At 70.3% G+C, this 56,262-nt stretch carries 50 protein-coding genes and 4 pseudogenes (2 of these 54 cut by a window edge); 28 read left to right on the plus strand and 26 right to left on the minus strand.

Annotated elements, in window-relative coordinates:
• Both CV755_RS00345 and CV755_RS00350 read left to right on the plus strand, forming a co-directional pair.
• Window positions 1-2,047, plus strand: partial view of a hypothetical protein gene (locus CV755_RS00345; RefSeq protein ID WP_109278065.1) — the 3' portion only. It extends 44 nt beyond the left edge of the window; the window shows 2,047 of its 2,091 coding nt (coding positions 45-2,091); its start codon lies off the left edge, out of view; it ends in the stop codon at window positions 2,045-2,047.
• Window positions 2,044-3,828 (plus strand): DUF4012 domain-containing protein, encoded by a 1,785-nt coding sequence (locus tag CV755_RS00350; protein WP_109278066.1) that lies wholly within the window; start codon window positions 2,044-2,046, stop codon window positions 3,826-3,828. Before CV755_RS00345 ends, CV755_RS00350 begins: the two co-directional genes overlap by 4 nt.
• 364 nt (window positions 3,829-4,192) lie before the next feature.
• Here the strand turns inward: CV755_RS00350 and CV755_RS34445 are convergent, their stop codons facing one another.
• Window positions 4,193-4,393: a hypothetical protein gene (locus CV755_RS34445; protein ID WP_161968563.1), complete on the minus strand. Its 201-nt coding sequence runs from the start codon at window positions 4,391-4,393 to the stop codon at window positions 4,193-4,195.
• A gap of 64 nt (window positions 4,394-4,457) precedes the next feature.
• Here CV755_RS34445 and CV755_RS37030 point away from each other — a divergent pair, with 64 nt between their 5' ends.
• Both CV755_RS37030 and CV755_RS37035 read left to right on the plus strand, forming a co-directional pair.
• Window positions 4,458-5,150 carry a transposase gene (locus CV755_RS37030; protein ID WP_364854026.1) on the plus strand — a complete coding sequence of 231 codons (693 nt, stop codon included), beginning with the start codon at window positions 4,458-4,460 and terminating at the stop codon, window positions 5,148-5,150.
• A 4-nt stretch (window positions 5,151-5,154) separates the two neighbouring features.
• Window positions 5,155-5,574 (plus strand): annotated as a pseudogene (locus CV755_RS37035) (transposase family protein); the annotation flags it as partial.
• Here the strand turns inward: CV755_RS37035 and CV755_RS35465 are convergent.
• Together CV755_RS35465 and CV755_RS00365 are read right to left on the minus strand one after the other, a co-directional pair.
• Window positions 5,575-5,793, minus strand: a pseudogene (locus CV755_RS35465) (FAD-dependent monooxygenase); the annotation flags it as partial.
• A gap of 116 nt (window positions 5,794-5,909) precedes the next feature.
• Window positions 5,910-7,286, minus strand: coding sequence for a hypothetical protein (locus tag CV755_RS00365; protein WP_153068545.1), 1,377 nt, complete (start codon window positions 7,284-7,286; stop codon window positions 5,910-5,912).
• 516 nt (window positions 7,287-7,802) lie between these two features.
• Between CV755_RS00365 and CV755_RS00370 the strand changes: the two genes are divergently transcribed.
• The 6 genes from CV755_RS00370 (at window position 7,803) to CV755_RS00395 (ending at window position 11,806) form a co-directional block, all read left to right on the plus strand.
• Window positions 7,803-8,024: a site-specific integrase gene (locus CV755_RS00370; protein WP_109278070.1), complete on the plus strand. Its 222-nt coding sequence runs from the start codon at window positions 7,803-7,805 to the stop codon at window positions 8,022-8,024.
• A gap of 80 nt (window positions 8,025-8,104) precedes the next feature.
• Complete coding sequence (locus tag CV755_RS00375) at window positions 8,105-8,938, plus strand: HipA family kinase (RefSeq protein ID WP_109278071.1); 834 nt, start codon at window positions 8,105-8,107, stop codon at window positions 8,936-8,938.
• Window positions 8,935-9,342 carry a DUF3037 domain-containing protein gene (locus tag CV755_RS00380; protein ID WP_109278072.1) on the plus strand — a complete coding sequence of 136 codons (408 nt, stop codon included), beginning with the start codon at window positions 8,935-8,937 and terminating at the stop codon, window positions 9,340-9,342. The genes CV755_RS00375 and CV755_RS00380 overlap by 4 nt, the downstream gene beginning before the upstream one ends.
• A gap of 157 nt (window positions 9,343-9,499) precedes the next feature.
• Window positions 9,500-10,261, plus strand: a complete 762-nt coding sequence (gene fabG, locus CV755_RS00385) for a 3-oxoacyl-ACP reductase FabG (protein WP_109278073.1) — start codon at window positions 9,500-9,502, stop codon at window positions 10,259-10,261.
• 19 nt (window positions 10,262-10,280) lie between these two features.
• Window positions 10,281-11,042, plus strand: coding sequence for an SDR family oxidoreductase (locus CV755_RS00390; RefSeq protein WP_109278074.1), 762 nt, complete (start codon window positions 10,281-10,283; stop codon window positions 11,040-11,042).
• Window positions 11,043-11,119: 77 nt separating this feature from the next.
• Window positions 11,120-11,806 (plus strand): uracil-DNA glycosylase, encoded by a 687-nt coding sequence (locus tag CV755_RS00395; RefSeq protein ID WP_109278075.1) that lies wholly within the window; start codon window positions 11,120-11,122, stop codon window positions 11,804-11,806.
• A gap of 22 nt (window positions 11,807-11,828) precedes the next feature.
• Here the strand turns inward: CV755_RS00395 and CV755_RS00400 are convergent, their stop codons facing one another.
• Window positions 11,829-12,224: a DUF3224 domain-containing protein gene (locus tag CV755_RS00400; protein ID WP_109278076.1), complete on the minus strand. Its 396-nt coding sequence runs from the start codon at window positions 12,222-12,224 to the stop codon at window positions 11,829-11,831.
• Window positions 12,225-12,330: 106 nt separating this feature from the next.
• Here CV755_RS00400 and CV755_RS00405 point away from each other — a divergent pair, with 106 nt between their 5' ends.
• Entirely contained in the window at window positions 12,331-13,332 is a 1,002-nt protein-coding gene (locus tag CV755_RS00405) for a helix-turn-helix transcriptional regulator (protein WP_109278077.1), read from the plus strand.
• Window positions 13,333-14,138: 806 nt separating this feature from the next.
• Here CV755_RS00405 and lnt read toward each other — a convergent pair.
• Window positions 14,139-15,677: an apolipoprotein N-acyltransferase gene (gene lnt / locus CV755_RS00410; protein ID WP_109278078.1), complete on the minus strand. Its 1,539-nt coding sequence runs from the start codon at window positions 15,675-15,677 to the stop codon at window positions 14,139-14,141.
• A gap of 1,233 nt (window positions 15,678-16,910) precedes the next feature.
• Between lnt and CV755_RS00415 the strand changes: the two genes are divergently transcribed.
• The gene (locus CV755_RS00415) at window positions 16,911-18,215 is read left to right on the plus strand and encodes a hypothetical protein (RefSeq protein WP_153068546.1); all 1,305 of its coding nucleotides are present in this window, start codon (window positions 16,911-16,913) and stop codon (window positions 18,213-18,215) included.
• Window positions 18,216-18,256: 41 nt separating this feature from the next.
• Here the strand turns inward: CV755_RS00415 and CV755_RS00420 are convergent, their stop codons facing one another.
• Genes CV755_RS00420 through CV755_RS00440 form a run of 5 tightly spaced genes read right to left on the minus strand, consistent with a single transcriptional unit; the run spans window position 18,257 to window position 22,534 of the window.
• Window positions 18,257-19,687: a cytochrome P450 gene (locus tag CV755_RS00420; protein ID WP_109278080.1), complete on the minus strand. Its 1,431-nt coding sequence runs from the start codon at window positions 19,685-19,687 to the stop codon at window positions 18,257-18,259.
• Window positions 19,684-20,307 carry a GTP-binding protein gene (locus tag CV755_RS00425; protein WP_109278081.1) on the minus strand — a complete coding sequence of 208 codons (624 nt, stop codon included), beginning with the start codon at window positions 20,305-20,307 and terminating at the stop codon, window positions 19,684-19,686. Before CV755_RS00425 ends, CV755_RS00420 begins: the two co-directional genes overlap by 4 nt.
• The gene (locus CV755_RS00430; protein ID WP_109278082.1) at window positions 20,288-20,650 is read right to left on the minus strand and encodes a DUF742 domain-containing protein; all 363 of its coding nucleotides are present in this window, start codon (window positions 20,648-20,650) and stop codon (window positions 20,288-20,290) included. Before CV755_RS00430 ends, CV755_RS00425 begins: the two co-directional genes overlap by 20 nt.
• Window positions 20,647-21,054 carry a roadblock/LC7 domain-containing protein gene (locus CV755_RS00435; protein WP_109278083.1) on the minus strand — a complete coding sequence of 136 codons (408 nt, stop codon included), beginning with the start codon at window positions 21,052-21,054 and terminating at the stop codon, window positions 20,647-20,649. The genes CV755_RS00430 and CV755_RS00435 overlap by 4 nt, the downstream gene beginning before the upstream one ends.
• Window positions 21,055-21,058: 4 nt before the next feature.
• A complete protein-coding gene (locus CV755_RS00440) occupies window positions 21,059-22,534 on the minus strand; it encodes a sensor histidine kinase (RefSeq protein WP_109278084.1) in 1,476 nt (491 codons plus the stop codon).
• Window positions 22,535-22,931: 397 nt separating this feature from the next.
• On the opposite strand from CV755_RS00440, the pseudogene CV755_RS00445 reads away from it, so the two are divergent.
• From CV755_RS00445 to ligD, 3 genes and pseudogenes are all read left to right on the plus strand, one after another.
• Window positions 22,932-25,636, plus strand: a pseudogene (locus CV755_RS00445) (ATP-binding protein).
• Window positions 25,637-25,749: 113 nt separating this feature from the next.
• Window positions 25,750-26,793: a non-homologous end joining protein Ku gene (gene ku / locus CV755_RS00450; RefSeq protein ID WP_109278085.1), complete on the plus strand. Its 1,044-nt coding sequence runs from the start codon at window positions 25,750-25,752 to the stop codon at window positions 26,791-26,793.
• A gap of 20 nt (window positions 26,794-26,813) precedes the next feature.
• A complete protein-coding gene (ligD, locus tag CV755_RS00455) occupies window positions 26,814-27,716 on the plus strand; it encodes a non-homologous end-joining DNA ligase (protein WP_109278086.1) in 903 nt (300 codons plus the stop codon).
• A 41-nt stretch (window positions 27,717-27,757) separates the two neighbouring features.
• On the opposite strand, the gene CV755_RS00460 is transcribed toward ligD, so the two are convergent.
• The 4 genes from CV755_RS00460 to CV755_RS00470 form a co-directional block, all read right to left on the minus strand.
• Entirely contained in the window at window positions 27,758-28,603 is an 846-nt protein-coding gene (locus CV755_RS00460) for a hypothetical protein (RefSeq protein ID WP_109278087.1), read from the minus strand.
• Window positions 28,543-29,142, minus strand: coding sequence for a hypothetical protein (locus CV755_RS34450; RefSeq protein ID WP_161968564.1), 600 nt, complete (start codon window positions 29,140-29,142; stop codon window positions 28,543-28,545). The genes CV755_RS00460 and CV755_RS34450 overlap by 61 nt, the downstream gene beginning before the upstream one ends.
• A gap of 227 nt (window positions 29,143-29,369) precedes the next feature.
• Window positions 29,370-30,395, minus strand: coding sequence for a PHP domain-containing protein (locus CV755_RS00465; RefSeq protein ID WP_109278157.1), 1,026 nt, complete (start codon window positions 30,393-30,395; stop codon window positions 29,370-29,372).
• A 14-nt stretch (window positions 30,396-30,409) separates the two neighbouring features.
• Entirely contained in the window at window positions 30,410-31,837 is a 1,428-nt protein-coding gene (locus tag CV755_RS00470; RefSeq protein ID WP_109278088.1) for a lipase maturation factor family protein, read from the minus strand.
• 101 nt (window positions 31,838-31,938) lie between these two features.
• On the opposite strand from CV755_RS00470, the gene CV755_RS00475 reads away from it, so the two are divergent.
• The 4 genes from CV755_RS00475 to meaB all read left to right on the plus strand — a co-directional run bounded on the left by CV755_RS00475 (window position 31,939) and on the right by meaB (window position 39,205).
• A complete protein-coding gene (locus CV755_RS00475) occupies window positions 31,939-34,023 on the plus strand; it encodes a SpoIIE family protein phosphatase (RefSeq protein ID WP_109278089.1) in 2,085 nt (694 codons plus the stop codon).
• Between the two features lie 106 nt (window positions 34,024-34,129).
• Window positions 34,130-36,001 (plus strand): methylmalonyl-CoA mutase small subunit, encoded by a 1,872-nt coding sequence (gene mutA, locus CV755_RS00480; RefSeq protein WP_109278090.1) that lies wholly within the window; start codon window positions 34,130-34,132, stop codon window positions 35,999-36,001.
• Window positions 36,001-38,199 (plus strand): methylmalonyl-CoA mutase, encoded by a 2,199-nt coding sequence (gene scpA / locus CV755_RS00485; RefSeq protein ID WP_109278091.1) that lies wholly within the window; start codon window positions 36,001-36,003, stop codon window positions 38,197-38,199. The genes mutA and scpA overlap by 1 nt, the downstream gene beginning before the upstream one ends.
• Window position 38,200: 1 nt before the next feature.
• Entirely contained in the window at window positions 38,201-39,205 is a 1,005-nt protein-coding gene (gene meaB, locus CV755_RS00490) for a methylmalonyl Co-A mutase-associated GTPase MeaB (RefSeq protein WP_109278092.1), read from the plus strand.
• Between the two features lie 173 nt (window positions 39,206-39,378).
• Here the strand turns inward: meaB and CV755_RS00495 are convergent, their stop codons facing one another.
• From CV755_RS00495 to CV755_RS00525, 7 genes are all read right to left on the minus strand, one after another.
• On the minus strand, window positions 39,379-40,074 hold the full coding sequence (locus CV755_RS00495) for an HAD family hydrolase (protein ID WP_109278093.1): 696 nt from the start codon (window positions 40,072-40,074) through the stop codon (window positions 39,379-39,381).
• Window positions 40,075-40,086: 12 nt separating this feature from the next.
• The gene (locus CV755_RS00500; protein WP_193553319.1) at window positions 40,087-40,365 is read right to left on the minus strand and encodes an acylphosphatase; all 279 of its coding nucleotides are present in this window, start codon (window positions 40,363-40,365) and stop codon (window positions 40,087-40,089) included.
• Window positions 40,366-40,414: 49 nt separating this feature from the next.
• Window positions 40,415-41,380, minus strand: coding sequence for a pirin family protein (locus tag CV755_RS00505; RefSeq protein ID WP_109278094.1), 966 nt, complete (start codon window positions 41,378-41,380; stop codon window positions 40,415-40,417).
• On the minus strand, window positions 41,377-41,736 hold the full coding sequence (locus CV755_RS00510) for a MazG-like family protein (protein ID WP_109278095.1): 360 nt from the start codon (window positions 41,734-41,736) through the stop codon (window positions 41,377-41,379). The genes CV755_RS00505 and CV755_RS00510 overlap by 4 nt, the downstream gene beginning before the upstream one ends.
• A 240-nt stretch (window positions 41,737-41,976) precedes the next feature.
• A complete protein-coding gene (locus tag CV755_RS00515; protein WP_164503261.1) occupies window positions 41,977-42,819 on the minus strand; it encodes a GNAT family N-acetyltransferase in 843 nt (280 codons plus the stop codon).
• Between the two features lie 51 nt (window positions 42,820-42,870).
• Entirely contained in the window at window positions 42,871-44,322 is a 1,452-nt protein-coding gene (locus CV755_RS00520; RefSeq protein WP_109278159.1) for an amino acid permease, read from the minus strand.
• Window positions 44,323-44,450: 128 nt separating this feature from the next.
• Window positions 44,451-45,410 carry a hypothetical protein gene (locus tag CV755_RS00525; protein WP_109278097.1) on the minus strand — a complete coding sequence of 320 codons (960 nt, stop codon included), beginning with the start codon at window positions 45,408-45,410 and terminating at the stop codon, window positions 44,451-44,453.
• Between the two features lie 470 nt (window positions 45,411-45,880).
• On the opposite strand from CV755_RS00525, the gene CV755_RS00530 reads away from it, so the two are divergent.
• Window positions 45,881-46,399 (plus strand): RNA polymerase sigma factor, encoded by a 519-nt coding sequence (locus CV755_RS00530; protein WP_109278098.1) that lies wholly within the window; start codon window positions 45,881-45,883, stop codon window positions 46,397-46,399.
• A complete protein-coding gene (locus CV755_RS00535) occupies window positions 46,396-47,100 on the plus strand; it encodes a hypothetical protein (protein WP_109278099.1) in 705 nt (234 codons plus the stop codon). Before CV755_RS00530 ends, CV755_RS00535 begins: the two co-directional genes overlap by 4 nt.
• 201 nt (window positions 47,101-47,301) lie before the next feature.
• On the opposite strand, the gene CV755_RS00540 is transcribed toward CV755_RS00535, so the two are convergent.
• From CV755_RS00540 to CV755_RS00550, 3 genes are all read right to left on the minus strand, one after another.
• Window positions 47,302-48,243 carry a M56 family metallopeptidase gene (locus CV755_RS00540; RefSeq protein WP_109278100.1) on the minus strand — a complete coding sequence of 314 codons (942 nt, stop codon included), beginning with the start codon at window positions 48,241-48,243 and terminating at the stop codon, window positions 47,302-47,304.
• Window positions 48,244-48,366: 123 nt separating this feature from the next.
• Entirely contained in the window at window positions 48,367-48,933 is a 567-nt protein-coding gene (locus CV755_RS00545) for a DUF5134 domain-containing protein (protein ID WP_109278101.1), read from the minus strand.
• Window positions 48,934-49,168: 235 nt separating this feature from the next.
• Complete coding sequence (locus tag CV755_RS00550) at window positions 49,169-49,561, minus strand: VOC family protein (protein WP_109278102.1); 393 nt, start codon at window positions 49,559-49,561, stop codon at window positions 49,169-49,171.
• Between the two features lie 89 nt (window positions 49,562-49,650).
• Here CV755_RS00550 and CV755_RS00555 point away from each other — a divergent pair, with 89 nt between their 5' ends.
• A complete protein-coding gene (locus CV755_RS00555; protein ID WP_241560879.1) occupies window positions 49,651-50,211 on the plus strand; it encodes a GNAT family N-acetyltransferase in 561 nt (186 codons plus the stop codon).
• A gap of 81 nt (window positions 50,212-50,292) precedes the next feature.
• On the plus strand, window positions 50,293-50,670 hold the full coding sequence (locus tag CV755_RS35660) for a nuclear transport factor 2 family protein (protein ID WP_241560880.1): 378 nt from the start codon (window positions 50,293-50,295) through the stop codon (window positions 50,668-50,670).
• A 230-nt stretch (window positions 50,671-50,900) separates the two neighbouring features.
• Here the strand turns inward: CV755_RS35660 and CV755_RS37040 are convergent.
• Window positions 50,901-51,170 (minus strand): annotated as a pseudogene (locus CV755_RS37040) (helix-turn-helix domain-containing protein); the annotation flags it as partial.
• A 304-nt stretch (window positions 51,171-51,474) separates the two neighbouring features.
• On the opposite strand from CV755_RS37040, the gene CV755_RS00565 reads away from it, so the two are divergent.
• From CV755_RS00565 to CV755_RS00575, 3 genes are read left to right on the plus strand one after another with little or no spacing between them, the layout of a single operon-like run.
• Entirely contained in the window at window positions 51,475-52,872 is a 1,398-nt protein-coding gene (locus tag CV755_RS00565) for a DUF6421 family protein (protein ID WP_109278103.1), read from the plus strand.
• 26 nt (window positions 52,873-52,898) lie between these two features.
• Entirely contained in the window at window positions 52,899-53,660 is a 762-nt protein-coding gene (locus CV755_RS00570; RefSeq protein WP_109278104.1) for an SDR family NAD(P)-dependent oxidoreductase, read from the plus strand.
• The gene (locus CV755_RS00575) at window positions 53,642-54,724 is read left to right on the plus strand and encodes a threonine aldolase family protein (RefSeq protein ID WP_109278105.1); all 1,083 of its coding nucleotides are present in this window, start codon (window positions 53,642-53,644) and stop codon (window positions 54,722-54,724) included. The genes CV755_RS00570 and CV755_RS00575 overlap by 19 nt, the downstream gene beginning before the upstream one ends.
• A 21-nt stretch (window positions 54,725-54,745) precedes the next feature.
• Here CV755_RS00575 and CV755_RS00580 read toward each other — a convergent pair whose 3' ends face one another.
• Window positions 54,746-55,474 carry a lysophospholipid acyltransferase family protein gene (locus tag CV755_RS00580; RefSeq protein ID WP_109278106.1) on the minus strand — a complete coding sequence of 243 codons (729 nt, stop codon included), beginning with the start codon at window positions 55,472-55,474 and terminating at the stop codon, window positions 54,746-54,748.
• Between the two features lie 237 nt (window positions 55,475-55,711).
• Here CV755_RS00580 and CV755_RS00585 point away from each other — a divergent pair, with 237 nt between their 5' ends.
• Entirely contained in the window at window positions 55,712-56,068 is a 357-nt protein-coding gene (locus CV755_RS00585; RefSeq protein WP_109278107.1) for a thioredoxin family protein, read from the plus strand.
• A gap of 135 nt (window positions 56,069-56,203) precedes the next feature.
• Window positions 56,204-56,262: the 5' portion of a flavin reductase family protein gene (locus CV755_RS00590; RefSeq protein ID WP_109278108.1), read on the plus strand. It continues 439 nt past the right edge of the window; the window shows 59 of its 498 coding nt (coding positions 1-59); the start codon lies at window positions 56,204-56,206; the stop codon falls past the right edge of the window.

Consider the following 56,262-nt stretch of genomic DNA (forward strand, 5'->3'; position numbering starts at 1 on the left):
CAGGGCAGGGGTTCCCCTGCTGGCCCTGTGTTCCGGGATGGGCTGCGCGAGCATGGTGACCGCGATGGCCCCGTCCACCTACCAGGCCATGGCCTCGGTGCTGGTCACCGCCGACAGTCACGGTTCACGCGAGCACGATGAGAACCCCCAGCCGAACCTCGCACAGAGCCTGATCCCGACCGTGGTCCGGCTGGCCCAGTCCGACACCGTGGCCCGTGCCACCGCGGCCGAGGCCCACCTGCCCACCGGCCAGGTCACCGGCCACGTCAGCGCGGACGCCCAACCCAACGTCCAGATCATCACGTTGAAGGCCACCTCGCCAACCGCCGCCAGAGCTGCCGTCATTGCCAACGCCATGGCCCGAGTGCTCAGTGCGCAGCTGCGGCACCGGCCGCTGGGCGGTGACTCCTTCCTGCGCGCGCAGCAGTTGGACCAGGCGACTCCCGCAGTCCAGCCGGTGGAGCCAAAGCCACTTGTCAACCTTGCGCTTGGCGGGGTCATCGGCCTGTTCGCCGGGCTCGGCCTGGTCTCATTTCACCGCGCACGCGACGACCGGCTGTACTCGACGGCGGATGTGGAGTCCGAACTCGGCACCACCGCCCTGGCGGGCATCCCCGGCGTCTTTCCGTGGCTGTCGCGGCGCGGAGTCCGCGAGGTCTACGACCGCGCCGCGGTCGGCAATTCGGTGCGTTCCGCCGTGGCCATGCTCACCGCGGCCTCCCCGGACTCGTCCTGTCGGCGCCTGCTGGTGACCAGCGCGCGCAACGAGGACGGCAAAGCCATGCTCACCGCCCTGCTCGCGCTCGGTCTGACCGAACAGTATGAACACGTGGCCCTGGTGGAGGGGCAGTTGCACCAGCCCGACCTCACCACGCACTTCCCAGGGCCCCATCCACTCACCGTGCAGGAGTGGCTTGTCACGGGAACCCCGCCGGGCCCCACCGTTCCCCTCGGCGAGCCACGGCTCACGGTGATCCCAGGTGAACGGACCGATCCCCAGCACAGCGCGGCACTCTTCCGCGGCGATGCCTTCCCCCACGTCCTCGACCGGCTCGCCGAGCACAGCGATGTGATCCTGATGCACGCCCCGCCGGTACTCGGCAGCGCGGACTTCGCCGCCCTCGTCCGTCACGCCGATGTGGTCGTCCTGGTCGTCCAGGCGGGCGTGACCCGCGGCCGCGAGGCACAACGCGCGCTACGAGTACTCCAGTTGCTCGGAGCACGGGTCGCAGGGGTAGTGGTCACAGATGCCGCCGAAGGAGACCAGCGGGCCCGCAAACGCGCACTGCCCGAAGAGGGATCGCCCGGCCGGGACAAGGCGCAGCCGCAGCACGCTTTGCCGCGGCCGGCGGCCCCCCGTCCCGCCCCGCCCTCAACTCCTCCACCAGGGGCGATCGGCTCCGGCCCGCCCCCTCCCCCACAACGGACCAGCCCCCCTCCCGAAGAGTCCGAAAGGAATCCAGCCATGAGTAATCAGCAGTCCGTATCCACCGTCGTCAGGTGTCGCGGGGCGTCCCTGGCGGTCCTGGCCGGCGCCGTCCTGGGCATTGTGCTGGGCAGCCCCGCACTCGCCGACACCGCCCAGAACCCCGGGAGCCCGGCCGTGGCCGCCGCCTATCCGCCCCCTACCTGTTTCGCGCAGGTGAGCAGCACCACGGTTGTGGCGGGCGGCCAACTCACCGTGTCCGGCAACTGCTTCCGCCCGGGATCCGGGGTCGCCGTCAAACTGGACACCAGGCGCCTCGCCATTGTCTCCGCCGACGCCGGCGGAGTCGCCACCGCCACCGTGACCATCCCGGCCGACACCGGTGCCGGTTCGCACATCATCAGTTTGAGCGGGGTGCGATGCACGGGGGTCCCGCTGGTGGAGTCGGTCCGGATCCAGGTGGTGGCCCGGATGTCAGCCGCTCCGCGCCACACCGGTGACAACCACACCGCCACACCGCTTGAGGTGGGCGGAACGGCCGCGACCGCGGCGGTGGCCGGCGGCGCCGTACTGCTGCGGCGCCGCCGACGTGGCGGCCACCGCGACGGAGCTCGCGGATGACGGACACACCAGGCAGCCGGCCCGACCGCCGCAGGCGGCGCCGCCTGCTGGCCGGGCTGGCTGCCAACACCCTGATCACTCTGGCCGGCGCCATCTGGCTGGTGGTGACCGGCCACGCGGCCGAGGACGACCTCACCGCCGTACGCGCCGCGGCCGACCGGCTTCAGGCCGACCTCCTCGCCTGCGATGTACAGGGCGCGGTGCGGGAATCCGCGCTCATGCGGCGCTGGGCCGCCTCCGCCCGGCGCGCCACCTCCGGGTTCGTCTGGGACGGCATGGCGCGGCTGCCTGTGGTCGGCCGACCGGCGCGTACCGTGCAGGGGGTGGCCGTAGCCGTCGATGAACTCACCCGCACCGTCCTGCCGCCGCTCACCGATGCCGCCCGGGTTTTGGGGACGCGTATGGCACTCACCCCCGGCGGTGCGGTGGACCTCGCCGCCGTACGTGCGGTGGCCGGCCGGCTCACCGACGCCGCGTCCCATATCGCCGTCATCTCCCGGGAGTTGACCGACCTCCCGGACCATACCGGCATTGACCGCATCGACCGGGGCAGAGCCGAGCTGATGCGGCAGACCAGCCGGCTCGAACAGGTCACCAGCACCTCGGCCACCGCCGCCCGCCTGGTGCCCCCGATGGCGGGAGACGGCCGCCCACGCCGCTACTTCTTCGCTCTTCAGACCAATGCCGAGGCACGCGGCAGCGGCGGCCTCGTCGGGGCCTACTCCGTGCTCGCCGCCGACCAGGGGCGGCTTGGGTTCGAGCGGTTCAGTGCCGACGACGCCCTGCCGGCGGCGGCCGAGCCGGTCGTCCGCCTCGGAGCCGACTTCGACCGCCGCTACGGAGCGGCCCACAGTACCCAGCTGCTCTCCGAATCCAACCTTTCGCCCAACTTCCCGTATGCCGGGCAGATCTGGACGGGGCTGTGGCAGTCCCGGACCGGCGAGTCGCTCGACGGCGCCATCGCCAGCGACCCGGTGGGGCTCGCCGATCTGCTCGCCGTCACCGGACCCGTCCCCGCCCCCTCCGGCGGCCTGCTCAGCGCCGACAACGCCGTCGCCTACACGGAACGCGATATCTACGCCCGCTATCCCGACACCTCGGCACGCAAGCGAGCCCTCACCGAGATAGCGCAGTCCGTGGCCACCGCGCTCACCCGCCAGCGGCTGACGACCCCCGCGGTGTTCAAGGCTCTCGCCGCCATGGTTGACGACGGCCGCCTTCAGGTCTGGAGCAGCCATCCGGAAGAGGAGGCGCTGCTCTCCAGGACCGCGATCGGCGGGGTCCTGCCGGACACCTCCCGTCCGTTCGCCGAACTGGTCGTCAACAACGCGGCGGCCGGCAAGCTGGATTTCTATCTGGCCCGCCGGCTGGAGTACCGGCTGGGCGGCTGTGGGAACGGCGGCCGTCCCGCCACCGTCCGCATCCAGCTGACCAATTCCGCACCGCGGACCGGGCTGCCGGACTATGTGGTGAACCGTGGCGACGACCCGGGCCATCCCCATGCCCGCGGCTCCGACTTCTCCTGGGTCTCCTTCTACGCCACCCACGGGGCAGAACTGGTCGGCGCGGACCTGGACGGTCATCCGCAACTTCTCGCGGTGGACCAGGAAAGAGGTCATCCCGTCTTCTCCGCGGCGCTGGAAGTCCTTCCGGGTCAAACCAGGGTCCTCACCTTGCATCTTGATGAACCGGCCAAGGACGCCGCGCCGTTGACGCCCGTACAGCCCCTTGCACAGAGACAGACCACCGTCGTCATCGCGCCGCCCTGCACAGACCGCTGACCCGGGCTGTCGCGGTGAGCCGCCGATTCCGGGGTGCGGTCCTGATTCGCCGCCGTCACGGCATCGACTCGTGCAGGTGGACGCACTGGCCCGCGCGGCCACGCGCACACGCCGGAGAACTCGTATCCGGGTCCCCGAGGATTCCGCTCCTGTCCTGGTCCTGGGGCCCCCGCTGGGTACCACATGGCACAGGTCGCCGGAAGCGTCTTCTGGCGTCCACGTGGCCTAGGCCGGGGCTGTTTGCGCAGGGACTGGGTGGGCCGGCCTTACCAAACGGGATCCAGTAGAAGCGGCATTGCTGATTGCCGCCGGTGGCATCTCGGTACCACTTGACGATGAACTGCTGGCCCTTCCTGACCGCGGCTTACTTCACCGGACCGATCCGGAACACGGTCAGGGGGCCGAGCTCCAGGTCGGGAAGGTCGAGCCAGGAGAGGTCCGAGGGCGTGACCGGCGGCGGCCAGGGGATGCCCCAGCGCAGGGACGGGCGGTCCGGGAGCCCCCAGTGCACATCCAGCGACCAGCCTGGGCGGCCGAGACCGCCGCCGGAGAACTGCCAGTCCACCGTGGGCCACCAGCCGCGCAGGCCGCCGATCCACTGGTTGAGCCGGTCCAGTTGCGGCTCGCCAATGCCGGAGCCGAGCGGTCAGCGCGAACCCGTCGAGAGCGAAGCCGTCCCAGCTCTCCAACAGCTCCCCGATGAACGGCAGATCGCCCAGCCACGCCCTCAGTCCGTTGACGCCGGGCAGCGCGACCTTGCCCCACTCCGGCCCCAACGGCAGCCCGGCGAACACCAGCCACAGCCACTCCGAGGTGGCAACCAGCTCGAAATCCCCCACCGCCAGGTCCAACCGCAGCCGGGCAGGCCGGGGAAGGCGGGAGAGTCGATCGGCACGGTCGGCACCGTGAAGTCCAGACTCAAGCCACCCAACGAGAAAGACAACGACGGCAGTCGAGGTAGAGGCGGCAGTACCCCGGTGTCCGGCACCGGGATACGGAAGCCCGCATCGGGGAAGTCCGGCGACGGCCACCCCGGACAGCGGGAGAAGGCGAAGCGGACGTCCGGACCGGGCCCATCCACGCCGCCGGCCTGCGGCCGGCGCAGCCCGATCCCCGAGAGCGTAAACCGTCCGGGATCCAGTTGCGGGAACCCGGGCTGCCAGCCGGTCTCCGGCATAGGGGCGTTCGGACCGATCCCTGACCTGCGCAGCTACTTCAACGCGGCGATGTGGCGGTTCCGTACCGGCAGCCCCTGGCGGGATGTGCCGGAGAGCTACGGCCCCTGGTCGAGGATCTACGACCGGTTCCGGATGTGGGCGTGAGGAGGTCTTCCAGCCCCTCATGGACGCGATGATCGCCGAGGCGGCGGCCCGCGACGACGTCGATCTCAGCCTGGTCGGCGTGGACTCGACTGTTGCCCGCGCGCATCACCACGCGGCGGGCATGGTGGTCGAGCCCGAGCGGGAACAGCGCCGCGCCGTGCGCCGACGCCGTAGGGCCCGTCTGCGTGCCGCCGAACCGGGCCGATCCCGGGGCGGGCTGACCGGCAAGGTCCACCTCGCCGTCAAGGTGCGTGTCCCGGTCGGCCGGCTCAGGACCCGGCCGGACGCGGTCGCCGGCGACAAGACGTACTCCTCCCGTGCCAACCGCGCCGACCTGCGCAAACGCACCATCAGGGCGGTGATCCCGGAGAAGAAGGACCACGCCGCCAACCGCAGGAAGAAGGGACGCTCCGGCGGCCGCCCACCGGAGTTCGTCCACGTACACACCGGTGGCTCGTACCTCGTCGCCCACGCCCAGGGCGTCGAGCGCATGGAAGACGTTGGCCGCCGGCTGGATGCCCGCGCCGAGTTCGGTGAACTCGGCGCGGCGTTCCAGGACGTGGACCCGGTGGCCATGGCGGGCGATGGTGAGCGCGGTGGCCAGTCCGCCCCCGCCACCACCGGCGATCACAAAGTGCGACACCGGGGGAGGCTACCGCCCCGGCCGGAGCAGCGGCACCGTCAATCCCGCCACTGCCATCGGCTCTCCAGCCGGGTTCCGTGGTCGGCGAGTTACGGCGGCCGGCGGCCGCCCGCCCATCAGCACGGGGTGTTGCCGGTATTCGGGTCGATGGTGAACAGCCATCCGGCGTCGCCGAGTCCGAACAGGCAGGTGCCGTCGTAGTCATATCCGTAGTCGAGTGTCCGGCCGGCGTTGACGGTCGGGTGCGAGTCGGGATTGGGGAAGCCACCGCATGTGGTCTGGGTGTTCCAGTCGAAGCAGAGCGTCTGTCCGGCGTACCCGACGTCAAGAGTCCAGAACGGGAAGTACGAGCGCAGGTCGCCGCCGACCGTGACCGTCGTCGGGTTCATGGTGATGCCCGCGGCGTGTCCGGTCGGATAGATCGCACCAAGGGTTCCTGGTGGGCTGACCGGATTGCCGTTGAAGTCAAAGCAGTTGACGACGGCATTGGTGGAGGTGTCGGCGTTGCCCACGCTGGCGCAAGTGCCCACCGCTGTTCCGGTGTTGTCGTAGTCGGTGTAGACGGCGTCGGCGAGGGATGAGTGGGAATTGCCGATCGGCTTGGGGGTTGTCCACCCGGCGCAGGCGGTGTTGGTGGAGGGATCGAAGCAGTTCAGCACGAGGGGGTTGGTCGAGCTGACGTAGATCTTTCCATTGACCGCCGTCATCGTGCCCGAGTAGTCGTACGGTCCGGTACCGGCGGCGGCATTGTCGGCGGGGATGCCAGTGCTGTAGGGCTGGCCGGTACAGGGACCCAGCGTGGTGGTGTCCAGGCAGAGCACCTGTCCGGTGGTGGAGACCCCGTACAGCTTGGCGTTGTTCAGGACGAGTCCGGTCAGGCCATTGACGTTCGCCGTGCCGGGGATGTTGGTCAGACGTTGGAGGGGGAAGTAGGTGCAGTTGGCCTGGCGTGCCAGGTCGACACAGCCGACGCCCACCGACCCGTGGGGGAAGCCCGGGAGCGACGATGTCGTCAGCGCCGGGTAGAACAGCAGGCTGCCCAAGTGCACGAACAGCGGCTCCCGAGTGGTGGAGATGTTCCCGGTGGGGGGATCGCCCAGTGGCGACTCCCAGGTGTTCAACGGTTTGGGCCACGCGGTCGGGGTGCCGTCGGCAAGGGAGCAGGGCTGACCGGTGGCGAGGTCGGTGCAGTACACCTTGGGAGCGGTGGTCGGAACATAGCCGTGGTGGGCGATCTGCCATACCTGGGGCCGGGTGTGCCCTGGCGGGGTGTAGAGGATGGGTGTGAACCCGTCCAGGTTGGTGGCAATGGGTGACGGCAGATCCGCTGCCATTGCCGGAGCGGACGCGGTGAGGGGCAGGGCCGCGGCTGTGAGGATGAGCACGGCAGCCAGCCGTACGTGGGCACGTCGGCGGAGGGAACGGGAGCGGAGCTGCCCAGCGGTGGAGGGGAAGCAGGTTAAACCGGCGGCGATGATTCCCATCACCGCCATCACGCATAGGGTGAGCGACCCTAAAGCTCTAGCCATGATTACCGCCTTGGCTCGGGATACTTGGCGTCAAGCTAGCGAGGGCCCCAGAGCCGGGCGAGCACCCGATCGGGTGACGCGGCATCGCACCACCCCGTGCCGCTGAGCAACCGTTTGTGTTCGAGCAGACCTGAATGGACGGCACGGTCGAGAAGCTACGGCTGGCTTTGCGACGGCTCCTTGACGCTGTCGCCCCGCCACCGTGACCGCCCGGTCGGCTGCCTTCCGTGTGCCGGATGACCGGCGGCAGCCGACGCCGGAGCGGTGGCTGCTCCGATCTCCGTGCACCGGATCGATGCGCGCGGCGGGTGGCGCTTGATCGCCCGCCAAGTTACGACAGGGTCCTGGTTGCGTGTAAGGCCGCCCGTCGAGACGTACTGCATCTGGAAACCTGCGCCGGCTGCGGCCGGCATCATCCCGCCACGCCCAAGCGACGCGAAACCCTGGCAGGGGGAGGCAGCGCCGAAGGACGGATTCCATGTGCTGCGGCACACCTACGCCTCTCTCATGCTGGAGGCAGGGGAGTCCGTGGTGACCTTGGCACGCTGGCTCGGGCATTCGTCACCGGCCATCACGCTCGGTTACTATGCTCACTTCATGCCGGAGGCCGGAAGCAAGCGTCGCACCGCCATCGATGGGCTGCTGGGGAGACAGGGGGATCAGGATGTCAGCCGAAACTCCCCAGATTCTCCCCAGGGCTGATTGGCGCCCGACTTCTCCTCTCGCCTTGGTCGGCCTCCACCGTCAAACTTCAAGGCTGAGAAGCAGGATGGCCTGGGAAAATGCTGCCAGAAGTAACTGCGACCCGCTATGTCACGCCCCTGCGTGAGGGCGGCTCACTGCCCGGCATCGTCGAGGCCGACGATCTCGGTACCTATGTCATGAAGTTCACCGGCGCCGGCCAGGGCCGCAAGACCCTGGTCGCCGAGGTGATCTGCGGACAGCTGGCCCGTCGGCTGGGGCTGCGGGTGCCCGAGCTGGTGCGCATTCAGCTGGACCCGGTCATCGGACGCGGCGAGCCCGACCCCGAGGTTCAGGGACTGCTCAAGGCCAGCGGCGGGCTCAATCTGGGCATGGACTTTCTGCCCGGCGCCCTGGGCTTCGACCCGCTCGCCTTTGAGACCGACGCCGCCGAGGCCGGGCGGGTGGTGTGGTTCGACGCCCTGACCGGCAATGTGGACCGCTCCTGGCGCAACCCCAACCTGCTGGTCTGGCACGGCGAACTCTGGCTGATCGACCATGGCGCCACCATGATCTGGCACCACAACTGGCCCACCGCGGCGGCCGCCGCCGACAAGGGGTACGACGCCTCCGACCACGTCCTGGCCACCTTCGCCCCGGACCTCGCCGCCGCCGCGGCCGACCTCGCCCCGCGCATCACCGAGGAGCTGCTCACCGAGGTGGTGTCCGATGTGCCCGAGGAATGGCTGGCGGATGAACCGGGCTTCGACGGACCGGAGGCGGTACGCCGGGCGTACGTCACCACACTGCTGCGCCGGGCCGCCGTCATCGGCGACCGGATCACCCTCGGCGAGCGCAGCCAGGACAAGCCCTCACAGGCCCCCGAGTGGGTGCGGGTCAGGTTGAACAGGAACACCGGGAAGTCGGCACGATGAACGCGAACACCACCACACAGCACAACGGCCGCGAGGTCTTCGAGTACGCCCTGCTGCGCATCGTCCCCCGGGTGGAGCGCGGCGAACAGATCAACGCCGGTGTCGTCGTCTACTGCCAGGCCCAGTCCTTTGTGGCGGCCCGGGTTCACCTGGACGAGGCCCGGCTGCTGGCGCTCGACCCCACCGTGGACCTGGCCGGGGTACGGGCCGCGCTGCACGCCGTGGAAGGCGTCTGTGCCGGCGGCGAGCGGGCCGGGCAGGCGGCCTGTGACGATCCGGGCCGCCGGTTCCGCTGGCTGATCGCCCCGCGCAGCACCGTCGTCCAGCCCGGACCGGTGCACTCCGGCCTGTCCACCGATGTACGGGGCGAGCCGGAACGGCTGCTGGACCTGCTGGTCAGATGAACCGCGGTCGGTCCCGACAGCGCACCGCCGCCGGGGCGTTGACAGCCGGTGGCGGTGCTTCTAGCGTCTGATCGCCGACGCTACTGAGCAGTTGCTCACCTGCCGCCTTCCGCCGGTGGGCAACGGCCGAGCCGCCTTCGAGGTGAGGAGTACCCGCATGTCCACCACCGAGCAGCGCGTAGCCATTGTCACGGGCGCGGCCCGTGGCATCGGCGCCGCCACGGCCATGCGCCTGGCCGAGGAGGGCCGCGCGGTCGCCGTGCTCGACCTCGACGAGGCGGCCTGCGCGGACACCGTGGAGCGGATCCGGGCGGCGGGCGGCACCGCGCTCGCCGTCGGCTGCGATGTCTCCGACGCGGCCCGGGTGGACACCGCCGTGGCCCGCGTCGCCCAGGAGCTGGGCCCGCCGGTGATCCTGGTGAACAACGCCGGAGTGCTGCGCGACAACCTGCTGTTCAAGATGAGCGAGAGCGACTGGGACACGGTGCTGGGTGTCCATCTGCGCGGCGCCTTCCTGATGTCCCGCGCCTGCCAGAAGCACATGGTGGACGCCGGCTTCGGCCGGATCGTCAACCTCTCCAGCAGCTCCGCGCTGGGCAACCGCGGCCAGGCCAACTACTCGGCCGCCAAGGCCGGTATGCAGGGCTTCACCAAGACGCTCGCCATCGAACTGGGCAAGTTCGGCGTCACCGCCAACGCGGTCGCCCCGGGCTTTATCGCCACCGATATGACGGCCGCCACCGCCGCCCGGGTGGGCATGGACTTCGAGGAGTTCCAGGCGGCGGCCGCCAGCCAGATCCCGGTGCAGCGGGTCGGGCAGCCGGCGGATGTGGCCCATGCGGTGGCCTTCTTCACCGGCGAGCAGGCCGGTTTCATCTCCGGCCAGGTGCTGTACGTGGCCGGCGGCCCGCTCGGCTGACAAGGGAGAACGGACGCAGATGACAGCACCACAGCAGGCGGACAGCGGCCGGGTCGCCCTGGTCACCGGCGCCAGCCGGGGCATTGGCTACGGCATCGCCGAGGCACTCGTCGCCCGGGGGGACCGGGTGGTGATCACCGGCCGCAATGAGGAAGCCCTGGCAGAGGCGGTACGGCGGCTCGGCCCGGACCGGGCAATGGGCGTACCGGGCAAGGCACATGACGAGGCGCACCGGGAACAGGCGGTGCGCCGGGCCATGGAGAGCTACGGCCGGATCGACTACCTGGTCAACAACGCCGGTACCAACCCGGTGTTCGGCCCGATGGCCGAGGTCGATCTGGGCGTGGTCCGCAAGGTCTTCGAGACCAATGTGGTCTCCGCCCTGGGCTTCGCCCAGCACACCTGGCGGGCCTGGCAGAAGGACAACGGCGGGGCGGTCGTCAATATCGCCTCGGTGGCCGGCCTGGCCGCCTCGCCCTTTGTGGGCGCCTATGGGATGAGCAAGGCCGCGATGATCAACCTCACCCTGCAGCTGGCCCAGGAACTCGCGCCCGGCGTAAGGGTCAACGCCATCGCCCCGGCGGTGGTCAAGACCAAGTTCGCCGCCACCCTTTACGAGGGACGGGAGGCCGAGGTCGCCGCGTCCTACCCACTGGGACGCCTGGGAGTCCCCGGGGACATCGGGGGAGCGGCCGCCTTCCTGCTCTCCGAGGAGGCGGCCTGGGTCACCGGCCAGACCCTGGTGCTGGACGGCGGGCTCTTCCTCAACGCCGGATTCTGACCCCGCGGCCGGACCGTTGTCAGTGGCCGCCGGTAAGTTCTCTTCCGAGAACGGAACGAACCCCGGAGGTTGCTGACGTGACCGTCACTGACGTGCTGCCCGAGTCCTGGCTCGGTGTCCTCGGCGAAGAGCTCGAGAAGCCGTACTTCAAGGAGCTCACCGAATTCGTGGAGGAGGAGCGCACGAAGGCGCCGGTGTACCCGCCGCGCGGCGAGGTGTTCGCCGCCCTGGAGGCGACCCCCTATGACAAGGTCAAGGTCCTCATCCTGGGCCAGGACCCCTACCATGGCGCCGGCCAGGGCCACGGCCTGTGCTTCTCCGTCCGCCCCGGGGTCAAGACCCCGCCCTCACTGCGCAATATCTACAAGGAGATGCGCGAGGAACTGGGCTATGACGTGCCGGACAACGGCTATCTGCTGCCCTGGGCCCGGCAGGGTGTCCTGCTGCTCAACGCGGTGCTCACGGTACGCGGCGGAGAGCCCAACTCCCATAAGGGCAAGGGCTGGGAGAAGTTCACCGACGCGGTCATCCGCGCGGTGGTGGCCCGGCAGGACCCGGCGGTCTTTGTGCTGTGGGGCAACTACGCGCAGAAAAAGCTGCCGTTGATCGACACCGAGCGCCATGCGGTGGTCAAGGGCGCCCACCCCTCGCCGCTCTCCGCCAAGAGGTTCTTCGGCAGCCGCCCCTTCACCCAGATCAACGAGGCCATCGCCGCACAGGGTCATGAGCCCATCGACTGGCGGATCCCGGATCTGGAGGTCTGAGCGTCCCGCCGGGACCCGAACGTCAGCCCCACACCGGGGTGAAGTCATAGGAGACGGCCTGTGCACCGGGCTCGGCGGTATAACCGCCCTGCCCGGCAAGCCCGGTCAGCTCCCCGGTGCCCGAACCGGCCACCACCGCAAAGGAACTGCGCACCGCGCCCCGCACATCAAAGGTGCCTCGCTCGCTCACCACAAAGCTCCCGGAACGGCCTTCGACCGTACCTGTGAAGTGCTGATAGCCGGAGAACTCCCCCGACTTGTCGTCCCGGTACACCAGGGTGTATCCGCAGCTCCCGCTCGCGGTGATCACCCCGGTGAAGTCATTGCGCACCGAGGCCCGGGCGATGGGCAGTTCCTCGGTCGGCCGCTGCTCGTCCCAGTGGGAGCTGCGGAAGGTGCCGTGAGTCACAGTCGTCATGGCGGGGATTCCTCTCCTCGGGAACACCGGGCCGTCCGCCCGGTGTGATCCCCAGCCTCGCGCCCATACCTGACACCTTCTGTCAGGTACCGGAGACAATGGTGGGATGCGCGCCGACCGCTTGCTCTCCCTGCTTCTGCTGCTCCAGAACCGGGGCCGGCTGACCGCGCCGGAACTCGCCCGGGAGTTGGAGGTCTCGGTCCGCACCGTCTACCGGGACATCGAGGCACTGAGTGCCTCCGGTGTCCCGGTGCTCGCCGACCGGGGCCCGTCCGGCGGTTACCGGCTGCTGGACGGCTATCGCACCCGGCTGACCGGCCTCACCGGCGACGAGGCGGGCTCACTGCTGCTGGCCGCCCTGCCCCAGGCTGCCGCCGAACTCGGCCTGGGCGCCGAACTCGCCGCCGCCCAGCTGAAATTGCAGGCCGCCCTCCCCGACGGGCCGGGCGAGCACGCCCGCCGGGTCAGGGAGCGCTTCCATCTCGATGCCCCGGCCTGGTTCCGTGCCGGAGATCCGGTGCCGCACCTGGGCACCATCGCCGAGGCGGTCTGGCGGCAGCGGAGACTGTGGCTGCGCTATCGGTCCTGGTCCGGCGAAGCGCGGCGGACGGCGGACCCATTGGGCCTGGTCCTCAAGGGCGGCATCTGGTACCTGGTGGCGACCGGGGAGCGGGGCATCCGCACCTACCGGGTGGGACGGGTGCTGGCCTGCGAGACGGCGGAGGAGACCTTTGAGCGCCCGGCGGACTTCGATCTCGCCGCCGCCTGGCGGGAGTCGGCCCGGGCGATGGAGGCAGGACGGATCCGCGGCGAGGCCCGGCTGCGGCTTTCCCCGCGCGGCCTGCGGCTGCTGCCGGCCAAGTTCGGAGCGCTGGGGGAACGGGCGGTGGACGGGGCCGGACCGGCCGATGCCGAGGGCTGGGTCACCGTGACGCTGGCGGTGGAGAGCCTGGAGGTGGCCGTCCATGACCTGCTCGGTCTTGGGCTGGAGGCCGAGGTGCTGGGCCCCGACGATCTCCGCGCCGCCCTGGGCGAACTCATCCGGCGGCTTGCCGCCCGCTACCCGGACGGCGGCTCAACGCCCGTACACCTGACGGCAGATCCGTGACGCGTCCCCGCCCTGCTGCCAGTGCCCATAGCTCTCACCGAGGCCGCAGACTCCCGGACGGGCCCCCGGCGCGGGGGCCGGGGCGGGCGCCGGTGCCGGACGACGGGGCTCCGGAGCCGGGCGGGGCTCGCTCCGCGGCGGGGCCGGGGCGCGCACCGGCGGTGGCGCCGGATGGACGGGCAGCGGGGTGTCCGGGACCGGCACCCGGCGGCGCGGCTCCGGCGTACGCCCCGTGGGAAGGGAAGGGCGCGACGGCGCGCCCCAACTCCCCGGCGAACCGGGCAAGTCCGGTAACCGGTCGGCCGCTGCCGCGTCCCCCGGCGCCGGACCGGCATCGGACCCGGACCGCCCGGACGTGCCAGACGGCCCCGACGCCCCCGGCGGCCGGGGCAGCCAGGACGGCCAGGTGGGCGAGGCCGGCCCGGCCGTTCCCGGTGTACCCGCCATCCCCGCCGTCCCAGCCGCCCGGGACCCACCCGTGGCACCGGCAGTCCCCGGCTCCAGGGACCGCCCGTCACCGGTCTCGGCCAGCGATTCACGGTCCGGTTCCTGGCCGAGGCGCGGCTCGGTGACCCGGGAGACGCCACCGGGGCGGGCGGGCTGCGGGGACAGGGCGACACAGCCGGCGGCGGCCGTCATCGTCACCACCACCAGAGCCGCCACCACGGGCATACGAGGCACTCGCCAACCATGCGGCAGCGAGGGCCCATTGGGAATGCCGCCCAAGAGTGACACCGGATCGCGCCAACCGCCCAAGCGCCCCCCGAGGTCCTGTCGAGCCCCGAGTTCACCGCTCACCCCCCGGCTCACCTCCGCCGGGCCGTGAAGTTCTTTCGGCCGCGCAGGCCACGTACCGCCTCCAGCACGGCGTATCCGGCCAGCGCGGCCAGCGAGGCATGGACCACCCAGTCACCGAACCGCACATAGGGGCTGGTCCCTTGCGCCAGCGGCACCTGGTACACCACGGCGCTGCTGCGCTCGGTGCCCAGCCAACGCCCCACCGTGCGGCCGCGTGCGTCCGCCACCGCGCTCACCCCGGTCAGGGTGGCGTGCACCATGGGACGCCAGGTCTCGGCGGCCCGCAGGGCGGCCAGCGAGGCATGTTGCGCCGGGGCCCAGCTGTCCTGGAAGCTGGAGGTCGCCGACTGGGCCACCAGCAACTGGGCTCCCTGGTCCGCCAGATGGCGGCTCATATCCGGGAAGGCCGACTCGAAGCACACCAGCGGACCGATGCGCAGCCCGTCCGGCAGCCTCATCACCACCTGCGCCGTACCCCGCCTGCGGTCCTCCCGGGCCGCCTTGCCCACCGAGGTGGCCCAGCCGAGCACCGACCGTGCCGGTACATACTCACCGAAGGGCACCAGCCGCATCTTGTCGTAGCGGTCACCGGTGGGCCCGTTCGGTCCGATCAGCTCCGAACTCTTAAAGATTCCGGGCCGGTCCGAACGCCGGGCGTCCACATTGACCAGCACGTTGGCGCCGACCGTACGGGACAGGGCGGTCAGCCGGTCCCGCAGGTCCCGGCGGTCGCCCAGATCCGCCCCCACGCTGCTCTCCCCCCACACCACCAAGTCCACTTTCCGGCCCGTCAGTTGGCGGGTCAGCCGCTCCTCCAGGTCGAACCGCGGGCCGGGTCCTTCGACCACTCCCGGCTGCACCAGCGCCACCCGCACCATGCCGGCCGGCCGGGGCAGCGGCGCCCACCACCAGACCCCGGCACCCGCCAGGACGCAGCCGGACAGCCCGGCCAGCGCGGTGATCCGGGCCTGGGGCGCCGAAATCAGCGCCGTCAGTGCCGTGTTGACCGCCACCAGCAGAAAGCTGACCAGCCACACCCCGCCCACCGAGGCCAGCCGCAGCGCCGGCCCGACCTGCCACTGACTGGCGCCCAACAGCCCCCAGGGGCCGCCCAGATACTCCCAGGACCGCACCAGCTCGATGGCCAGCCAGAGCGCGGGCACCAGCACCAGGGCCGCCGCCACCCGGCCCGGCCCCGGCGAGCCGCCGAGCAGACGGCGTACCAGCAGCCCCCAGGGGGCCCACAACAGGCCCAGCAGCGCGGCCAGTACCAGGATGAAGACATGCAGGCTCGGCAGCAGCCAGTGGTGTACCACCAGCAGGAACCCGGCGCCACCCAGCCAACCCTCCAGCGCGGCCCGCCGGTTGGTGGGCGCCGAGCGGACCAGCAGCAGCCAGGGCACCAGCCCGATATATGCCAGCCACCACCAGGACGGCTCGGGGAAGGCGGGTGCGGGCAGCGCTCCCAGGACAGGCGCCAGCACGCTCCGCCGCCAGGGGGCGGCGAAGAACCGCCCCCCACGTGCAGATAGTTGCTCGTCCGCCATGGAGGGCCTCCCTAGTGCATGCCTGTGGTGCCACCGCTTCCGGCCAGGGACCAGTGTGCGCGAGGTACCGGATCAGGCACAGGGGTCACCAGTAGCGACACGCCGCATACCCTGGGTAACCGTAGGGCGCGGCGAAAGGGCGTGAAACCGGAAGTGGTAGCGCCCCCTTCGATCGCCTGCACACCACACGCCTGAGCGGGATCCGGCCAGATGCGGCGTGTCCGGATAGCGGTCTGCCGGGCGTCCAAAACCCCGATGGTGACGAGCAATCTTGGCCCTTTCGGTCGCTGGGCGGCGCAACAGCGACTCAATGTGATCCAAAGTGAGCCGGTGCGATCCTGGAGGTGCATGCCAGAACGGCGCACGGCGGTACGTCGCACGGGTTATGGCCGACGAGCCTTGGGCAGGTACCGGGCAAAACTGGACAGGAACGCAATCCAGTTGCCGGAAGAGGTCCGTATGAGGTCTGTCGAACTCGCCACCCCGTCCGTCTGTCCGCCGGCAGCCCATGTCTCGGAGGAGTCCCATGGACAACCTTCTTGCCTGGGTGACCGCTGCTACCGCACCAGATCACGCCGCCCCCAGCTGGGTACGGCTGCGCCGTCACCGCCATCACGGTCGTCGCGAAACGTGTGCCTGTGATAGCCGGTCCGGCCTGGCGGGCGGAGCTGAAGGCCTGGTCACCCCTGTCCTCGACGACATCCACGACCTGCACGAAGGACGCGGGCAACGAAACAACCGATCGTTTCCGAACATCATCATGAGCCGCGCTCTTGACTGGTTGTTTGTGCTTCGGTCCGGGGTCCCGAAGTTACGGCGAAGCGACCGAGGGGGGGCGTCGACTGGAGCTTGAGGTCCGGGGCTTCTTGTGACCACGACGTGCGGACCGAGAGGGGGCAACGGGTGTCGCATGCCTTTGCGGCCGGGGCTGGCGCGATAGTCCGGAAGGATCGATTCCGTTCGGGATATGTCGTATTCATATCCAAGAGCGCCGCCTTTTGCTTCGCCGGACAGTCGTACGCCCCTCGAACAGGGCTTGTTGTCCTGCGGGCGAGGGGGGTTGGGTAGTCGCAGCGCACCGCGAATCTCGTTGCTGCTCCACACGGACGCAATCTTTCAAACCCGCCACATGTTCGATGATGGATCGGGTTCCGCGCCGGCTGCATGCCTCCTCTCCTGGAGGTTGAACCGTTGGCGGCGGGGGTGCGGTGAGTCTTATGGAGGTGTATGGGCATGGCGACAACTTCCTTGGAAAGGCTGGCGTCGGCGGGCGTCGAGGTCTCCGCGGTGACCTCGGACATGCTCGCCTGGAAGGGATCCGCGCAGGAGGCCCTGGAGCAACTGTCTGTCGCACAGAGTGTCCAGGAACTGCTGCATCGTGCCCATGCTCTGTGGTGCGGGCACGACTGCGATCAAAGCCCGGCATGCACGTTCCTGTACTACCTGCGAACCCCACCCGCTGCCGCGCGCCCCTCGACCGTGAGGCCGCGCTACAACAAGCAGACTGCCCATCTGTATGCGGTCATGGGCGAAGGCGGATACGTGGGCAGGGTCCCGCAGACCCACCAAGTGAAGGTGTGGCCGCTGCTGGACGCGGTGGTGGAGCGGTGGGATGCGGCCGCCAGGCGACATGGCGGACTTCCGGAACACTACGCGGACTGGACCAAAAAACGTGATGCACATGCCGCCGACACGGTCTCTCGCGCCTGCCGCGACACCATCCAGTGGACAGCCTGTTGGTGCGGCGAGCGATACGGGGTGGATCCGCTGGGCCTTCGATACGTGGCATTCGCCACGATCCTCGATGACATCTGCATCCCTCCACTCGATCTGGTCGGCGGTCGCTTCCGTATGTACGGCTGGTCCGTGCGCGATCTGATGCGGGCGATGGATACAGCCGACTGGGGACGTGACGGGGTCCATGCGCTGCTGTCGCTGATTCGGCAGTCCATCCTCCAGTACGCGGAGAAAATGGACTTCCACCCCGGAGCCGAACACCTGGGCCTGCACACGGAACTCAACGGTTCGACGAACATGTGGGACGGCGTCATCTTCCGCGGCCACACCGGTAACGCCTACGGGACCGCAATCACGGTGGCCCGGAACAGCAGGGTCGGACCGCTGTCCTTCACCTGGCTCATGGACAGTGCCATCTGCGACTGCCTCTCCATGGATCTGTGCAAGTCGGCGATCGGAGTCTACTCGGCAGACAACCACCAGCCGACCTCGCACAAAGACCGGTCCGCGGACAAGAAGGCAAGCTACCGATCGATCTACCTCGACCTCATCGACGATCTGGTCTTCAGCGGTGCTCCCGAGCCGTTGGTTCAGTTCGGAAGCAGCGGATTCCTCTTCGTGCCGATTCAGGACCGGTACCAAGAGCGCCGACTGGGAAGGCGCTTCCCGATCTCTCCGCCGATGGCCCGCGAACTCAAGCGGCTCTTTGGCGAGACACCGACGGATGCATGGCTTGATGAGGTGTTCCACTGCGACAGGGACCACTTCCCAGCGATCCCGCCACCGGGTCACTGCCGGTAACGACCTCTGCCTGGTGGCGGGATCAGCTCGAATACTCCGGGTCAGCGCCGGAAGATCCGCCGCATCAGGGACCTCCACCAGGAGGTTCGGGGCTGGGGGGCTGGGGCGTCGGGTGCGGGGATCGGTGTGGAGGAGGAGGAGGGCTGAGTACCTGGCACATCCCCCTTTGGAAGCAGGGGTGGTGCGGGCGGCTGTGGGGCTTGTGGAGTGAACTCCGTTGGCAGCGCCACGAGATGGCGGGACACCAAACTGGCGACCCAGGTCAGCTCGGATTCGGCGACCGCCAACCGGATGTCGGGAAGCCGGCTCATCAGCGCGTCGATGCCGGTGTCCGCGATGGCCCGGCCGATGTCCTGGCCGGGGCACTCATGCGGGCCTCCGCTGAAGGCGAGGTGGGAGCGGTTGCCGTGGACAGGTGCTGTCGGATCGGGCCGGATCGCCGAGTCCACGTTGGCTGCGGCGAATGCGAGCACCAAGAGATCTCCCGCCTTGATGTGCTGGCCCGCGAGCTCAGTGTCCTGGGTCGCCCAGCGCCCGAGCATGGCGTTGAACGGTGGCTCGTCCCACAGGGTCTGCTCGACAGCGTCGGGGAGTGTCATATGGCCGCCGGCCAGGTTCGCGCGGCATCGGGGGTCGGTCAGCACCAATCGCAGGGTGTTTGCGATCAGGTTCGCAGTGGTCTCGAACGCAGCGATCAGCACCATGCGCAGATGCTGCTCCACCTCGTCGTCCGTCAGCTTGGCCGGGTGCTCCAGCAGCCAGCTGGTGAAGTCGGGCCCGGGGTCGGCATGTTTGCGGGCCACTGTCTTGCGCAGGGCCTCCATCACATACTCATTGCTGGCGACTGCGGTCTCCGTGGCCTTGAGCATGTCTCGGGCCGCCTGGACCAGGCGCGGCCCGTACTCTTCGGACATCCCCAGCAGCTGGGTCATGACCAGCATGGGGAGCGGCTCGGCGAAGTCGTGCACGAGGTCGGCCTTGCCGGAGGTGCAGAAGTCGTCGACCAGCTGATTGGTGAAGCGGGTGATGTGACGCCGGACGCCACGGCGGTCGAAGCGGGCCAGGGAGTCGTTGATGGCACCGCGCCACCTCTCATGCAGATCTCCTTCGACGAAGGCGCAGATGGGCTGCCAGGTGGAGAACGGAGTGAGCGGGTGGTCCGGAGTGATCTTGCCCTCGCGTGCGGCGCGCCAGAGCCGCGGGTCACGGGAGAAGCGTGAGGGGGTACGAGCGACATCGAGGACCTCTCGATAACCGAGGACCAGCCAGGCCGGCAGATCGCCGGGCAGCAGCACCGGCGCAACCGCGCCGTGCCGCTCGCGCAGCTGCTCGTACAGCCCCATGGGGTCGGTCTCCGCGGCGGTCCCGTACAACCGGGCCACACCCCCGGCACCGTACGCGTGCGCAGGGCACTGCGGCGGGGGAGCGGCCAGCGCGGAGTCGGCGCGGGAGTCTTCGGCGGGTGGGGTCACTGTGGCTCCGGGGTCTTGTGTGCTCGGTCGTACAGATAGCGCATGAGGGTCATCAGGGCGTCCCGGCAGGACGCCCGGTCGCGGGCGTCACAAGTGAAGATGGGGACGCAGTCGGGCAGGTCCATGGCGGCGCGCAGTTCGGAGACGGGGTGCACCGGCGCCCCCGGGAAGGCGTTGACGGCGACGACGAAGGGCACCCCGCGCTCCTCCAGGATGCCGACGACTTCGTAACTCACTTCCAGCCGACGGGTGTCGAGCAGAACAACCGCTCCCAGCGCGCCCTCGAAGAGGCCGTCCCACAGGAACCAGAAGCGCTCCTGGCCGGGTGTGCCGAACAGGTACAGCACCAGCTGCTCGTTGATGCTGATGCGCCCGAAGTCCATGGCGACGGTGGTTTCTATCTTCTGTTCCACCCCGGCGACGTCGTCCACGCCGACACCGGCCTGGGTCATTGTCTCCTCGGTGGTCAGTGGTCTGATCTCGCTCACCGTGCCGACCATGGTCGTCTTGCCCACGCCGAACCCGCCGACCACCACCACCTTGACGGCCGCCGCCGTCGTGGCCGGGAGGATGTCCTCCCTTCTGGGGCCAGCGTGTGGATCAGAGGTTTTGTAGTCCATGCATCACCGCCTCCAGAAGGCATACGTCGGGGAGCGCAGCAACTCGGGCCGGGGGCCTGGCTTCCACGAGTCCGCGGGTGAGCAGATCCGTGAGCAGGACGGTCACTGTGCTGACGGGCAGCGTGAGATACGCGGATATCTCGGCGACAGAGAGCGGGTAGTCACACATGCGGACGATGGTTCCGTGCTCGGGCTGCAAGCCGGGATCGGTCTCGGTACGGGCGACGATCAACGTCACCAGATCGAGTCTGACCATCGCCTTGTTCGAGTCCTCGCAGCCCTTGGTGACGATGTACAACCGGTCCGGATTGCCGGGGTCCCATGCCTTGTCGGCTTTGCTCATGCCACCGGCCCGCTGACACGCGGCGGACTGGTGAGGTGCTCGCCGATGCGGGCCACGAGATCGCGCATGCGCTGACCCATGAGGCCGGCATCCACGTCGTCGTCGGCCAACACCGCCAGGTAGGCTCCCGCCCCGGCCGCCATCAGATAGAAGAAGCCGCCGTCGACCTCGATGACGACCAGCCGCATCTGCCCGTCCCCGTGCGGGAATTCGGCGGCCACCGCCGTGGACAGACTCTGCAGTCCCGCACAGGCCGCGGCCAGGCGGTCCGCTGCATCTGTGTCCGTACCGTGCTGAGCCATGCGCAGGCCGTCCGAGGACAGCACGATCACGTGGCGGGTCTGAGGAACGCTGGATGCCAGATCCTTGAGCATCCAGTCCATGTTGAACCGCTGCTGCGTCACTTGGCTACTCTTTCTTGTCTGACGTGTCATCACTGACCTGCCCATGGCCGGGCTTTGGGTCGTCGCCCTTGAGGGCGCTGGTAAAGGCATCCAGCCACATGCCCGGCTGGGCGGGCTCGGAGGCCGGGCGCTGGCTGCGAGTGCTGTCCGCCGGGGCCACCACGGCGGCCCGTGCGGCCATGCCCAGCGAGCGCCTGCGGCGTTGCGGGAGCCCGCCCGCGGTGCGTGACTCCACCGCAGTGGCCTCGAGTGGTGGCGGCTCCGGCAGTGGCCTGCCGGGCTTCTTCCTGGCCTTGGGCGGCGGCAGCGTGGCGGCACGGGCGATCTCGCCGCCCGGCGTGGCGCTCGCCGTGATGAGGCGGCTTGGGATGATCAGGACAGCACGTACGCCGCCGTAGGCCGAGGGCCTCAGCGAGATACGGAACTGGTACGTCCTGGCGAGACGGCTGACCACGGCCAGGCCGAGGCGCGGGGTTTCCCCCAGGTCGTCGAGGTCGAAGCCGCGGCCGCCCATTTCCAGCACCGACTCGGCGCGGCGACGGGCCTCCTCGGTGAGGCCGACGCCGGCGTCCTCGATCTCGATGGCCACGCCCGACTGGATCTCCACCGCGGTCAGGTGCACCCGGGTCTCCGGGGGTGAGTACCGGGTCGCGTTGTCCAGCAGTTCGGCCGCGGCGTGGATCACCGGCTCCACACCGGGTCCGGTCACCGCGACGTCCACCACCGAGTGAAGGTCCACCCGGCGATAGTCCATGATCCGGGACATGGCGCCCCGCAGCACGTTGTACAGAGGTACCGGGTTCTTCCACTGGCGCCCGGGCCGGGATCCGCCGAGCACGGCGATGCTGTCCGCGAGACGGCCGATCAGGGCCGTTCCGTGGTCGAGGTGCAGCAAGTCACCGAAGAAGTCGGGGTTGTTGCCGTGCCTGCCCTCCATCTCCCGTAGGTCGGTGGCCTGTTGGTGCACAATCGCCTGAACGCGTCGGGCGATGTTGACGAACGCGCGGTGCGCGGAGTCGCGCAGGCCTTCCTCCGCCTGCACGGCCTCGACGACCGAGCGCAGGACCGATCGGTGTTCGGCGGCGAAGGCCGCGCCGGAGGCGGGTGGTGCGACCTCCCGCAGTACCTCCTCGGCCGAGGCCCCCTGCTCCAGCATCTTCACCGCGGTGGGCAGCAGGACACCGGCCAACCGCTCGGTCTCCTCCTGCTGTTGGGCCAGCAGCTCCCGGTACATGGCCTCCTGCTCGGCGCACCGCCGGCGCAGGCCGCTGATGACACGCCCACGCCGCACTGCCTCCGAGGAGGTGATGGCCACTGCAACGGTGGCCACCGTGCCGCACCAGACGGTCGGAATGCGCACCTGGGTCGGCACGAGGAGGGCTGCGGTCGCCGTGCAGACCGCCAGCACGACAGGAGGGACCAGCCATATGAGACTGGAGGCGGGCCGTCTGACTTGGGATGACGATCCAGTACCAACCATCGAGGTCCTCGGGGGCTCGGGAAACGTTCGGAGCGACGGGAACGGACACCGTCTGTGGGGAAGTTCTGCGGGGAAGCGCAGTGTGGAGTTCTCCGGTCGCGGCAGGCCGAGGCAGCCGCTGCCGGCGTCACGCCTCGCTGCGCGGAAGGAGCGTAGCCTGTCGGGCCGCTCTTTCAAGGTGATGTTGTCATATTCGCTGAAAGGCCTGACGAGCCAATACGAGGGGCGTCATAATGACCCCTGACTTTCGTTCTCGAAAATATTCTTGAGAGTTATGGATGGGTGTTCGGAGTGATCTACAGGGCATGCTCACGAGTGGTCTGTCCGCAGAACCTCATCCCGAGCAGTTGCGTACGGGGCTAGGCTCGCTCCACGACACACACCCGGGAGACACTCCATGACGGGGCACCAGCACGAACAGCGCCCGTACGCCGCACTGTTCGAGCGTGAGCAGGAAATCATCGCAGCAACCCAGGCCGTGGACGCCTTGTGCGGACGACAGGGCGACGCGGACGCCGCCTCGGGCGGGGGTTGCTGCTGTACAGCGGTGAAGCGGGCGTTGGGAAAACGGCGTTGCTCGGCGAGTTGCGGAGGATTGCCGCCGAGCGTGGCGGCTGTACGGTGCTCGCCGCACGCGGCAGCGAGCAAGCACAGGCTGTGCCGTTCCACATCGTCCGGCAGTTGCTGCAACCGGCCCTCGCGCCCCTGGAGGAGGCGCAGCACAAACAGATGCTCGGCGCGTGGTACGACATCGCAGGGCCCGCGCTGGGAATCGCGCCCCTCGTCGGCCAGGCCGACCCGCAGGGTGTGCGCGACGGAATCGACTGGCTGGTCACCCGGTTTGCCATGACGCGCGAGCCGCTGCTCCTGGTTGTCGACGACGCCCATTGGTCCGACGCGGCCTCTCTCACCTGGCTTTCGTCGTTCGCCCTTCGGCTGGCGGGCCTGCCGATCCTCCTCGCGATTGCCTACCGTCCGGAAGAACTCCCGGACCACTCACCGGCGTTCAAGGATCTCGTCGAGGGCCGGGGCAATCACCCGGTGAGGCTGCATCCTCTCACTCCGGGGGCCGTGGCCGAGCTGGTGCGTACGACTCTGGAGCCCGATGCGGACGATCCGTTCTGCCGCGAGGTCTGGGCTGTCACCGGCGGAAACCCTTACGAGACAGTCGAGTTGATCGCCAAGACGCGCGACCGTCAGCTCAAGCCGCTCGAGGAATCGGCCGCGTTGTTGCGTGAACTCGGTGCCGCCGCACGAGGCAGCGGACTGGTCGCTCGGCTGGAGCGGCTGGGCAATCCCGCGACCCGGTTCGCCTGGGGTGCCTCGGTGCTCGGCACGGAAATTTCTCCGAGGCTTGCCGCGAGGCTCGCGGGGATGACCCACGCGGAAGGCCTCGCGTGCGCGGACCAACTGCGCGAGGCCCGAATCCTCAAGGGCGCCACCGTGCTCGAGTTCGTCCACCCACTGATTGCCACTGCCGTCTACCAGGCCATTCCGGCGGCCACACGTACCGCTATGCACGGGCTGGCGGCCTGGGCGATCGCCACCGAGGGCCATGGGGCCGCCGCCGCGTCACGGCACCTGCTGGAGGTTCACCCCGAGGGCGACCCTGACCTCGTGCGGCAGATGCGGGCCGCAGCCCGGGAACACCTCGCCGTCGGCGCACCGGATGCCGCTCAGCGCTGTCTCGAGCGCGCCCTCGCGGAACCGCCGCCCGAGGACGAGCGGGCGGAAATCCTTTACGAGCTGGGCTGTTCGGCATTGCTCACCTCGCCGCCGACCACGATTAACCATCTGCGGGCGGCCTTGGACGACCCCGGGCTGCCCGCGAGCCTGCGTGTCGACGCGACGTACCGGCTCTCGCAAGCGTACTGCCATAACAGCCAGCTCGACGAAGCCGCCCGAGTAGTGGCCGAAGTCGCCGACCAAATGCCGGGCGGCCCGGGGAGGATGCGGCTCCAGGCGGCGCACTTCCTCTGGAAGGGGATCCAGTACGAGGAGGAGGGAGCCCACGAGAGGTCCCGGAAGATCGCCGAGCTCGCCGACCACCTGGAGGGCCGCGACAGTTCCGAGTGCGCCCTGCTGGCCCTGCGTGCCTTCGACGGCATGATCCGCGGCGAGAACGCACTGCACGTCGTCGAACTGGCCGACCGCATCCTCCAGGACGGCCGTCTCCCGGAAGGGCTGCGCTGGACGAACATCGAGTGGGGCTTCGAGCTCCCCAGCATGATCGGCGTCTCCTATGCCTATGCCGACCGGCTCGACTGCGCCGAGCAACTCTTCACCGAGGCTGTGCGCGAATTCGAGATCTCCGGCTGGCGCGGTGCCCATCTCGCCTTCGCCTATGAGTTCCTGGGCCTCGTCCACCGTCGGCGCGGAGACCTGGAGCTGGCCGAGCAGGCCCTGCGGGAAGGGCTTCGGCTGGCCGACCGGCTGGGTCCCGGAGTGCCCATCCAGTGGGACGGCACCTGCATGCTCGTCGATACCCTGCTGGCCCGGGGAAACCTGGAAGAGGCCCGGAACGTGGCCGAGAAGTACGCCTTCGGCCCGCCGTATCCATCGGTGATGGTCATGCCCGATGCCGCCTCCATCGTGGGGCGGCTGCTGCTCGCGCTCGGCCGCACGAAGGAGGCGGTGGCCGAACTTGAGGCGGCCGGCCACCGATTGGCCGAGCGGGGCCGTCACAACACTCTCTGGGGACCCTGGGCCCTGGACCTGGCCGTTGCACTTGCTCCCGATGAACCGGAGCGCGCCCGCTCCCTCGCCGACCAGGCCCTGCGGCACGCCATGCGATTCGGCACCGACACCGCCATCGGCGAGGCCCTGCGCCGCTCGGCGCAGCTGGTGGAGGGGCCGGAGGCGCTGGGGAAGCTGGAGCGGGCGGTGGCGCATCTGAGCAAGTCGCCGTGCCGCTATGAGTATGCGTTGGCCCTGGTGGACCATGGCATCGCGCTGCGCAAGGCGGGGCGGGCGGCCCAGGCCGCCGGGCGGCTGCGGGAGGGGCTGGAGATGGCGGAGGAGTGCGGGGCGGACGGGCTGGCGGAGCTGGCCCGGGCCGAGGCCGCCGTGGTGGGGTACGAGGAGGCCGGGCCCGGCGCCTGAGCGCCCTCGGTGAACCAGACGCTGAGCAGGGCGGCCGCGCGAATGTCCCGCGTCAGGATGCGATCACCGTCGCCCGGGGGTCCGATGGAGGAAACCCGGGAGGTGGTGGAGCCATGGCGCATGCGGTCTGGAGCGGGGCGTTGTCCTTTGGGCTGGTCGCCATCCCGGTGCAGCTGTTCTCCGCCACCGAGAGCCACACCATCCGCTTCAACCAGCTCCAGCGCGGCACCTCGGACCGGGTGCGCAACAAGCGGGTGAACGAGCGCACCGGCGAGGAGGTCCCGCTGGCGGAGATCGTCAAGGGCTATGACACCGGTGAGGACTATGTGGTGGTCGAGCCGGAGGAGCTGGAGGACATCGCGCCGGGGCGCTCCAAGGCGCTGGAGATCAGCGGGTTTGTGGATCTTGAACAGGTCGATCCCATCTACTTCGACAAGACCTACTATCTGGCCCCGAAGAGCAAGGAATACGCCAAGGTATACGCACTGCTCCAGGAGGCCCTGGCGCGTTCGAACAAGGCCGGCATCGCCACTTTTGTGATGCGGAACCGCGAATATCTGGTGGCGGTGAAGGCCGAGGGCGACATCCTGTCGCTGCACACCCTGCACTGGGCGGATGAAATCCGTGACCCGCGCAGCGAAATCGGAACTCTGCCCGAACAGCAAAAGGTCGCCGAACGCGAACTCCAGACGGCAGTACAACTGGTCGAGGCGCTCAGCGTGGACTGGCAGCCGGAGAGCTACCAGGACACCTACAAGGACAAGGTGCTGGAGCTGGTCCAGGCAAAGCGCGCCGGGGGCACCGTGGAGAAGAGCGAGCCGCCGCCGCGTTCCACCAATGTGATCGATCTGATGGGGGCGTTGCAGGCCAGCATCGACAAGGCCAGGTCCGGCAAGGGGCGGGCCGCGGCGGCGGAGCGGGAGGTGCGGCCGCCCACCGAGCTCAAGGCCGCGGCGGAGAAGCGCCGTTCCCGGCAGGCGGCCAAGAAGACGGCGCGAAAGCCGTCCAGGGAAGCCGAGTTGGCGGGGCTGAGCAAGGCCGAGCTTTATCAGCGGGCCAGTGAGGCCGGCATTCCCGGGCGCTCGGGGATGAGCCGTGAGGATCTGGTCAAGGCGCTGGCGGCGGCCGGCGGGCGCGGTAAGAAGCGGGTGTCCTGAGTGATGCGGGCCGCGTAGTGATGCCCGCCGCGCCTGGCCGGCAGACGGTGGAGGTGGAGGGCCGCCGGCTGTCGCTGTCCCATCTGGAGCGGGTGCTGTATCCGGCCACCGGGCACACCAAGGCCCAGGTGCTGCGCTACTACGCGGAGATCGCCCCGGTGATGGTGCCGCATCTCAGCGGCCGTCCGGCCTCATTCGTCCGGGCCCCGGAGGGGCTGACCGGGCAGAGCTGGGTGGCCAAGACCCCGCCGCCCGGCGCCCCGGACTGGGTGCCCAGGGCGACGGTGGAGCACAGCCAGGGGACCGCCGAGCAGATCGTGATCGACTCCACCGCGGCCCTGATCGCCATGGCCAATCTGGGCGCGTATGAGATCCATGTCCCGCAGTGGAAGGCCAAGACCGGGCGGGACCGGCACGACCGGCTGGTGCTCGATCTGGATCCGGGGCCCGGCACGGATCTGGTGGTCTGCTGCCGCATCGGGCAGCGGCTGCGGCAGTTGCTGGAGGACGATGGGCTGACCGCCTTCGCCGTCGTCTCCGGGGCCAAGGGGCTGCATCTGTACTCGCCCATCCTGCCCGCCTCCGGGCGGACGGTCAGCGGCTATGCCAAGGCCCTGGCCGGCCGGATGATGGGCGAGCACCCGGGGCTGGTGGTGGTCTCCATGACCAAGCTGGAGCGCCGGGAGAAGGTGCTCATCGACTGGTCGCAGAATGCCAGCGCCAAGACCACCGCCGCGCCCTACACCATGCGCCTGAGGGAGCTCCCGCTGGTCGCCGCGCCGGTCACCTGGGACGAGGTGGCCGCCTGCCGGGATCCCTCGGACCTCGCCTTCACCCCCGAGCAGGTGCTCCAACGGGTCGAGGAACAGGGGGACTTGTTCGCCCCGCTGCTGGGTGACGCGGGGCGGGCCGCGCTGCCCTGAGTGGGCGATGCCGGGCCGCTGTTGCTGGGCGCCGTGGTCCGTCAGGGATTGTTGGTCACCTGGAACCCCGCCCCGAAGATATTGTGCGCCGGATCCTTCGCCTCGCGGGCGCGCAGGTCGGCGAGGATGTTGGCAGAGCTGGTGTAGTTGAAGGGGGGCCACTCGATGGTGATGGCCTTGGTGATCCCTGCCCAGGGGCCTGCCGCCTGGAAGTTGTTGTCGGTGGAGGGCAGGTCCGTGCCGGGAACGTGCCAGATCACCGGGCCGCCGGAGTCGCGGGGGACGTGTGGGGCGGGAGCCTGGTAGATGCCGTTGTCGTTGCTGAGAACGGTGCCGTACCAGACGCCGCTCTGGCCGGAGGTGATGATCTCGTTGTCACCGGTGGTGAGCAGCCGTTCGGTGTCGAGGGCCGGGTTGAGGGCATTGGGACTGACCGGTCCCTGGGGGGACTTCACCTCGCCGGTCTGCTTGAGGTACGGGCCCTGGGAGGAGAGGGTCACCTGGGGGACCAGCTCGATCACCATGTAGTCCTTGGTGGGATGGCCCGTCTGGGAACCTTCCGGGTCCTTGTAGTAGCGGACATGGCCGATCGGGCCGAATCCGATGTCATTGCGGTCATACACGGGTTGTACATTCTCCGGAATCTCGCGGTCGGAGTACTTCTTGTCCGGTTCGAGGCAGTGGCCGGCGGATATGGCGATATGGCGCTGGTGGTCGTCCGTGCCGACGGCGCCGAGGGTGCAGAAGAGTTCGGGCGTGTCCGTCCTGAAGGTGATCTGCAGGCCGTTGTAGACGCGTTTGCCTTCGGCGGCGTGGGCCGTTGCGGTCACACCAAGGGTTCCGGTGAGTGCGATGGCCAGGGTGAGGCCGGCCAGTCTCTTGAGCACGTGGGATCTCCTTTCGGGGGCGGAATTTCGGTCACGGAATCCGCTGTCACCGCCCGGCTCCCGCAGGGGCCGGCATGCCCAGCATCGCCGGGGAGTGCTTGGCGACCGGTTCCGGTTCTTCGTCCAGCAGGCAGGCATTCCGCCAGGTCGTCCAGGTCCTTCTGGGCCACTGCCATGCGCTGGCCGAGCGCGGTGGCCCGCAACTCCCCGTTCTCGACGGTTACTTTGAGGTCGGAGCGCAGCCGGACGGGATCATCGCCGTGGTGGTCTGGGGCCGCTGGCCGAGGATGTGGTGGAAGTCGGTGGAATGTGTCGCGCCACGGCGCGGCGTTTTCCTCCGTACAGGGCCAGATGTGGTCGAACTTGAGGGCGGCGACGCCGCAGAACCAGCAGCCGACGGTGCAGTCCTTGGAAAGTTCAAAGGTGGCCGGGGCGTGCACGATGGCCTGCGATCGTTCCGTGCCGAGTTCGCCGTTGCAGCGTTTCAGCCGGCGTTGGCGCCAGATGCCCAGGGGCTCGTCACCGGCACTGGATGCCATCGTCCCCCCTTCCATGACAAGCGCTGCCGGACCGGATGGCCGCCACGGCAACCTCCGCTGCTTGCCAACAAGTTGGCCGATCGCTTGTCGAACTTCATTCCGGAGCGTTCCGGAGGAGGCCAAGTGGAATCGCTTCTGAGGTTCCGGGCGCGCCGGGTGCCGTGCCGGCCATGGGGGACTGGTCGCGCCCACACGGCGGAGCCGCAAAGGGACGCAGCCCCGCGCCCCTAGGGGGCGCTCTTGGTGCCCGTCCAGGCGAGGAGTCGGTCCGCGCTCCAGGTGGTGATGACGCGCTCGGCCGGCACCCCGCACTCCTCGGCACGGGCGCAGCCGTAGATCTGCCAGTCCAGCTGGCCGGGGGCGTGGGCGTCGCTGTCGATGGCGAACAGCGCCCCGGCCGCCAGGGCCTCGCGCAGCAGGCGCCGGGGCGGGTCCAGCCGTTCCGGGCGGCTGTTGATCTCCACCGCGGTGCCGAAGCGGGCGCAGGCGGTGAAGACCATGGTGGCGTCGAAACGGGACTCCGGGCGTGGTGAGTCGATGCCCACCAGCCGCCCGGTGCAGTGCCCCAGTACGTCCACCAGCGGGCTGGCCACCGCCGCCACCAGCCGGCGGGTCATGGCCTCGGCGTCCATCCGCAGCTGGGAGTGGACCGAGGCGACCACAAGGTCCAGGCGGTCCAGCAGCTCGGGCTCCTGGTCCAGTGAGCCGTCCGGCAGGATGTCGCATTCGATGCCGGTCAACAGCCGGAAGTCAGGGCCGAGTTGGTCGTTGATTTCGGCGACCGCCGCCAGCTGGGCGCGTAGCCGCTCCGCGGAGAGGCCGCGGGCCACCTTCAGCCGGGGGGAGTGGTCGGTGAGCACCGCCCAGTGGTGGCCGAGGTCCCGGGCGGCGCGGGCCATGGTGTCGATGGGGCTGCCGCCGTCCGACCAGTCGGAGTGCAGATGGCAGTCGCCGCGCAGGGCCGCCCTCAGCGCCAGGCCGCCCTCGGTCAGCGGTCCGCCCGCCTCCTTCTCCAGCCGGGTCAGATATCCGGGGGTACGGCCGGCCAGGGACTCGGCGACCACGGCGGCGGTCTTGGGGCCGATGCCCTTGAGCTCGGTGAGCGAGCCCTCGGCGGCGCGGCGCCGGAGCTCCCCGGCGGGCAGTCCGGTCACGGTGGCGGCGGCGGTGCGGAAGGCCCGTACCCGGTAGGTGGGGGCCTTGACGCGTTCCAGGAGGAAGGCGATCCGCTCCAGGGCGGCGGCGGGTTCCATGGCGGTCACCTCCGTCACCGCCGCAGGGCCGCCGGGGGCAGGAACTCCCGGTGCAGGGTGCGGTGCCACCAGGCGCCGGTGGTGCGCAGCTCGCGCCAGGTGGTGAAGCGGTAGTGGTAGAGCCGGGCGCGTACATGGGTGGGCGGGGCGCCGGGGAAGGGGTTGTGCCGCAGCAGCCGCAGGGTGTCCCGGTCGCCGGTGAGCAGCCGCTCGATCAGCGGGCCGAACCAGTCGCGGGCGTAGCCGGGGGAGATCGCGGCGAACCACATCAGCCAGTCCAGCCGCAGGTGGTAGGGGGCGAACTGGCGGGGCAGCCGGCGGGGGTCGCCGGGTTTGCCATGGAACTCGTACTCCCGCCATTGGGTCTGCTCGGTCAGCCGCTCGTCATCGGTGCCCTCGATGACCACCTCATAGCGCTCCCGGTTGACGCTGCCAAAGGCGCCATAGGTGTTGACCAGGTGGAAGGGGTTGAAGGACATATTCATCCGCTGCTGGGCGGAGACCATATTGCGCACCGGCCACCAGCTGAGCACCACCACCAGCACGGTGGCCGCCAGCACCAGGACCTGGTACCAGACCGGGGGCCCGGGCAGCGGGTGGTGCCGCGGCAGCCCGAGGAGACCGGCCCAGGCGGTGTCGTCCACCGCGGCCAGGGCCAGGACGATGGCCAGCCAGTTGAGCCAGGAGAAGTTGCCGGAGGCCACCAGCCAGAGCTGGGTGAGGACGATCAGGCCCGCCGCCACACTGGCCGCGGGCTGTGGGGCGAACAGCGCAAAGGGCACCACCAGCTGGGCGAAGTGGTTGGCCGCGGTCTCCACCCGGTGCAGCGGCCTGGGCAGCCGGTGGAAGAACCAGCTCAGCGGGCCGGGCATCGGCTGGGTCTCATGGTGGTAGTACAGGCAGGTCAGATCGCGCCAGCAGCGGTCCCCGCGGATCTTGATCAGGCCCGCGCCGAACTCCACCCGGAACAGCAGCCAGCGCATCAGCCAGAGCACCAGCACCGGCGGACCGGTGCGGGCGTTGCCCAGGAAGACGGCCAGGAATCCGGCCTCCAGCAGCAGTGACTCCCAGCCGAAGGCATACCAGGTCTGGCCCACATTGACGATCGACAGATAGAGCCCCCACAGCACCGCCCACATCGCCATCGCCGCCCCCAGCGGCACCTGGTCCGCGGCGCCCGCCACCACGGCCGCGGACAGCAGCGCCCCGCCCCAGGCGCACAGCGCGAAGAAACGGTCCGAGTAGCGCAGCTGGAACAGGCTGGGTGCCCGCCGGGCCGGGACATACGCGGTGAAACGCGGCACCGGCAGCATGCCCCGCTCCCCGATCAGGGCCCGGAACTGCAGCGCGGCCGAGAGGAAGCCCACCAGGTAGATCACGGCGAGCGCCCGTTGCAGCACCAGCCTGCTCAGCCAGTACCCGGACCCGGTGAACCACTCCATGCCGCTCCTAGGACTCGGTCTTCCCTCATGGGTACCCCGGGGTGCGATCAGCACCGGTCCCTCATATCGAAGAAAAGGGCAAAAAGTGACAGAGTGGCCCCATGGCTGATCGGGGAGCGACGACGCCTGCCGCCGTCCCGCCACCGGACGACTGGCCGGCCCGCCCGGAGCTGAGCCTCGCCCTCAACCGGATGGGGAGCTTCGACTGGGACCTGGTCAGCGGCCGGCTGCACCTGGACGAATCCGCGCTGGCCGTGCTGCAGGTGCCGCCCGAAGCCTTCGACGGACGCCTGGACGGCCTGGCCGGGCGGGTGCCCAGGGCCGAGGCCGTCCGGCTGGACTCCCTGGTCTCCCAGGCGCTCAAGGACGGCAGCCAGAGCTATGGCGCCTACTACCGCATCCGCACCCAGGACGGCTCGCTGCGCTGGACCTACACCCAGGGCCGGATCCACCGCGACGAGCAGGGACGGCCCTGCCGCATCATCGGCATCGTCCGCGACGCCACCGAGGAACTGGGCCACACCGGCCCCCGCGAACCCGACGAGGAACACCGCCACCAGACCACCGTGGTGGAGAAGACCACCGCCGCCCTCGCCCATGCCCGCACCGTCCAGGACGTCATCGACTTCTTCAAGGACCCGCTGGCCGTCCAGCACCTGGGCTCCGACCTGCTGGTCCTGGGACTGGTGGACGGCGGCCGGATCCATCTGGTCGCCGAGGGCCCCTCGGAACACTTCATCCCCGGCACCCGCTACACCCGGGTCGAGGACAACTTCCCGATGAGCGAGGTCATCCGCACCCTGGCCCCCCGCTTCATCGAGTCCCCCGAGGAGTTCGCGGCCTGCTACCCCTGGCTGTTCGAGCGCATCAAGGACATCGGCATCGCCTCCGCCGCCTATCTGCCACTGGTCGCCCAGGGCCGCCCCATCGGCGCCCTGGGCCTGCTGTACCGGGAGTCGCGCGGCTTCACCCGCCAGGAGCGCAACCTCTTTATCGCCCTGGGCAGCGGCCTGGCCCAGAGCATCGCCCGCGCCATGCTCTTCGACCAGGAACAGGACCTGGCCGAGGGCCTTCAGCAGTCCATGCTCCCGCGCCGCATCCCCGACATCCCCGGCGCCCAGATCGCCGTCCGCTACCGCTCCGCCCGGATGGGCCGGGACATCGGCGGCGACTGGTACGACGTCATCCCGCTGCCCGGCGGACGGGTCGGCGCCGTCATCGGCGACGTCCAGGGCCATGACACCCACGCCGCCGCCGTGATGGGCCAGCTGCGCATTGTGCTGCGGGCCTACGCCTCCGAAGGCCACTCACCCGCCACCGTGATGGCCCGCGCCTCCTCCTTCCTGCATGAACTGGACACCGACCGCTTCGCCACCTGCTGCTACGCGGAAGCCGACCTGACCGGCGGAGTGCTGCAACTGGTCCGCGCCGGGCATATAGACCCGCTGCTGCGCCACAACGACGGCACCTGCCGCCGCCTCCCGGTGGCCGGCGGGCTGCCCCTGGGGCTCTCCGCCGAATTCGGCCGCCTCGACTACCCCGTCACCAGAGTGGAACTCGACCCCGGCGAAACGCTGTTGCTGTTCACCGACGGCCTGGTGGAACGCCCCGGAGCCGATCTGGACGAGGGCATGCGGCGGATCACCGAGCTGGTCGCCCGGGGCGCCGACGAACTCCAGCGGCTCGCCGACCAGTTGTGCGAAGTGGTGGACCAGAGGCCCGGCGACGACGACATGGCCCTGCTCCTGCTGCGCCGCCATGGCGCCACCCCGCAGTCCGGCGGCCGCCTCCAGCAGCACATCGCCCCCGCCGACCCCGAGGCGCTGTCCGCCGCCCGCCATATGATCCGCACCGCCGTCCAGGCCTGGGGAGCACAGGAACGGGCCGATGAAATCGAGCTGGTCTCCGATGAGTTGGCCACCAACGCCCTGCTGCACACCGACGGCGCGGCCGTGGTGACCATCCGTATGGTGCCCGGGCCGGACCGCCGGGTGCGCCTGGAGGTGGAGGACAGATCCAGCACCCTGCCCCGCCGCCGCGACCCGGGCGAGGCCGGAGTCTCCGGCCGCGGACTGCTGTTGGTGGACCGGCTCGCCGACGTCTGGGGCGTCGAACCGCGCGGTACCGGCAAATCGGTGTGGTGCGAATTCGTGGTGAACGCCGCCGGAGCCGCGCCCAACTGGTGAGCGGCCACCCCCCGCTCAGCTGTGCCCCCGCGCGCTCAGGGAAGAGGCAAAGGTCACAGCCCTGGCCCCTGCTGCGGGCGGGGCCCGCTCGCCTAGCCTTCCCTCCATGACGGTCCTGCCTGACGAAGGCTTCTCGCTGGCCGCCGAATTCCCCGACGCCACCCGCGAACAGTGGCAGCGCCTCGTCGAAGGCGTGCTGCGCAAGGCGGGCAAGGACGCGACGGGCACGGCGGCCGAGGACGCGCTGGCCACCGCGCTCCAGGACGGGCTGGCGACCCGCCCGCTGTACACCGCCGAGGACGCCCCGCCCGCCGCCGGGTACCCGGGCCTGCCGCCCTTCATCCGCGGCGCCCGCCCCGAAGGCACCGCGCTCACCGGCTGGGACATCCGCCAGCACCACGCCCACCCCGACCCCCGCCGCGCCAACGAGGCCGTGCTCGCCGACCTGGAGAACGGCGCCACCTCCCTCTGGCTGACCGTCGGCGAGGGCGGACTCCCGGTGGACGGCCTGCCCGCCGCCCTGGACGGCGTCTATCTCGACCTGGCCGCCATCGCCCTGGACGCGGGGGCCGGATTCCAGGCCGCGGCCGACGCCCTGCTCCGGCTCCACGACGAGCGGCAGGTACCCGCCGAGGCGGCCACCGGCACCCTGGGCGCCGACCCGCTGGGCACCCTGGCCCGTACCGGCACCGCCGCCGACCACACCGCCGCGGCCCAACTGGCCCTGCGCTGCGCCCGGCAGCGCCCCGGCCTGCGCGCCCTGGTGGTGGACGCCCTGCCCTACCACGAGGCCGGCGCCTCCGCCGCCCAGGAACTGGGCTGCTCCCTGGCCACCGGAGTGGCGTATCTGCGCGAGCTCACCGCGGCCGGGCTGAGCGTCGAAGAGGCCTGCGGCCAGCTGGAGTTCCGCTACGCCGCCACCGCCGACCAGTTCCTCACCATCGCCACCCTGCGCGCCGCCCGCCGCCTGTGGTCCCGCATCGCCGAGGTCAGCGGGGCCGGACCGGCCCACCGTGCCCAGCGCCAGCACGCCGTGACCTCCCGGGTGATGATGACCCGCCGGGACCCCTGGGTGAATATGCTGCGCACCACCGTCGCCTGCCTGGGCGCCGGCGTCGGCGGCGCGGACGCCGTCACCGTACTACCCTTCGACGAGGCCCTGGGCCTGCCCGACGCCTTCGCCCGCCGCATCGCCCGCAACACCTCCGCCATCCTGCTGGAGGAGTCCCATCTGGCCCGGGTCATCGACCCGGCGGGCGGCTCCTGGTACGTGGAGCGGCTGACCGATGAACTGGCGCACGCCGCCTGGGCCTGGTTCCAGGAGATCGAACGGGCCGGCGGCCAACGCGCCGCCCTGGACAGCGGATTGATCGGCGAGCGGCTGGCGGCCACCTGGCGAGAGCGCTCCGGCCGGCTGGCCACCAGGCGCGAACCCATCACCGGCGTCAGCGAGTTCCCCCACCTCGGCGAACAACTCCCCGACCGGGAACCGGCACCGGCCCGCCCGTCCGGCGGACTGCCCAGGGTGCGCCGCGACGAGGCGTACGAGGCACTGCGCGCCCGCTCCGACGCCCATCTGGCCGCCTCCGGGGCCCGGCCCAAGGTCTTTATCGCCGCCCTGGGCCCGGCCGCCGCGCACACCGCCCGGGCCACCTTCGCCGCCAACCTCTTCCAGGCCGGCGGCATCGAACCGGTGCACCGGCCCGCCACCGTTGACGCGGACTCGGCCGCCGAAGCCTTCGCCGCCAGCGGCGCCGCCATCGCCTGCCTGTGCTCCAGCGACCCGCTCTATGCCGAGCAGGCCGAAGCCGTGGCCACCGCGCTGAAGGCGGCCGGGGCCCGGCGGGTGTTCCTGGCCGGGCGGCCGGGCGAGCGCAAGGAGAGCCAACTGCGGGCCGGCGTGGACGAGTTCGTCTTCGCGGGCGGCGACGCGGTGGCCGTGCTGACCTCCGTTCTCGATCTGCTGGGAGTGGCCTGATGTCGATCCCCGACTTCTCCGACATCGAACTGGGCCCCGTCAGCGCCCCCGCCGAAGCGGGCGCCTGGCGCGCCGCCCTCAAGGAGAGCACCGGCAAGAGCGACGGGGACCTGTTCTGGCAGACCCCGGAGGGCATCGGCGTCAAGCCGCTCTACACCGCCGAGGACCTGGACGGGCTGGACTTCCTGGGCACCTACCCCGGTATCGCGCCCTATCTGCGCGGCCCTTACCCCACCATGTACGTCAACCAGCCATGGACCATCCGCCAGTACGCCGGATTCTCCACCGCCGAGGAGTCCAACGCCTTCTACCGGCGCAATCTGGCCGCCGGACAGAAGGGCCTGTCGGTCGCCTTCGACCTGCCCACCCACCGCGGCTATGACAGCGACCACCCCCGGGTCACCGGCGATGTGGGCATGGCCGGGGTGGCCATCGACTCCATCTACGACATGCGCCGGCTCTTCGACGGCATTCCGCTGGACCGGATGAGCGTGTCGATGACCATGAACGGCGCGGTGCTGCCGGTTCTGGCGCTCTATATCGTCGCCGCCGAGGAACAGGGTGTACCGCCGGAGAAGCTGGCCGGGACCATCCAGAACGACATCCTCAAGGAGTTCATGGTCCGCAACACCTATATCTATCCGCCGAAACCCTCGATGCGGATCATCTCCGACATCTTCGCCTACACCTCGCGGAAGATGCCGCGCTACAACTCCATCTCCATCTCCGGCTATCACATCCAGGAGGCCGGGGCCACCGCCGACCTGGAACTGGCCTACACCCTGGCGGACGGTGTGGAGTATCTGCGCGCCGGACTGGGCGCCGGACTGGAGGTGGACGCCTTTGCGCCCCGGCTCTCCTTCTTCTGGGCGATCGGCATGAACTTCTTCATGGAAATCGCCAAGCTGCGGGCGGCCCGGCTGCTGTGGGCCAAGCTGGTCGCCCAGTTCGAGCCCGAGAATGCCAAATCGCTGTCGCTGCGCACCCATTCACAGACCTCCGGGTGGTCGCTGACCGCCCAGGATGTCTTCAACAATGTGGCGCGTACCTGTGTGGAGGCGATGGCCGCCACCCAGGGGCACACCCAGTCGCTGCACACCAACGCCCTGGACGAGGCGCTGGCCCTGCCCACCGACTTCTCCGCGCGCATCGCCCGTAACACCCAGCTGCTGCTGCAACAGGAGTCCGGTACCTGCCGGGTGATCGACCCCTGGGGCGGCAGCGCCTATGTGGAGAAGCTCACCCATGACCTGGCCCGCCGCGCCTGGCAGCACATCCAGGAGGTGGAGGCGGCCGGCGGCATGGCCCAGGCCATTGACGCGGGCATCCCCAAGCTGCGGGTGGAGGAGGCCGCGGCCCGTACCCAGGCCCGGATCGACTCCGGCCGTCAGCCGGTGATCGGCGTCAACAAGTACCGGGTGGCCAGTGATGAGCAGATCGAGGTGCTCAAGGTGGACAACTCGGCCGTCCGCGCCCAGCAGATCGACAAGCTGCGGCGGCTGCGCGCCGAACGCGACGAGACCGCCTGCCGGCAGGCGCTGGACGCGCTCACCCGGGCCGCGGAATCCGGCCCCGGCAACGGACTCGAGGGCAATCTGCTGGCACTGGCGGTGAACGCCGCCCGCGCCAAGGCGACCGTGGGCGAGATCTCGGACGCCCTGGAGAAGGTGTACGGGCGGCACGCGGGACAGATCCGTACCATCTCCGGTGTGTATCGCGAAGAGGCCGGGGCCTCCTCCTCGGTGGAGCAAACCCGGGCGCTGGTGGCCGAGTTCGAGCGGCAGGACGGCCGCCGGCCGCGCATCCTGGTCGCCAAGATGGGTCAGGACGGCCATGACCGCGGCCAGAAGGTGATCGCCACCGGCTTCGCCGACCTGGGCTTCGATGTGGATGTCGGCCCGCTGTTCCAGACGCCCGCCGAGGTCGCCCGGCAGGCGGTGGAGGCGGATGTGCACATCGTGGGCGTCTCCTCGCTGGCCGCCGGACACCTCACCCTGGTACCGGCACTGCGCGAGCAACTGGCCGAGGAGGGCCGGGAGGACATCATGATCGTGGTGGGCGGGGTGATCCCGCCGCAGGACGTCCAGCCGCTGCTGGACGCGGGCGCGGCCGAGGTGTTCCTGCCCGGCACGGTGATCCCGGACGCCGCCCAGGGCCTGCTGCGTACCCTGGCCGGGGTGCTCGGCCACGAGTTGTGACATGGCACGGCAGATCGACCTCGACGCCTATGTGAAGGGCGTGCTGGACGGCAAGCGGGCGGCGGTGGCCCGGGCGATCACCCTGGTCGAGTCCACCCGGCCCGACCACCGCCAACTCGCCCAGCGGATGCTGGTGGAGCTGCTGCCGCACAGCGGAGCGGCGCGGCGGGTGGGCATCACCGGCGTGCCGGGGGTGGGCAAGTCCACCTTTATCGACGCGTTGGGCACCCTGCTCACCGGGCTGGGCCACCGGGTGGCGGTGCTCGCCGTGGACCCCTCCTCCAGCCGCACCGGCGGCTCCATCCTGGGCGACAAGACCCGGATGGAACGCCTCGCCGTGGACCCCGCCGCCTTTGTCCGGCCCTCGCCCACCGCCGGCACCCTGGGCGGAGTCGCCAAGGCCACCCGGGAGACCATGGTGGTGATGGAGGCGGCCGGCTATGACGTGGTGCTGGTGGAGACGGTCGGCGTGGGCCAGTCCGAGACGGCCGTCGCGGACATGGTGGACACCTTTCTGATGCTCACCCTGGCCCGCACCGGCGACCAGTTGCAGGGCATCAAAAAGGGCGTGCTGGAACTCGCCGATGTCATCGCCGTCAACAAGGCGGACGGGCCGCATGAGCGCGACGCCCGCTCCGCCGCCCGTGAACTGGCGGGTGCCCTGCGGCTGTTGCGCGCCCCGGACGCGGCCTGGAACCCTCCGGTGCTCACCTGCAGCGCCCGCGAGGGCACCGGGCTGACGGCGCTGTGGGAGCGGCTGGAGCAGCACCGGAGGGTCCTGGAGGCCACCGGCGAGCTGCGGCGCCGCCGCAGCGAGCAGCAGGTGGAGTGGGCCTGGTCCATGGTCCGCGAGCAGCTGCTGACCGAACTGCGGACACATCCGGCGGTACGGGCGGCTGCGCCGGGCCTGGAACGGGGGCTGCGGGAGGGCACGTTGACGGCGACGCTGGCGGCGGAGCGGCTGCTGGAGGCGTTCCGCTCGCCTGCGGGGCCGGCCGGCGGCTGACCGGGCCCGCCCCGGCCGACGCCGCCCGGCGTTCCTCGCCGGGTGCGGTTCCTCTTGGTGAGCGGCTCCGTTCAGGGGTCACATGTCATGTGCGGGCCGTTTGTGGCTGGTCGTGCCCACGCGGCGGAGCCGCATAGTGCAGCAGCCCCGCGCCCCTATGGGGCGCTGCGTGGTCAACCCAACCGGTCCAGCACCGGGCGGAGGCCGTCCTTGCGCTCCGTCACCGGCCGGTGCTCCACCAGCAGTACCTCGCACCCGAGCGCGGCCGCCCCGCCGTCGGCCCGGGCGTCGTCCCCGACCATCAGCACCTGCCCGGGCGCCAGCCCGAGGGCCCGGCAGCCGATGGCGAACAGCCGCGGATCCGGCTTCTGCACCCGGTGCTCATACGACAGCACAAAGGCGTCCACCCAGCGGTCCAGGCCATGCTGCCGGAACACCGGCCGCAAGTCCCAGCCGGTATTGCTCACCACACCGACCGGCACCCCGCGCCGCCGCAGCTCCGCCAGCACCTCCGTCGCGTCCGGGTACGGAAGCCAGGCATCCGGCTCCATATGCCGGGCGTAGAGCGCCTCATACAGCTCCGGCTTGGGCAGCCGGACCTCCCTGGCCAGGCCCAGATAGGCGGCCCGGTGCTCCTCGCGGCTGCGGTCCCGCTGGGCCCAGGCCGCCGCCAGCCGGTCCGGCACCACCCGTGGCACCGGACCGCCCGGCAGCGCCCCGGCTTCCCGCAACTCCCCTTCCAGCCGCGCGAATTCGGTCTCATCCACCTGAACACCGGCCCGGTCCAGGACGGTACGCAGCCAGGAGGCGGTGGACTCGATACGGAAGAGGGTGCCGGAGAAGTCGAAGAGAACACCGTTGACAGTCATGCCGTCAGTTTCTCAGCCCCCCGTAGCGCGGACCTCGAAACCGGCCAGTCCCTCCGGCTCCTCCGCCTCGACCTCAACCCCCTGCACCCTGGCCCGGTCCGGCCCTTGCCGCGCCCAGCGCACCAGCCGTTCCACGGCGTCCTCGTCCCCTTCGAACACCGCCTCCACGGTCCCGTCCGTCCGGTTCCGCACCCATCCCGCCACCCCGTGCCGCCGCGCCTCGGCACGGCAGGTGTCCCGGTAGTACACGCCCTGCACCAGGCCGGAGGCGATGATGTGCTTGCGGATCACGGGAACCTCATTTCAGGAGAAGCGTGGGTATTCCCGGCAAAGTGTAGGGTCAGCGGGCCCGGCCGCGAGGCTTGAGCGGGACGGGCGGCAGCACCGGTGCCGGCAGCGGAGGGCCGTGGTAGCCGTGGACCTCGCCGAAGCGGGTGCCGGTCATCCAGTCCTCGCGGGCGCGGGCGATCTCCTCATGGGTTCTCGCCACAAAGTTCCACCACATCAGGATCTTCTCCTCGAAGGGCTCACCGCCGAGCAGCATCAGGGCGCTGTCCACCTCGGCGCGCAGCGGGAGTTCGGAGCGTCCGCAGCCCAGGTAGAGCAGGGCGCCGGGAGCGAGGGGGACGCCGTCCACTTCGGCCTCGCCGGACATGGACAGGGCGGCGTATTCGAAGTCCGGTTCCAGGGGGAGACAGGCGGTGGTGCCGGAGGGGAGGGTGAGGTCGGCGCCGACGATCGGGGTGTAGGTGGTGGCGGGGGAGGAGGCGCCGTCCAGCCGACCGAGGATGACGGTGGCCTGCAGGCCACCGCCGGTGATCCGGGGCAGCTCGGGGTGGTGCTCCCAGCCCGGCGCGGTATGGCGGTAGGCGTCGGGCAGCGCCACCCACAACTGGGCGCCGTGGAGCAGACGGGCGTGTTGGCGCGGCGATTCCTCGGAGTGGGCGATGGCCCGACCCGCAGTCATCACGCCCAACTGGCCGGGCCGCAGGGTCTGCAGACTGCCCAGGCTGTCGCGGTGCAGCACCTCGCCGTCGTGCAGCCAGCTGACCGTTTGCAGGCCCATATGCGGATGCGGGGGCACCTGCATACCGGGCTCGCCGGCGATGTCGTCCGGGCCGTAGTGATCGACAAAGCACCAGGCCCCCACCATGCGCCGGCCCAGGCTGGGCAACAGCCGCCGTACCACGGTGCTTTCGCCCAGCGGGATGTCCTTGGCCGGCAACAGGTCGCGTACCGGCCCGGTGCTGACACCGGCGCGGCCGCCGCAGAGGGTGGTGGCGGGTTTGCGGTCGAGATTGCTCATGGGGGCAGGGTTTCATCCGCCCTGGCCGGGGCCTTGGTCAACGCGTCGATGCGGCGGGTGACGCGCCGGGCGTGCTCGTCGAACAGGGCGGCGGGGTCGTCGGTGAAGCGGTGCAGCGCGGTGGCGGCGGTGATGATGACATCGCACAGTTCGGCGGCCACATCGGCCCGTTGATGGGTCACCCCCTTGCGGGGGTTCTGGCCGGTCATTCCGATATATGCCTGCATCACCTCACCGGCTTCCTCGGCGAGCTTCATCAGCCGCAGGGCGGTCTCGTGTGCACCGGTGCCATTGGCGGCGTCCAGCCAGGCCGCCGAGCGGCGGGCGACCTCCCAGAGGGGGCCGGTCTCGTTCATGGGAAGCTCCGGATCATGGGGCATGGGGCAACAGTAAAGGGCGCCCGTTCGGGGTGCGGGCCGCGGCCTCATGCGGCTCCGTCGCGTGGCCGCGACCGGCCACAGGTGGCCCGCACCTGACACATGACCGACGAGGAACGGCCCCATCCCCTCGGTCACGCGTCAAGTGCAGGGCGTCTGTGGCCGGTCGCGCAGTTCCCCCGCCCCTTACGGGGCGCCCCGAGAGCAATCGGACAGGCCCTAACCGAGCTCCAGCGTGGTGACCCCGAACACCCGCTCCACGGGGGTCGTGGGCGCCGCGCCGTGGTACATCCGCACCGTGTGGGAGACGGCCGTCAGACCCCATGCCTGGGCCATGGCGCAGGCGGCGGCGTGCGGCTCGGGGATGTCCAGGGACACCTCGTGGCCGGGTTCCAGGGTGGCGGTGAGGGCATCGAAGACGGCCCCGGCGTCGTCGGCGGAGTCGGCGAACAGCGGCCCGATGCGGTATCCCTGGCCGGCGGGGCGGATCACCCCGTACCCGCTGATCCGTCCGTCCCGCAGCCGGACGTATGCCGTGTGACCGTCGGCGGTCAGCCAGCGCCGCAGAAACGCGGGCCGCTCGGCGGGGAAGCAGTGCCGGTCGTAGGCCGTGACGGCGCCGAGCCGGTCGGCGGTGAACGGCACGGCGTCCAAGGGGTGTTGGGCGGCGGCCGGCCGCCCCGAGTAGCGCAGAGTGCGGTACGCGGAGGTGAAACCGGAGCGCTTGTAGGTGTCCTCCTGCTCGGGCACCGCATCCAGGCCCACCGTGCGCTCTCCGGCGTGCGGGAAGGCCGCTTGCCAGGTGGCCAGGCCCAGACCCCGGCCGCGGAACTCCGGATGCACCAGATAGAAGCCGAGGAAGGCGAAGGCGGGGGAGTAGGTGACCACGGATATCGCGGAGACCACCCGCCCGTCGTCCAGGCGCCCCAGGAAGAAGCCCTCCGGATCGGTGGGGTGGAAGCAGGTCTCGTCCCCCTCGCCCGGATTCCAGCCCTCCGCCTTCGCCCAGGCGACGGCCTGCCGCCACTCCTCCAGCGAGGCACGGGAAACGGTGAGATTCATCGGTGCGCGGTCCTTTTCCATATGCATTTCCATGACGTCCGGGGAGCGGTTTCAGATCAGGTCCATCGCGGCCACCTCGTCGGGACTGCCATAACTCACCGGCCCCTTGAAGCGGCGGCGGGCGGTGGCGAACCACCAGACCGTGGCGATCAGCAGTACCACACCCAGCGCGATGGGCGCGTAGTTGAAGGACTGGGCGGTGATCGGCGAAGCCTGCGGCAGCATGAACAGCACATTGCTGAGCCCGATCCACAGCACCGCCAGGGCCGCCACCGGCCGTCCCCAGCGCCCCAAGTGCCAGGGTCCCGGCCGGAATTCCCGCAGCCGCAGCCGGAGGAAAATCGGTACCCCGTAGGCCAGGAACAGCCCCACCACATTGATGCTGACCACGGCGGTGAAGGCGACCTTGGACCACCAGCCGGGCACCACCAGCACCAGGGCGCAGACCGCGGCCAGCCACACCGCCTTGACGGGGGTGCGGGTGCGCGGGGACACCGAGTGCCACAGCCGGGAGCCGGGCATGGCTCCGTCCCGGGAAAAGGCGAAGATCTGCCGGGTGTTGCTGGTCATATTGGCCAGCCCGCAGAACAGCATGGCCCCGATCACCACCAGCAGCAGCACCTTGGCGGTGGTCATCCCCAGCGCGTCGATGAGGATCTGCACCGGTGGGGCGTCCGCGGCCGCCTCCTTGGTGTAGTCGGTGACGGCATAGACCAGGGCCAGCATCAGCATCAGCCCGGTCAGCGCGGAAAAGCCGATGGAACGCACAATGCCCCGGGGCGCGTTCACCGTGGCCTGCACGGTCTCCTCGGACATATGGAAACTGCCGTCGAAGCCGGTGAAGGTCCAGCTGGTGACCAGCAGGCCGAGCAGCCCGGCGTAAAAGGCGCTGCCGAAACCGGTGTTGTTCACCGAATGCAGCACAAAGGAAGGCGACTGGTGGTGCGAGGGCACCGAGACCAGTGCGGTGACGATCACCACCAGGCCCACCAGCAGCCACCACACCGAGATCCGGTTCACCACCGCCACCAGCCGCACCGTATAGGTGTTGGCCAGCGCCTGGATGAGCAGAATGGCCGCGGTGATCAGCACGGTCTGCTGCCGTGTCGGCTGGTACGAGGACCACTGCATGGCGACAAAGGACTGGATAAAGGTGGCCGCCGCGTAGTCCGTGGCGGCGGTACCGCCCACCTGTCCCACGAAGTTGAGCCACCCGGTGTACCAGGACCAGGCGCCCTGATGCCGCTTGGCCAGCTTGCCGGCCGAGAAGTACAGGGCGCCGCTGGTGGGGTAGGCGGAGGCGATCTCGGCCATGGAGGCACCCACGAACAGCACCATCACCGACACCCCGATCCAGCCGAACACCAGCACCCGTGGGCCGCCGGCGTTCATCCCGAAGCCGAAGGAGGAGAAGATCCCGGAGAGGATATTGATGATGGTGAAGGAGATGGCGAAGTTGTCGAACGCCCGGAAACGCCGGGTGAGTTTGCGCGGATAGCCCATGGCGTGCAGGGTCGCGTCGTCGTCCAGGGCGACGCTGGCGGCGGCCTGCCGGTGTGCTCGGTCCTGAGCGGGGGACGGGGTCTCCGTCATCTGCACCTTCTTCCTTACGATGGAGTCGGGAACCGGAATCAGTCCGCGCCGGGCACCGGCAGCCGGCAGCGCCGCCGGGCTCTGGTCAACTGCTCCTCCGGAGCGCCGAAAACGCTCCAGGGCATGCGCGAGGCATAGGGGCCCATGGCCGCCAGCACCGTCCGGGCCTCCTCCTGGCACTCGGCCATCAGCAGGGCATGGGCCAGATAGGCCAGATCGACGACCGGGGTGAAGCGGTACTCCGCCACCTTGGGAAACCAGTGCCGGTAGATGTCCAGAGCCAGGCTTCGACAGCGGTGCTGCTCCCAGACCCGGTCCGCCAGCGGGTCGGCCCGTGGGTCATAGTCCTCCACCCGGGCCACCAGCGGGAGCAGCCGCACCGGGGAGTCGGCCGGCGCCCGGTTGCTGAGAAACTCCACCACATCCCAGCGGGCGCTGGCCGAGCCGCCGTGCCGGGCGAAGTAGAAGGCCAGAAAGCGGTGATGGGCCTCGCGGTTGAAGGGATCCAGGCTCAGCGCCCGGGAGAACAGCACCCAGGGACCGCGGGGCGCGGTCAGCATGCCGCGGGGCGCCGGGTCATTGGGGCGGTCTATCCGGGCCAGGGCCAGCCGGGCCGCCCAAGGGGTGGGATCCCGCGGTGACATCAGCGCCGCCTGGTCACAGGCGGCCTGGGCGATACGGACCAGGGAGGCGGCCCGGCTGTCCCCGGCGTCGGCCATCCGCAGCGCCCGCAGCATGGCCACCCGGGCCCACAACAGGGCGGCGTCCGCGCTGGGTTCCTCGGCCAGCCGGCGCTCGGCCAGATCGGAGTCGGCGGATATGGAGGCCAGTACCAGGGAACGGTGGGCGCGCAGCGCGAAGTCCTCCCGGGCGTCCCCGAGCACGGCCAGCGCGCTGTGGTAGTGCCCGGCCTGGACATCCACACAGGCCTGGGCCAACTCATGGTCGTCCGCCGCCGGATGCCAGACATACCGGCCCTCGAATGTGCCCGCGATCATGCTCACCTGCCACCCATCGGCGCTGTCTTACGGACAAACACCCGTTTTCGCACGCCCTGTCCGTGCCGGGCCCGGCCGAATGTGCTTACCGTTCGCATCGGCAGGCTCACCGTTCGCACCGGCAGCAGGTCACACCTTACTCATCAAGCTCTCGGCGGGAAGTCCATCCGGAAGATCGACTGCCGTATCCGGCCCGGCAGTTACCGGAATCTGGTGTTCCGTAAGATTTTACCCGGGCTACCGGCACGAATTGGTCTCGGTGAGCGCCATTACCGGCGGAGGGGAGAGAAGGATGTCGTCCCTCGGGGCCGTGAGCGGACGAGGGGAGCGGACCGCCCGGCCCGGCTCACCATCATCACAACCGGAGGGATCCCCAGTTCAGTGAACCCACACCACGCAGGCGATCGGCGGACCGACCGGCGGCGAGGGGGCGAGCGTTGACGCCCTCCTGCCGCGCGAGCACGCTTCCCGTGACCGAGCTGCCTGCCGACTACCGGGCCTTCCACCAGCTGTACCGCGGTGCCTATGTGCACTGGGCCGAGCTCTATCTGGGCAATCGCCATGACGCCGAGGAGGCCGTGGACCAGGCCTTCGAGGACCTCTACTTCGTGTGGAGCGATGTGCTGCGGGCGGAGAACCCCAACGCCTATGCCTGGGCGGTGGTCAGACACCGGACCATCGACTGCGCCCGGGCCAGAGGCCGGCGCCCCACCGTCATCGACACCGCGGTCTTCGAGACCGAGGCGCTGGGCCGGGCCGTGGACCCGATCGGCGAACTGGAGCTGAGTCTGGCCGTCTACAAGGCCATCTGTGCCTTACCGGCCCGCCAGCACGATGTGATCGTGCTGCACTACTGCCTCGGCTTCAGCGTCCGGGAGACCGCCGACATCATGGGCATAACCCAGGGCGGGGTGCGCTCCACGGCCCGTCATGCCAGACACCGCCTGCACCAAGCGCTGGGACTGCAGAAGGAAGAGGAGCACCGGTGACCGGATCACTCGACCACGTGCTGGCCAAGGCGCGCCTGGACCGGCGCCCCTACGCGAGCGCGGAGGTGGACCGGGCCGAGGCCCGGCTGGCCGCCCGCCTCACCGAGCGGATGTGGCGCGGGGCCCTGTGCTTCGACGACCAGATGGAACCGGCCCGGGCTGCGGCGGCCCGCGCCGCACAGCGCAACTACCTTCCGCACCGGGCCTTTTACCGGAGCCTGCGCAGCCTGTGCAAGACCGTGGTGGCCCAGGACCTGCACAAGCTGGGCACCTTCCTGGCCCACCGGCTGCTGGAGCCGGAGGGCGCCCTGGTGCTGGGCTGTGTGCTGCAACTGGCCGACCGTGAGGACAGTGCCCGGTTCTGGTGGCAGTTCGCGGCCGGGGCCGACGCGGCCTGGGCCGCCTGCTGTCTGTATCTGCACCATATGGCGCTGGGGGAGCGCCAGGAGGCCGAACTCTGGCGCAGGCACGCCGGGTTGGAGTCGCTGATCCCGGAGACCCCCGAGGAGATCGACCGCAATGACCTCAACACCGCGCTGCAGATGCTGGACGGGCTGCGCGACGGCGAGGGCTTCTCCCCGGCGGCCTCGGCGGTGATCGCCTATGTACCGGACGCGCTGGGCTTCGTGGACGAGGTCGATCTGCCGCTGCCGCAGCCGGACTTCCCTGAGCGCATCGAGGAACTCACGGCGGTGCACTAGGGGGCCCTGTCAGGGGCGCGGGGCGTTTCTGTTTTGCGGCTCCGCCGCGTGGGCGTGACCAGCCACGGACGGCCCGCACTCGAAACGCAACCGGGGGCACCCGGACCCGCGATGGTGCCGCTGTCCCTGCCGCTCCGCCGCGTGGGCGCAGCCCAACCACGAACTGCGCGCACCCGGAACCCAGCCGGCCCCGGAGCCCCCTCAGCGACCGAGCGCGCTCAAGCCCGGCACAAAAGTCACCAGCAGCGGCACCGCCGGAACCAGCGCCGCCGCGGCGGTCAGCCGCAGCCGCCGCGCGGGCGTCAGCCGCGGTGCGGGCGCCAGCAGCCGGTCCACCCGGCCCGGCACCTGGGACAGCTGGGCCGGGCCAGGGCCGAACACCCCGCGGTCCTCGTTGAGTTCGACCAGCGCCAGAGCCGTGGTCAGCCGCCCGAAGCGCCGGGACGCCGCATCATCCGCCGCCAGCTCCACCAGCCGGTGCACCTGGTCACGGAAGGCGGCGAACACCGGCACCTGCGGAAAGCCGTTGGCCAGCGCGCCGGAGCAGTGCAGCAGCCAGTGGTGGCGGGCCCGGGCATGGCCCTGTTCATGGGCCAGCACGGCGTCCAACTGGGCGTCGTTCAGCCGTCGCAGGGCGCCGGTGGTGATCACCAGCCGGGGAGCCCAGCCGCCGCGCAGCAGCCAGGCGTCCGGGCGGTCGCCCTCCAGCAGCACCAGCCGCTCCGCGTCCGGCTCCTCACCCGGCAGCCGGGGCGAACGCTCCCGCAGTTCGGCCCGGCGCCGCCGGCGGTCGGCCCGTGCGGTACGGACCTCACGGGTCAGCATCGCCGCGGTCCAGGCGGCGCCACAGGCCAGGGTGACGGCCAGCGGCTCGGCCCAAGGGCCGTAGCCGGTAAGGGAGTACGCCTCCACCACCCCGTTCGGCGCGGGGGCGAACACATTGCCGCGCACCCGGGTCCAGGCCGCGGCGGCGCTCAGCGCCATGGCGAGGGCGCAGCACAGCAGCACGGCGGCCACCACGCACTGCCACACCCAAAGGGCCAGCACGGGTTCACGATCGGGCCAGTCGGCACGGGCCAGCACCCGGGGCGCCAGGGCGGCGATCAGCCCGCCGAGAGCCAGCAGCGCGAGCGGGACCATCATGGGCGTCAGCCTATGAGCGCGGCGGCCCGGCCAGAAACGTCTGGCGGCGGGAAAGTGACGCAGACCACTTCCGGCGCAGACCGCTCCGCCCGGTGAGCGGACCACCGGAGCAGGCGCGCGCACTCACATGGTGAGCAGCATGGTGACCATGCCGATGCCCATGGACAGCCGGCAGGCCCGCGTCAGCTCCGGCCGCCGGGCCGGGACTGGCGCGGCCACCGCGCCCGGAGTCACGGCGGCGGGCAGCAGGGCAGGCACCGAACGGACCACGTACACCGCGAAGTACAGCAAGAGCAGCCCGGTGAGCGGTGGGGCCCCGGCCGGCCGGTGACCGGTGTGCCCGCCATGGCCGCCCTCGGGAGCGGCAGCCATGGCGAGGGCCATATAGACCATCGCGAATGCCCCTATGGCGTGGTGCAGATGATGACCACCGCCCTGCCGGCGCACCAGGGACAGCGCCCGCAGGCCCGCGGCCGCGAACACCGCGGCGAACAGCGCCGCTCCCCAGGACGGGGCGCCGGACATCCAGACCGGCAGGGCCATCACCGCCATACCCAGCGCCATCAGCGCATCGCCCCGCGCGGCCCGGCGCTCCCCCACGCCGCCGGCCCGCACCCCACCCAGACAGTAGGCACCGGTAGCGGTGCACAGCACCACCAACAGCCAGCCGACCAGCGGCGGTTGATGCATGGCACACCTCCCCGGGGCACACGGTCCACCCCGGGAGAATGCCCAACTCGGCGTGTGTACACGGGAGCGCACAGAGGCGCACGGGGGCGCATGGTTCGCTTCCGCCCCGCGCCCCGGGCGGCCAGGGTGCGCCGGAGTCCGGCTCGGCCGTGTCCGGCGGCTTTGTCACCACCGCCATCGGCGCCCTGCCACCGCCATCGGTGCCCTGTCACCGCCGGGCGCGCAGCCCGGATCCCTAGACGCCCGGGCGGTAGCGCAATGGATGCCCCTCCGGCACCTCCACCACCGCGATCCGCACCCCGTCCGGATCGGCGATCCACATCTCCACCAGCCCCCAGGGCCGGCGCCGGGGCGGCTCGAGGATCTCCACCCCCTGGTCCAGCAACTCCCGGTGGGCTCCGTCGGCATCGGCCACCTGGAGCCACAACTCCAGCCCGGGCGCTGGAGCTTGGGACGAGCGCCCGGAGACCTCCAGGAAGCCGCCGCCCAGGAAGTAGACGGTGCCGCGCTCCGGCCCCTCGCCGAACTCGCGGTAGACGGCCAGCCCCAGCGCACCGCCATAGAAGGCCCGGCTCCGCTCGGGATCGGTGGGCCGCAGCAGCACCCTGCTGCTCAGTACATGCACCATGCTCGAAACTGTACGCAGACCCCTCCGGTTAGGCTCGGCTGTGCCGTAGTACGGCATGGAAGAGCCCAGTGAGAGGACGCGGACAGCAGATGGAAACCAGGGAAGAGACCGGTGCGGTCCGGCTGATGGAGCCGGTTTTCCGGGTCGCGACCACCGCCGATGTACCGGCTCTCGTCGCCTTGATCGAATCGGCCTACCGGGGGGACGCCAGCCGGGCCGGCTGGACCACCGAGGCCGATCTGCTGGATGGGCAGCGCACCGACCCGGAGGGTGTGCTGGCCGTGGTGTCCGACCGGGCCGGCCGGCTGCTGGTGGCCGAGTGCGAGGGCGAGCCGGTGGCCTGCTGCCAGCTGGAACACCGGGGTGATCACGCCTACTTCGGGATGTTCGCGGTGCGCCCGGAACTCCAGGGCGCCGGGCTGGGCAAGCTGGTGATCGCCGAGGCGGAGCGGCTGGCGCGGGCCGAGTGGGGCGCCGTTGAGATGCATATGACCGTGATCCGCCAGCGGGCGGAGCTGATCGCCTGGTACGAGCGGCGCGGCTACCGGCGCACGGGGCGGATGAGCCCCTTCCCGTACGGCGACGAGCGCTTTGGCATCCCCCGCCGCACCGACCTGGAGTTCGAGCTGCTGATCAAGGAGCTCGGCTAGCGCTGTGACCGGCAAGGTTCACCGTGATCGGAAGGCGGCTCGTGGGACGAGCGCACGCTAAACGGCTGGTATTACTGGGGCATGCAGGAAGAGATTGCACGCTCCGCGATCGACACGTTCATCTCCGCGTTCAACGCCTCGGACGACAGCTATGTGACCGCCCTGCTCTCCCAGGCTCTGACCTCGGACGTGGTCTTCTGGGGGCCGTTGGGCCGCAGCGAAGGAATCGCGGCGGTCGAGCGGTTTGTGCTGGACATCCGACGCCACCCGGCGGGGACCGGCACGATGGTGCGCTGCTCCGCGGTGGACATGCCTGACGAGTGGGCCCGGTACCAGTGGGTCTTCACCACGCCGGATGGAGGTCCCCGCCTGACCGGAACGGACGTCGTCCATCTGCGGCGGAGCCTCATCGACCAGGTCATCGTCTTCGCGGGGGAGATCGAACCGTCCGCTTCCTGAGTCATCCTTCTGTCGCTGTCCTTCTCCTGGACTCGCCCCATCGGCGTTGACTGCGGGTGCGGGCGCGTTCCTTGCGTTGGGCGGTGAGTACGTCGGGTGGCGGGCGTTGGTGGTGCGCCGGCGCAGGTAGCGGTGCAGTGCCTGGGTTTGCGCGGGGCGGCTGCGGTGGTGGGAGCTGGCCAGGGTGAACTGCCGCAGCGAGCCGAAGTGGGCCTCGATCGGGTTGGCCCAGGAAGCGCAGGTCGGGGACGGCCTCCCGCCCGGCGAGGGTCCAGGCAGGCCAGGCCGATCTCGTTGAAGCGGTGGATCAGGTCCCGGACGGTGTCCTCGTCCGCCTGGACCAGCTGGGCGATCACCGGCACCCGGTTCCCGCCGGCCGAGGCCAGCAGCATCATCGCGCGCCAGTAGCGCACCGAGTTGGTGCTGCCCCGGCGCACGGTCTGCTGCAGCTTCTGCCCCTCCTGGTCGGTCAGCCTGCGTATACGGACAGGCTCAGCCACCGGGCCTCCAGCGCTCGGATCGGACGCCGCCGCACATCAAACCGTCACCACCAACCCGGTGAACCTTCCCGGTCAGAGCGCCGCCAGAGGCCGGTGGCCGGAACCCGACTGGCACAGCGTCGGAGGCGCCGGTGACCCCTGGGGCGTTGTTTGACGGCAGAGACCCCGGACGGGCCCCTACGGCAGGAAATTCCTCGGCGCAACCGGGGGTCCGGCAGGATAATTTGCTGCCTCTCCCCTTGAGCGGAAGAACCTCACATGGATACGGTGTCTTAACGCCAGGTTCTCCCGAGGAGGGGCAGTCATGACGGAAATCCTTTCGTCAGCAGGCATAGGCACCGACGTTTTGCCCGTGGATCGCGTGGTCGATCATCCGGCCTGGGCGGCGCTCAAGGACGCCGTGGAGACGATCCGGCCGTGGCAGTCCCCGGATGGCTCCATCGACCTCGCCCGGGAGGGGGCGCCACCGGGGGAGCGGGTGCGCGCCGAGGTGGACCGGGTCGCCGAGGCCGTCGGGGAGCTCTCCCCGCTGCTGCCGCATGACGCCGACTACCACGCGGCGCTGGTCAACGATCTGCGCCGCTGGGCGCAGACCGGCTTCGGCGTCCCGGACTTCCTGGACTCGCTGCTGGCCTTCCAGCCCGCCGCCCAGCGCGCCGACGGCCGCCAGCACCTGGTGGTGTTCCCCATGTACACCCAGAACGGCAACCCGGACCGCAATCTGGAGGCCGTGGTGCTGCGGGTGGTCTGGCCGGAGTGGCTGGCCGAACTGGAGCGCACCCGCTACGACAACCCGCTGTTCGTGGGCATCACCTTCGAGGACTTCACCTCCGGCTATGACACCAACTCCGCGGTGCTCTTCCCGGAGACCGTGGCCGTCCGCCAGGCCCCCGAGCGCTTCACCTGGGGCGCCATCTTCTGCGACCGGGAGGCGGCCCGCTTCCGCCGGGTCACCGAGTCCGCCGTACGCACCCTGGGCCTGGAACTGCCCGCCGACATCGCGGACATGCTGCATGACCAGCAGCGCTGCCAGGAGGCCTTCGTCCTCTGGGACATGATCCACGACCGTACCCACAGCCATGGCGACCTGCCCTTCGACCCCTTCATGATCAAGCAGCGCCAGCCGTTCTGGATGTACGGGCTGGAGGAGCTGCGCTGCGACCTGACCGCCTTCAAGGAGGCCGGGAAGCTGGCCGCGGACGGCTTTCCGCAGGGCCGGGATGTGCAGTATGCGGTGCTCTTCGACCGGATGTTCCGCTTCCCGGTCACCGGTGACCGGGTGCGCAACTACGACGGCCTGGGCGGCCAGCTGCTCTTCGCCTATCTGCACCGGCATGACGTCGTACGCTGGACGGACAACACCCTGCATATCGACTTCGACCGGGCTCCCCAGGTCACCAACCAGCTCTGCGGCGAGATCGAGAAGCTCTACCGGGACGGCATCGACCGGCCCAAACTGGTGCACTGGCTGGCCGCCTATGAGCTGGTGTCCCGCTATCTCGCCCCGCACCCCGGCTCGGTCTGGGCCAAGGGCCCGGAGGCCCTGGATCTCAGCCAGCCGCCCCGCAAGCTCGTGGACGACGTGCTTCCGGACGAATTCCCGCTCAGCATGTTCTACGAGGCCCTTGCCAAGAAGCTGCGCGGCGTGATCGCCTCGACCAAGGGGATCACCGCCGAGAAGGCCGGGCAGGTGGCCGCGTGAGCGAGCGGAAGAAGGAGGCGACGGCCATGAGCACACCCGGGAACGGCAACGGCCGGCTGGACGGGGCCGTGGTGGCGGTGGCGGGAGCCGCCGGACCGGCGGGCCGGGCGGCCCTGCTGCGGCTGGCGGAGGCGGGGGCCACGGTCATCGCCGCGGACGCCGACGCCGCCCGGCTCGCCGAGGCCGTGGACGCGGCCCGGTACGCCCATGGCGGGGCCACCGTGGTCGGGGACACCGTCGATCTCCTGGACCTGGCGGCCACCCGGGCCTGGGCCGACCGCAATGAGAAGGAATTCGGCCGGATCGACGGCCTGGTCCACCTGGTGGGCGGCTGGCGCGGTTCGGCCACCTTCGCCGAGACCGACCCGGCCGACTGGGAATTGCTGGAGAAGCTGCTGATCCGCACCGTGCAGCACACCTCCCTGGCCTTCGAGGGCCCGCTGACCCGTAGCGGAAACGGCCGGTATCTGCTGGTCAGCGCGGCCGGCGCCAGCAAGCCCACGGCGGGCAACGCCGCCTACGCCGCCTCCAAGGCCGCGGCCGAGGCCTGGACCCTGGCCCTGGCGGACTCCTTCCGCAAGGCCGCCGGGGACCAGCTGGAGCCGCCGGCCGCCGCCGCCATCCTCATCGTCAAGGCCCTGGTGCACGACGCCATGCGCGCCGAGCGGCCCAACGCCAAATTCGCGGGCTTCACCGATGTGAAGGACCTCGCCGAGGCCATCCTCGGCACCTGGGAGAAGCCCGCCAGCGAAGTGAACGGAACCCGTCTGTGGCTGACCGCGCAGTGACCGAAACCGACGCCATACGCCGGCATGACCCCCAGGCGCGCGGCTTCGCCAGCGACAACTACGCGGGCGTCCACCCCGAGATCCTGGCGGCCCTGGCGCTGGCCAACGAGGGCCACCAGGTCGCCTATGGCGAGGATGTCTACACCGAGCATCTGCAGGAGGTGATCCGCGGCCACTTCGGCCCCTCCGCCGAGGCCTTCCCGGTGTTCAACGGCACCGGCGCCAATGTGGTCGCCCTGCAGGCCGCCAGTGAGCGCTGGGGAGCGGTGATCTGCGCCGCCACCGCCCATATCCATGTGGACGAGTGCGGGGCGCCGGAGCGGGTCGGCGGCCTGAAGCTGCTCACCGTCCCCGGTGAACACGGCAAGCTCACCCCGGAGTTGATCGACCGCGAGGCCTTCGGCTGGGAGGACGAGCACCGAGCCCAGCCGCAGATCGTCTCCCTCGCCCAGACCACCGAACTGGGCACCTGCTACACGCCCGAGGAGATCCGGGAGATCTGCGAGCACGCCCATGAGCGCGGGATGAAGGTCCATCTGGACGGCTCCCGGCTGGCCAACGCCGCGGCCACCCTGGGCCGTCCGATGCGGGAGTTCACCACCGACGCGGGAGTGGACCTGCTCTCCCTGGGCGGCACCAAGAACGGGCTGATGTTCGGCGAGTTGGTGGTGGTGCTCAACCCCGGCGCGGTGCGCGCCATGAAGCATCTGCGCAAGCTGTCCATGCAGCTCGCCTCCAAGATGCGTTTTGTCTCGGTGCAGTTCGAGGCCCTGCTGGCCGGGGATCTATGGCTGCGCAGCGCCCGCCATGCCAATGCCATGGCCGCCCGGCTGGCGGCCGGCGTGAGCACCGTGGACGGCGTGGAGGTGCTGCACCCGGTGCAGTCCAACGCCGTCTTCGCCCGGCTGCCGCACGATGTCTCCGAACGCCTGCAGAAGCGCTACCGGTTCTACTTCTGGGACGAGGCCGCCGGTGACGTTCGCTGGATGTGCTCCTTCGACACCCGGCAGGAGGATGTGGACGGCTTTGTGGCGGCGCTGCGGGAGGAGATGTCCCGCAGCTGAGGACCACTCGGCCGTCCGGGGTCAGCGGGCTTCCCGGGCGGCCGCCTCCGCCGGAGTGGGTGCCGTCCCGCCCAGATGGGCCGGCACCCACCAGCTGTCCTCCGGCCCCCTGGCGCGGACCGGATAGGCCCGCTGGGCCGCCTCCAGCAGATCCTGGACCCGGGCCCGCAGCCGCTCGGTGACCGACTCCGCGTTCTCCTCGCGCCCCACCGGCATCGGCTCGCCCACCCGTATGGACACCGGGAGATGGCTGCGCCGCAAATCGCGCTTGTGCCCCTTGGTCCACAGCCGCTGGGTGCCCCACAGCGCCATCGGCAGCAGCGGAACCCCCGCTTCCTGGGCCAGCCGGGCCGCCCCGGACTTGAAGTTCTTCAGGGTGAAGGAGGTGGAGATGGTCGCCTCCGGGAAGACCCCGATGATTTCGCCCGAGCGCAGCGCGTCCAGCGCGTGCTGGTACGCCCCCGCGCCGGCCGAGCGGTCCACCGGTATGTGCTTCATGGCCCGCATCAGCGGACCGGAGACCTTGTGCCGGAAGACCGACTCCTTGGCCATGAACCGCACCAGGCGCTTGGCGGGCCGGGCGGCCAGCCCGCAGAAGACGAAGTCCAGGTACCCGATGTGGTTGCTCACCAGCACCGCCCCGCCGCGCCGCGGCACATGCTCGGTGCCCTGGATGTCGAAGCGCAGATCGAGCGCCCGGAACATGGTGCGAGCGACACCGATCACCGGGGGGTAGACGAGTTCTGCCATGTGTGGCGAGTCCTTAGGGGCCTGGGGAGGGTTCTCCCGGCTGAAGTTACGCGGCCGTAACTTGGCGGTTCCGGCAGATCGTGCCTGAATGTCCGGCCCGCGGGCCAGTCGAGGGGTGCTCCCGGCCGGGAGATCCTCATCACGTCGCCCGCGCCGCCCTGGCCGGGGCCCGGAATTTCCGGTCCGGCCGCCGACACTGGATCCTGGTGACGGACCAAGAACGAGGGAAGGAAGAGCGTGCCCGGGCAGACGGACCGCGACCACAACCGGCGGCTGAGCGCCGCCGAGCTCGGTACGGAGCTGGGGGAGCGGGCCACCCTGGTGCACTTCTCCACCGCCTTCTGCCAGCCCTGCCGGGCCACCCGGCGGGTGCTGGCGGAGGTCGCCGCCCTGGTCGAGGGCGTCACCCATATCGAGATCGACGCCGAGGCGCACCTGGAGCTGGTGCGTGCCCTGGGCATCAGCGCCACCCCGACCGTGCTGGTGCTGGACGCCGGCGGACATGTGGTGCGCCGGGCCGCCGGACTGCCCGGCAAGGCGCAGGTCATCGCGGCACTGGGCGCGGTGGTGCAGGCCGGGGCCGGCCCCTGGTGATCCCGTGCTGATGCCCGTGGTGATCCACCTCCCATCCGCCGGGCGGCACTTGACGCTTTCCGCTCTTGATCGTCACTGTGGCGCCATATGGCGTGACCGTACCGCGCGGCCCGACTCACCAAAAGGACAGCTTTCATGACGGCCTCGCCCGAACTGGGCAGCAATCCCTCCGACTTGCTGCGCTCGGTCTTCCG

This window comes from Streptomyces orinoci (assembly GCF_003121295.1).
GTDB lineage: Bacteria > Actinomycetota > Actinomycetes > Streptomycetales > Streptomycetaceae > Streptomyces > Streptomyces orinoci.

What these genes read in the sequence shown, in the direction of transcription:
- CV755_RS00350 (WP_109278066.1), top strand. Translation starts at nt 2,044, where the DNA reads ATGACGGACACACCAGGCAGCCGGCCCGACCGCCGCAGGCGGCGCCGC.
- CV755_RS37030 (WP_364854026.1), top strand. Translation starts at nt 4,458, where the DNA reads ATGCCGGAGCCGAGCGGTCAGCGCGAACCCGTCGAGAGCGAAGCCGTC.
- CV755_RS00365 (WP_153068545.1), bottom strand. Translation starts at nt 7,286, where the DNA reads ATGGCGGTGATGGGAATCATCGCCGCCGGTTTAACCTGCTTCCCCTCC.
- CV755_RS00375 (WP_109278071.1), top strand. Translation starts at nt 8,105, where the DNA reads ATGCTGCCAGAAGTAACTGCGACCCGCTATGTCACGCCCCTGCGTGAG.
- CV755_RS00380 (WP_109278072.1), top strand. Translation starts at nt 8,935, where the DNA reads ATGAACGCGAACACCACCACACAGCACAACGGCCGCGAGGTCTTCGAG.
- fabG (WP_109278073.1), top strand. Translation starts at nt 9,500, where the DNA reads ATGTCCACCACCGAGCAGCGCGTAGCCATTGTCACGGGCGCGGCCCGT.
- CV755_RS00390 (WP_109278074.1), top strand. Translation starts at nt 10,281, where the DNA reads ATGACAGCACCACAGCAGGCGGACAGCGGCCGGGTCGCCCTGGTCACC.
- CV755_RS00400 (WP_109278076.1), bottom strand. Translation starts at nt 12,224, where the DNA reads ATGACGACTGTGACTCACGGCACCTTCCGCAGCTCCCACTGGGACGAG.
- CV755_RS00405 (WP_109278077.1), top strand. Translation starts at nt 12,331, where the DNA reads ATGCGCGCCGACCGCTTGCTCTCCCTGCTTCTGCTGCTCCAGAACCGG.
- lnt (WP_109278078.1), bottom strand. Translation starts at nt 15,677, where the DNA reads ATGGCGGACGAGCAACTATCTGCACGTGGGGGGCGGTTCTTCGCCGCC.
- CV755_RS00415 (WP_153068546.1), top strand. Translation starts at nt 16,911, where the DNA reads ATGGCGACAACTTCCTTGGAAAGGCTGGCGTCGGCGGGCGTCGAGGTC.
- CV755_RS00425 (WP_109278081.1), bottom strand. Translation starts at nt 20,307, where the DNA reads ATGGACTACAAAACCTCTGATCCACACGCTGGCCCCAGAAGGGAGGAC.
- CV755_RS00430 (WP_109278082.1), bottom strand. Translation starts at nt 20,650, where the DNA reads ATGAGCAAAGCCGACAAGGCATGGGACCCCGGCAATCCGGACCGGTTG.
- CV755_RS00440 (WP_109278084.1), bottom strand. Translation starts at nt 22,534, where the DNA reads ATGGTTGGTACTGGATCGTCATCCCAAGTCAGACGGCCCGCCTCCAGT.
- ku (WP_109278085.1), top strand. Translation starts at nt 25,750, where the DNA reads ATGGCGCATGCGGTCTGGAGCGGGGCGTTGTCCTTTGGGCTGGTCGCC.
- ligD (WP_109278086.1), top strand. Translation starts at nt 26,814, where the DNA reads ATGCCCGCCGCGCCTGGCCGGCAGACGGTGGAGGTGGAGGGCCGCCGG.
- CV755_RS34450 (WP_161968564.1), bottom strand. Translation starts at nt 29,142, where the DNA reads ATGGCATCCAGTGCCGGTGACGAGCCCCTGGGCATCTGGCGCCAACGC.
- CV755_RS00465 (WP_109278157.1), bottom strand. Translation starts at nt 30,395, where the DNA reads ATGGAACCCGCCGCCGCCCTGGAGCGGATCGCCTTCCTCCTGGAACGC.
- CV755_RS00470 (WP_109278088.1), bottom strand. Translation starts at nt 31,837, where the DNA reads ATGGAGTGGTTCACCGGGTCCGGGTACTGGCTGAGCAGGCTGGTGCTG.
- CV755_RS00475 (WP_109278089.1), top strand. Translation starts at nt 31,939, where the DNA reads ATGGCTGATCGGGGAGCGACGACGCCTGCCGCCGTCCCGCCACCGGAC.
- mutA (WP_109278090.1), top strand. Translation starts at nt 34,130, where the DNA reads ATGACGGTCCTGCCTGACGAAGGCTTCTCGCTGGCCGCCGAATTCCCC.
- scpA (WP_109278091.1), top strand. Translation starts at nt 36,001, where the DNA reads ATGTCGATCCCCGACTTCTCCGACATCGAACTGGGCCCCGTCAGCGCC.
- meaB (WP_109278092.1), top strand. Translation starts at nt 38,201, where the DNA reads ATGGCACGGCAGATCGACCTCGACGCCTATGTGAAGGGCGTGCTGGAC.
- CV755_RS00495 (WP_109278093.1), bottom strand. Translation starts at nt 40,074, where the DNA reads ATGACTGTCAACGGTGTTCTCTTCGACTTCTCCGGCACCCTCTTCCGT.
- CV755_RS00505 (WP_109278094.1), bottom strand. Translation starts at nt 41,380, where the DNA reads ATGAGCAATCTCGACCGCAAACCCGCCACCACCCTCTGCGGCGGCCGC.
- CV755_RS00510 (WP_109278095.1), bottom strand. Translation starts at nt 41,736, where the DNA reads ATGAACGAGACCGGCCCCCTCTGGGAGGTCGCCCGCCGCTCGGCGGCC.
- CV755_RS00515 (WP_164503261.1), bottom strand. Translation starts at nt 42,819, where the DNA reads ATGAATCTCACCGTTTCCCGTGCCTCGCTGGAGGAGTGGCGGCAGGCC.
- CV755_RS00520 (WP_109278159.1), bottom strand. Translation starts at nt 44,322, where the DNA reads ATGGGCTATCCGCGCAAACTCACCCGGCGTTTCCGGGCGTTCGACAAC.
- CV755_RS00525 (WP_109278097.1), bottom strand. Translation starts at nt 45,410, where the DNA reads ATGATCGCGGGCACATTCGAGGGCCGGTATGTCTGGCATCCGGCGGCG.
- CV755_RS00540 (WP_109278100.1), bottom strand. Translation starts at nt 48,243, where the DNA reads ATGATGGTCCCGCTCGCGCTGCTGGCTCTCGGCGGGCTGATCGCCGCC.
- CV755_RS00545 (WP_109278101.1), bottom strand. Translation starts at nt 48,933, where the DNA reads ATGCATCAACCGCCGCTGGTCGGCTGGCTGTTGGTGGTGCTGTGCACC.
- CV755_RS00550 (WP_109278102.1), bottom strand. Translation starts at nt 49,561, where the DNA reads ATGGTGCATGTACTGAGCAGCAGGGTGCTGCTGCGGCCCACCGATCCC.
- CV755_RS00555 (WP_241560879.1), top strand. Translation starts at nt 49,651, where the DNA reads ATGGAAACCAGGGAAGAGACCGGTGCGGTCCGGCTGATGGAGCCGGTT.
- CV755_RS35660 (WP_241560880.1), top strand. Translation starts at nt 50,293, where the DNA reads ATGCAGGAAGAGATTGCACGCTCCGCGATCGACACGTTCATCTCCGCG.
- CV755_RS00565 (WP_109278103.1), top strand. Translation starts at nt 51,475, where the DNA reads ATGACGGAAATCCTTTCGTCAGCAGGCATAGGCACCGACGTTTTGCCC.
- CV755_RS00570 (WP_109278104.1), top strand. Translation starts at nt 52,899, where the DNA reads ATGAGCACACCCGGGAACGGCAACGGCCGGCTGGACGGGGCCGTGGTG.
- CV755_RS00580 (WP_109278106.1), bottom strand. Translation starts at nt 55,474, where the DNA reads ATGGCAGAACTCGTCTACCCCCCGGTGATCGGTGTCGCTCGCACCATG.